The sequence below is a fragment of the Pseudomonas sp. 43(2021) genome, from assembly GCF_017490805.1.
In the GTDB taxonomy this organism is placed as follows: domain Bacteria; phylum Pseudomonadota; class Gammaproteobacteria; order Pseudomonadales; family Pseudomonadaceae; genus Aquipseudomonas.
This window is the reverse complement of the sequence record NZ_JAFGYJ010000032.1, coordinates 1-56,377: the sequence shown is the minus strand read 5'-3', so window position 1 is coordinate 56,377 and position 56,377 is coordinate 1. Positions and strand designations below refer to the sequence as shown.

The following is a 56,377-nucleotide window of genomic DNA, read 5'->3' as shown; positions in this document are numbered from 1 at the left end:
CGGCCATCGGCACGGCCGCAAAGCCCAGATCCAGGCTGATCACCGCACCACCCAGCGCCGCGCCCAAGGCGTTGCCCAGGTTGAACGCGCCGACGTTGATCGACGAGGCCAGCCCCGGTGCTTCGATGGCGGCGATCATCACCCGCATCTGCAGCGGCGGTACCACGGCGAAGGTGAACATGCCCCACACCAGCAAGGCGATGGCGGCGCCGATGTGGCTGCCCAGTACCAGCGGCATCAGCAGCATGATCACTGCCAGTGCCGCGAGGACAATCCGCGCCGCACCCTCCAGCGACCAGTCGGCCAGGCGGCCACCCAGGCTGTTGCCCAGGGTGAAGCCGATACCGATCAGCACCAGGCCCAGGGTGACGAAGCTGTCCGAGGCGCCGGTCAGTTCGGCCAGTACCGGTGCTACGTAGGTGTACAAGGTGAACATGGCGCCGGCACCGAGCACGGTGGTGGCCATTGCCAGCAGCACGCTGGGGCGGGCAATGACCGCTAGCTCCTTGCGCACATGCGGCACGCTGCCGCGTTCACCCTTGGGCAGGGCGTACCACAGCGCGGCCATGGCCAGCAGGCCCAGCACGGCGGTACCGGCAAAGGCCATGCGCCAGCCGACCTGCTGGCCGATCCAGGTGGCGGCCGGCACGCCGCCGATATTGGCGATGGTCAGGCCCATGAACATGGTGGCCACGGCACTGGCCTGTTTCTCCTTGGGCACCACACTGGCGGCCACCACCGCGCCAAGGCCGAAGAATGCGCCGTGGTTGAGGCTGGTGACCAATCGCGAGGCGAGCAGGGTGTAGTAGTCCGGTGACAGCGACGACAGCAGGTTGCCGAGGGTGAAGATGGCCATCAGTGCCATCAGTGCGGCGCGCTTGCCGAAACGGCTGAACAGCAGGGTCATGATCGGCGCGCCGACCATCACACCAATGGCGTAGGCGGTAATCAGCATGCCGGCGCTGGGGATGCTGACGTCGACACCTTGGGCGATCACCGGCAGCAGGCCCATCGGCGTGAACTCGGTGGTGCCGATGCCGAAGGCACCGATGGCCAGGGCAAACAGGACGCGCCCGGCGTTCATTGCGCGTGCTCCGGCGCGGCCAACTCGGTCAATGGGCATGGGGTGGCCTCCGTCAGTTTGACTGGTGTCTCATGGAACTGTGGCAGTACGTATTCGGCGATTTCGTGCAGGGTTTCGTCCAGCGGTCGCACGTTACGCCGCAGGTGCAGGCCGATATGGTCGACGCCCGCCGCGCGCAGGGCGCCGAGCTCGGCCGCCAGTGCCTTGCGGCCACCGCGAAAACCGAAGCGCCAGCGTTGCAGCGGTTCGTCGGGGTTGTCCGCCAGGTCCAGGTGGATGAAGCTGCTGTAGGGCTTGTCGCCCGCCACCGCGCGCCAGGCGGCGACCCGCCGGCGGTGGTCATCCGGCGTGCCGGGGTAGGCCAGGCAGCCGTCCAGGTTGCTGCCGATCCATGCCGGGCTTTGCTGGGCCAGGCCGGCTACCAGCAGCGGCAGCGGCGAGGCGGTGCCGGGTAATACGGCCAGACCTTCGGGCAGGTGGCCGTTGGCACCATCACGCAGCAGCGCGACCTGTTGGCGGAATGCGTTGCCGCGTCCCTCGAAATCCCGCCCGAACAGCGGGTATTCCACCGGCCGGTCACCACTGGCCACGCCCAGCAGCAGGCGATTGCCGCTGAGGCGCTGCACACTATTGGCCGACTTCAGGGTCAGCAGCGGTTCGCGAATCGGCAGCACCACGGCAGCCGTGCCGAGCAGGATGTCGCGGGTTACCCCGGCCAGGTAGCCGAGGTAGGCAAACACCTCGAACACCTGGGCGGCGTCGCCGAACGACGGGTCATACAGCGGCACATCGCGGATCCACAGGGCGCGGTAGCCCAGGCGGTCGGCCAGTTGTGCCAGTTCTGCATGGCGGGCCAGGTCCGGCTCGCCGAACTGGCGGCCGTCGCGGCGCCGTGCCTGTTCACCGGCGGGCGTCCAGTCGTGGTCCAGCGGCGCTTCCAGGCCGACACTGAAGCCGCCAGCGGTCAGGCGTTCGAGGGGTGTGGTCATGGCATCAATCCCAGATTGGCGCCAGGCCGTCAGGGCTGACTTCGCGGCCATTGCGCTCGAGCTTGGCGATGCGTGCCATGTCGTCGGCGTCCAGCTTCAGGTCACGGGCGAGCAGGTTGCTGGCCAGGTTTTCGCGTTTGGTCGACGACGGGATCACCGCGTAGCCCAGCTGCAGGGCCCAGGCCAGGGCAACCTGGGCGACGGTGGCCTTGTGCTTGGCGGCGATGTCGGCCAGTACCGGGTCTTTCAGGACCTTGCCGTAAGCCAGGGTCATGTACGAGGTGACGGTGACGCCTTGCTCCTTGAGGAACGCGGTCAGCTTGCTGTTCTGCAGGTACGGGCTGAGCTCGATCTGGTTGGTGGCGATTTCGCCTTTGCCGACCACTTCGATGGCCTGGCGGGTCAGTTCGATGTTGAAGTTGGATACACCGATCTGGCGAGTCAGGCCGAGCTTCTTGGCTTCGGCCAGGGCGGCCATGTATTCGGGCAGTTCAACGCCGTTGCCTGGGGCTGGCCAGTGGATCAGCAGCAGGTCGACGTAGTCGGTGCGCAGTTTCTGCAGGCTCTCGCGCAGGCTGGGGATCAGCTTGTCCGCGGCGTAGTTTTCAATCCAGATCTTGGTGGTGATGAACAGTTCGTCGCGCTTGACGCCGCTTTCGGCGATAGCCTGGCCAACGTCGGCTTCGTTCTTGTAGATCTGCGCGGTGTCGATGACCCGGTAGCCCAGTTCCAGGGCCGACTTGACGGAATCGATGACGGCCTGGCCGGTGAGGCGGAAGGTGCCGAGGCCGAAGGATGGAATGCTCATGGATCTGCTCCTGATGCGTAAGGGGTGAACCGAACCGAGCCTGGTCGCTCGGGTTCGATCGCTTTTCGTGTGGGGAGCAGTGTGCGGCTTTGAGGGGGATTGATTAAGGTGGGGCGGGGCCAAGGTCATTTGACCGGGAGGCAAGAATAGGCCGTTGTGTCGTGACTGTTGCTGCAGGAATGCAGGGTAAGCCTGACCCGGCCTCTTCGCGGGTGAACCCGCTCCCACAGGTACTGCACCGTTCCTGAGTGCGGCGCAGACCCTGTGGGAGCGGGTTCACCCGCGAAGAGGCCGGTACAGGAAAACGAAACAGCCCGCCATGAAGGCGGGCCGTTTGGCATTGCAAGGCGACAATCAGCGGCGGCGGAACAGCGGCAGCGGCTCGTCGGTGGCGGCCTGGTAGGTCACCGAGAAGTCCTTCAGGCTTTGCAGCGCGTCTTCCGGGTCCTTGTCGGCACGGATGGCGAACGCGTCAAAACCGCAACGGGCCATGAAGAACAGCTGGTCGCGCAGCACGTCGCCAATGGCGCGCAGCTCGCCCTTGAACTTGTAGCGGTCACGCAGCAGGCGCGCATTGGAGTAGTTGCGCCCGTCGGTGAACGCCGGGAAGTTCAGCGCGATGACCTGGAAGTGATGTACGTCCTCGCCGATTTCTTCCGCCTGCTCATCGCTGTCCAGCCACACGCCCAGGCCGCCGTCGCGGGCCTTGAGTACGTGGGCATGGTCGCGCCACATCTGCAGCGGGACGATGTAGTCGTCGCAGTTGGTCAGCTCGTCAAAGGACGTTTCCTTGGGCAGCAGGTGCCAGGTTTCGTCGACGATCTGGTTGTTCTTAATGATTCGCTGCATAGACGCGTTCCTTGAAGGGGTCGATGCCGATACGCTGGTAGGTGTCGATGAAACGCTCTTCCTCGGTACGTTGCTCGACGTACACGGCGATCAGCTTCTCGATCACATCGGCCATGTCTTCCTGGGCGAAGGACGGGCCGAGGATCTTGCCCAGGCTCGCGCCACGCGCGGCATTGCCGCCCAGCGACACCTGGTAGAACTCCTCGCCCTTCTTGTCCACGCCAAGGATGCCGATGTGGCCCACGTGGTGGTGGCCGCAGGCGTTCATGCAGCCGGAGATGTTCAGGTCGATTTCGCCGATGTCGAACAGGTAGTCCAGGTCGTCGAAGCGGCGCTGGATGGATTCGGCGATCGGGATCGACTTGGCGTTGGCCAGCGAGCAGTAGTCACCACCCGGGCAGCAGATGATGTCGGTCAGCAGGCCGATGTTCGGGGTGGCGAAGCCGCTTTCGCGCAGTTCCAGCCACAGGGCGTGCAGCTGGCGCTGCTCGACATCGGCAAGGATGATGTTCTGCTCGTGCGAAGTGCGCAGGAAGCCGAAGCTGTAGCGCTCGGCCAGGTCGGCCACGGCGTCCAGCTGCTTGTCGGTCAGGTCGCCCGGGGCAACGCCGGTGGGCTTCAGCGACAGGGTCACGGCCACGTAACCAGGGCGCTTGTGAGCGCGGGTGTTGCGCGAGCGCCAGCGGGCGAAGCCTGGGTACTCGGCGTCCTGGGCGGTGTAATCGACGTTGTCCAGGGCCAGGTAGGCCGGGTCGACGAAGTGGCGCGACACACGCTGCACTTCGGCTTCGGTCAGGGTGGTGCTGCCGCCACGCAGGTGGACCATTTCGGCCTCGACCTTCTCGGCGAACACTTCCGGGGTAAGGGCCTTGACCAGGATCTTGATCCGCGCCTTGTACTTGTTGTCACGGCGACCGTAACGGTTGTACACGCGCAGGATGGCGTCGAGGTAGCTGATCAGGTCTTGCCACGGCAGGAATTCGTTGATGAACGAGCCCACCACCGGGGTACGGCCCAGGCCGCCACCGACCAGCACGCGGAAGCCCAGTTCACCAGCGGCATTGCGCACCGGCTCCAGGCCGATGTCGTGCACTTCGATGGCGGCGCGGTCTTCCTGCGAGCCGTTGATGGCAATCTTGAACTTGCGCGGCAGGTAGGCGAATTCCGGGTGGAAGGTGGTCCACTGGCGGACGATTTCGCACCACGGGCGCGGGTCGACGATTTCGTCTGCGGCCACGCCGGCGAACTGGTCGGTGGTGGTGTTGCGCAGGCAGTTGCCGCTGGTCTGGATCGCGTGCATCTGCACGGTGGCCAGTTCGGCGAGGATGTCCGGGATGTCTTCCAGCGCCGGCCAGTTGAATTGCACGTTCTGGCGGGTGGAGATATGGGCGTAGCCCTTGTCGTAGTCGCGGGCGATCTTGGCCAGCGTACGGACCTGGGTGGCGTTCAGCTGGCCGTACGGCACGGCGACACGCAGCATCGGCGCGAAACGCTGGATGTAAAGGCCGTTCTGCAGGCGCAGAGGGCGGAATTCTTCTTCGCTCAGCTCACCGGCCAGATAGCGGCGGGTCTGATCACGGAACTGCTTGACGCGGTCCTCGATGATCCGCTGATCGTACTCGTCGTATACGTACATAAAAGTCCTGTCTCAGGCATGCAGCTATTCGCGCGCACGGCCGCGCACTCCGCTTCGGAGCCGAGGAACGATAGCAGGTTGTGTTTATGCGCTAAAGTGATGTTTTTGCATATGAAAAGAACCAAATGGACTATGTGAGACTGACTGCCATTTGTGCGCTTGGAGTGGCCTGGCGTTTATAATCCGCTGTTTGCTTCGCAGGGATTTCAGCCCATGCTCAAGGCGTTGTGCCATAGCTTGTGTCTTGCCTTGCCGCTGGCGGCAAGCGCGCAGCCGGCTTCGGTGGTTTTCCTCAACCCGGGGCTGTCCTCCGAGACGTTCTGGACCAGTTATACCCGCTTCATGCAGGCCGCCGCGGACGAGCTGGGCATGACCCTGCGCGTGGAATACAGCGAGCGCCGCGCCGACCTGGCGCTGACCCAGGCCAAGGCGATCCTGAGCGGGCCGCAGCGGCCGGATTACCTGGTGCTGGTCAACGAGCAGTATGTGGCGCCGGAGATCATCCGCCTGTCGCGTGGCAGCGGGGTCAAGCTGTTCCTGGTCAACAACGGCCTGACTGCCAGCCAGGCCCGTAGCATCGAGGCCCAGCCCGACAAGTATGCCGAGCTGCTGGGCACCTTGACGGCCAACGACGAGCAGGCGGGCTTCCAGATGTTGCACCAGATGGTCGCGCAGTTGCCCCGCGACAGTGGGCCGGTGGACCTGGTGGCCTTTGCCGGGGTCAAGACCACACCGGCCTCGCAGCTGCGCGAGGAAGGCATGCGCCGCGCCCTGGCCGATTTCCCCCAGGTGCGTTTGCGTCAGGTGGTGTATGGCGGCTGGAGCCGTCAGCGCGCCTACGAGCAGGCGCAGCAGCTGCTGGAGCGCTACCCGGCTACCCGCCTGGTGTGGTCGGCCAATGACGAGATGGCCTTTGGTGCCATGCAGGCGTTCGAGGAGGCGGGGCGCAAGCCGGGGCGCGATGTGCTGTTCAGCGCCATCAACAGCTCGCCCGCTGCCCTGCGGGCACGTATCGACGGGCGTCTGAGCGTGCTGATGGGCGGGCATTTCACCCTCGGCGGTTGGGCCATGGTGATGCTTCACGATGACGCCCAGGGGCTGGCGGTGAACCGCGACGGTCTGCGCGAGCATCGCACGCCGGTGTTGCAGCCGATCGACCAGGCCAAGGCGAAGCATTGGCTGAAACTGCTGGAACGGGCCGACTACGGCGTCGATTTCCAGCAGTACAGCGCCGAAGGGCGGCCGCCCGGCTATCAGTACCCCTTTCTGACGTCACCGATCAATTATTGAAAGACCCTGCTTGAGGGAAGGGCATTGCTCGTCTTAACTGCTGGTGGTGAAGTGCATTCCCATAACCACTACAAGAGGCAATGCAATGGGAAACTCAACCAAGGTCCGCAAAGCTGACAGCAGCGTCGATGCCTGGGCGATCCTCTGCCTGATCGTTCTGGTGGTGGTCACTGCCGTGTATTGGGTCAGCCACCAGTAGACTTGTATTCAAGACCGTGATGCAGCCAGAGCGCCTGCGGGAGGGAGTCCCGCGGGCGTTTTTGCTTTGCCTGTGCCGGCCTCTTCGCGGGCTAGCGAGCCAGGTGCAGGGCCAACTGCACCAGGCCGATCAATACGGCTATGAACACCAGGGTGAACAGCGTCCCCAGCGCAATGAAATGGCTGGCCTTGCCGTGGGTGAAGTCGCGGGCGCGGTTCTTGCCGCTTTGCACGCCGAAGGCGGCAGCGAGGATGCTGTGCAGCATCTGCCAGAAGGTCGGGGGTTTGCCCTGGCTGGAATCGTCCATGGTGGCTCCTGAGGAAATCAGAGGCAATCAGGGACAGTGTAGGCAATGAGATCGAGGTTGGCTTTGCCGGCCTCTTCGCGGGCTCGCCCGCTCCCACAGGTATGTCACCGGACCTGAGGCCTGTGTCGTACCTGTGGGAGCGGGCAAGCCCGCGAAGAAGCCAACGCGGTCTTAGCTATCGTACCCGAGGTTAGGCGCCAACCAGCGCTCGCTCACGCTCACATCCTGGCCTTTGCGCGCGCTGTAACGCTCGATCTGGTCCTTGTCGACCTTGCCCACGGCAAAGTACTGCGCCTGCGGGTGGGCAAAGTACCAGCCGCTGACCGCCGCCGCCGGGAACATCGCGAAGTGATCGGTGAGGAACACGCCGCTCGGCCCGGTCTCGCCGATGGCAGTGCCATCAAGCAGGCGGAACAGGGTTTCCTTCTCGGTGTGGTCCGGGCAGGCCGGGTAGCCGGGAGCCGGGCGAATGCCGCGGTACTGCTCCTTGATCAGCGCTTCGTTGTCCAGGTGTTCGTCGCGGGCATAACCCCAGTGCTCTTTACGCACCTGCTCGTGCAACCATTCGGCACAGGCCTCGGCCAGGCGGTCGGCCAGGGCCTTGACCATGATCGAGCTGTAGTCGTCGCCCTTGTCCTGATAGGCCTTGGCCACTTCCTCGGCACCGATGCCGGCGGTGGTGATGAAACCACCGACATAATCGGTGACACCACTGGCCTTCGGCGCGACGAAGTCGGCCAGCGACCAGTTGGGCTTGCCGTCCGGCTTGATGGTCTGCTGGCGCAGGTGGTGCAGGGTGGCCAGTGCCTGGCCGTTGTCGCCATAGACTTCGATGTCGTCATCGGCCACCTGGTTGGCCGGCCAGAAGCCGAACACCGCTCGGGCACTGATCAGTTTTTCGTCGATCAGCTTGTCGAGCATCTCGCGGGCATCCTTGTACAGCGCCGTTGCAGCCTCGCCGACCACTTCGTCGGTGAGGATGCGCGGGAACTTGCCAGCCAGGTCCCAGGAGATGAAGAACGGGGTCCAGTCGATGTACTCGGCCAAGGTGCGCAGGTCGATGTCTTCCAGCACCTTGACGCCGGTGAAGGAGGGTACCGCTGGCTGGTAGCCAGCCCAGTCGTACTGCGGCTTGGCGGCGATGGCCTGGGCGTAGCTCAGGCGCTCGGTGCGGGCACTGCGGTTGGCGGTGCGCTCGCGTACTTCTTCGTATTCCTGGCGGGTCTTTTCGACGAAGCCGGCTTTCAGCTCCTTGGACAGCAACTGGGTGGCAACGCCCACCGCACGCGAGGCGTCGGTGACGTAGACCACGGCGTCGTTGCTGTACTTGGGCTCGATCTTGACCGCGGTGTGCGCCTTGGAGGTGGTGGCGCCGCCGATCATCAGCGGCAACTGGAAGCCCTGGCGCTGCATTTCGCGGGCAACGTGGACCATTTCGTCCAGTGACGGCGTGATCAGGCCGGACAGGCCGATGATGTCGCACTTCTCGTCGCGGGCGGTTTGCAGGATCTTCTCGGCCGGCACCATCACGCCAAGGTCGACGATGTCGTAGCCGTTACAGCCCAGCACCACGCCGACGATGTTCTTGCCGATGTCGTGCACGTCGCCTTTTACCGTGGCCATCAGGATCTTGCCCTTGGCTTCCGGCTTGTCGCCTTTCTCGGCTTCGATGAACGGGATCAGGTGTGCTACCGCCTGTTTCATCACGCGGGCCGACTTCACCACCTGGGGCAGGAACATCTTGCCCGCGCCGAACAGGTCGCCGACCACGTTCATGCCATTCATCAGCGGGCCTTCGATCACCTCGATCGGGCGTGCGCACTGCTGGCGGCATTCTTCGGTGTCTTCGACGATGAACGCGGTGATGCCCTTGACCAGCGCGTGCTCCAGGCGTTTTTCCACCGGCAGCGAGCGCCACTCTTCGTTTTCCACTTCCTTGGTTGCGCCGCCGCCCTTGTAGTCGTCGGCGATGGCCAGCAGCGCGTCGGTGCCATGCGGGGTACGGTTGAGCACCACGTCCTCGACCTTTTCACGCAGTGCAGCCGGGATTTCGTCATAGATCTCCAGCTGGCCGGCGTTGACGATACCCATGGTCAGGCCGTTCTGGATGGCGTGATACAGGAATACCGAGTGGATCGCCTCACGCACCGGGTTGTTGCCCCGGAACGAGAACGACACGTTGGACACACCGCCCGAACTCAGGGCGTGGGGCAGGTGGTCGCGGATGTAGGCACAGGCCTCGATGAAATCGACGGCGTAGTTGTTGTGCTCTTCGATGCCGGTGGCGACGGCGAAGATGTTCGGGTCGAAGATGATGTCTTCCGGCGGGAAGCCCACTTCGTTGACCAGGATGTCATAGCTGCGCTGGCAGATTTCCTTCTTGCGCGCGGCGGTATCGGCCTGGCCGACCTCGTCGAAGGCCATCACCACCACGGCAGCGCCATAGCGCTTGCACAGGCGGGCATGGTGCTTGAACTGCTCGACGCCTTCCTTCATGGAAATGGAGTTGACGATGCCCTTGCCCTGGATGCATTTCAGGCCGGCTTCGATCACTTCCCACTTGGACGAGTCGATCATGATCGGCACGCGCGAGATGTCCGGTTCGCCGGCGATCAGGTTGAGGAAACGGACCATGGCGGCCTGGGAGTCGAGCATCCCTTCGTCCATGTTGATGTCGATTACCTGGGCGCCGGCCTCGACCTGCTGCAGGGCGACTTCCAGGGCTTCGGTGTAGTTCTCTTCACGGATCAGCCGGGCGAACTTGGCGGAGCCGGTGATGTTGGTGCGCTCGCCGACGTTGACGAACAGCGACTGGCGGTCGATGGTGAACGGCTCCAGGCCCGACAGGCGGCAGGCCTTGGCGATTTCCGGAATCTCGCGCGGCTTGTACTTGGCCACGGCCTCGGCGATGGCCTGGATGTGGCCCGGGGTGGTGCCGCAGCAGCCGCCGATGATGTTGAGGAAGCCGCTGGCGGCGAATTCCTCGACCACCACGGCCATTTCCGCCGGGGTTTCGTCGTATTCACCGAAGGCGTTCGGCAGGCCGGCGTTGGGGTGGGCCGAGACATGGGTGTCGGCCTTGGTCGCCAGCTCTTCCAGGTACGGGCGCAGGTCCTTGGCGCCAAGGGCGCAGTTCAGGCCCACGGAAATCGGCTTGGCGTGGCGCACCGAGTTCCAGAACGCTTCGGTGGTCTGGCCCGACAGGGTACGGCCCGAGGCGTCGGTGATGGTGCCGGAGATCATGATCGGCAGTTCGATGCCGTCTTCCTCGAACACCTGCTGCACGGCGAAGATCGCCGCCTTGGCGTTGAGGGTGTCGAAAATGGTCTCGATCAGCAGCAGGTCGGCGCCGCCTTCGATCAGGCCGCGGGTAGCCTCGATGTAGTTCGTTACCAGCTCATCGAAGGTGACGTTGCGGTAGCCGGGGTCGTTGACGTCCGGGGAAATCGAGCAGGTGCGGCTGGTAGGGCCGAGCACGCCGGCGACGAAGCGCGGCTTGTCCGGGGTTTCCAGGGTCTTGGCATCGGCCACCTGGCGGGCGATGCGCGCGCCCTCGACGTTCAGCTCGTAAACCAGCGATTCCATGCCATAGTCGGCCTGGGAAATCTGCGTGGCGTTGAAGGTGTTGGTTTCGAGAATATCGGCGCCGGCATCCAGGTAGGCCTTCTCGATGGCGGCGATCACGTCCGGGCGGCTGAGCAGCAACAGGTCGTTGTTACCCTTGACATCGCTTGGCCAATCGGCGAAACGCGTGCCACGATAGTCGTGTTCCTCGAGGCGGTAGCTTTGGATCATAGTACCCATGCCGCCGTCGAGGATCAGGATGCGCTCTTTGAGTGCGTTCTGGAGTGCTTGGAGACGAGCGCTGCGGTCGGACATAGGAACTACCTGGTCGGGCAAATTTCAGAAGGTGCAGAATCATAACAAAGCTGCGCAGATTTTAGGCACATCGCCCATTTGCATGAAAATGGCTCATGTTGGGCGGGCGTCGGCAAGGCACGGCACCCCAAGGACGACCAGTCAACAAATCGTGATGGCTTTCAATACCCAGGACTTTCCGCACATGGTGCATCGTATTCTTGCCGGCGTTTTCGCCCTGCTCATCAGCAGTGTGGCGTTCGGGCAAGCCCCCCAGTCGAGCCCGGCTGTTTCCTACACCCGGGACATTCAACCGATCTTCACCGAGAAATGCGTGGCCTGCCACGCCTGCAACGACGCCGCCTGCCAGTTGAAGCTGGAAAGCCCTGAAGGCGCGGTGCGCGGGGCCAGCAAGGTCCCGGTGTACCAGGGCGAGCGCAGCAAGGCAGTGCCTACCACGCGGCTGTTCTACGACGCCCACAGCGAGGGCGAATGGCGCAAGAAGGGTTTCTACTCGGTGCTCGACAACCAGGGCAGCCAGGCCGCGCTGATGGCGCGCATGCTCGAGCTGGGGCACAAGACCCCGCTCACGCCCAACGCCAAGCTGCCCGAGGAAATTGTCCTGGGCCTGAACCGCAACAACATGTGCCCGTTGCCGCATGAGTTCGATGCCTATGCCGGCGCCCATCCCAAGGAAGGCATGCCGCTGGCGGTGACCGGGCTGACCGACAAGGAATACGACACCATGCGCCGCTGGCTGGCCGCCGGTGCGCCGGTCGAGTACCAGTCGATCAAGCCGAGCGCGGCCGAAGCCAAGCAGATCGCCGACTGGGAAGAGCTGCTCAACCGCCCGGGTTCCACCGAGGCACTGGTTGGCCGTTGGCTGTACGAGCACCTGTTCCTGGCGCATATCTACTTCGTCGGTGGCGAGCAGGGCCACTTCTTCCAGTGGGTACGTTCGCGCACCCCGAGCGGCCAGCCGGTCGACCTGATCGCCACGCGCCGCCCCAACGACCCGCCGGGCACCGACTTCTATTACCGGCTGGTCCCGGTGCAGGGCGTGATCGTGCACAAGACGCACATCACCTACCCGATGGGGCCGCAGAAGCTCAAGCGGGTCAAGCAACTGTTCTATGCCGGTGACTGGCATGCCACTGCACTGCCAGGCTATGGCCCGCGCCACCGGGCCAACCCGTTCGAAACCTTCGAAGCGATCCCGGCAGTGGCGCGCTACCAGTTCATGCTGGATAACGCCGAGTACTTCGTGCGCACCTTCATCCGTGGCCCGGTATGCCGTGGGCAGATTGCCACTGACGTGATCCGCGACAACTTCTGGGCATTGTTCCAGGAGCCGGCCCACGACCGCTACATTACCGATGCCAAGTACCGTGGTGAGGCCACGCCGCTGCTGGCCATGCCTGGGCAGATCGATGACGTGGGCAGCGTGCTGAGTCTTTGGCACGCCTACCGCGACAAGCGCAACGAGTACGAAAAACTGCGTCGCGAAGCCTATGCCGACATGCCGGCGCCGGGCTGGGCGACGCTGTGGGCCGGTAACGACAACGCGTTGCTGAGCATCTTCCGCCACTTCGACAGCGCCTCGGTGACCAAGGGCCTGATCGGTGACGTGCCGCTGACCGTGTGGCTGTTCGACTACCCGTTGTTCGAGCGCACCTATTACCAGCTGGCGGTCAACTTCGATGTGTTCGGCAACGTCTCGCACCAGTTGCAGACGCGCCTTTACTTCGACCTGATCCGCAACGGCGCCGAGGTCAACTTCCTGCGCCTGATGCCGGCCGACCAGCGCAAGGCGATCCTCGGCGACTGGTACCAGAACAGCGGCAAGGTGAAGATGTGGATGGATTATGAAGACATCGACACCGACACCCCGAGCGGTATCCAGCTCGACCCGCGCAACCCCAAGCGCGACTTCGGCCTGAAGCTTCTGCAGCGTACCGGCAGCCTGAATGCTGCGCCTGACCCGATCAACCGCTGCCAGGGCGCGTTCTGTTCACGGCCGCAGGTGAGCGAAGAGTTCCGCAATGCCGAGCAGTCGCTCAGCCGCCTGGTGTCGCGCCCGGCTGCCGGGTTGAAGGTGATCAACCAGCTGCCCGAAGCGACCATGCTGCGCATCGAAGGGCAGGGCGGCCAGCGCCAGGTGTACAGCCTGCTGCGCAACCGCGCGCACAGCAACGTGGCGTTCCTGCTGGGCGAGGCGTACCGCTACCAGCCGGGGCTGGATACCCTGACCCTGTACCCCGGCGTGCTCAGCAGCTACCCCAACTTCATCTTCAACATCCCGACCAAGGATGTGCCGGAGTTCGTCGAGGACATGGAGTATGCGAAGGATGATGCGGCGAAGTTCGAGCGTATCGTCATGCGCTGGGGCGTGCGTCGCAGTCACCCTGAGTTCTGGCGCTACTTCCATGACCTGAACAGCTTCATCAAGGAAACCGAACCGGTCGAGGCGGGCGTGCTGGACATGAACCGCTACGAGAACCTCTGATCGGTCGGGCTGACCTTTCCGATTACCCTGCGGTCGGACTTGCTGGGTGGTCCTGATCGATTGCAAGGGGGCTGCTTTGCAGCCCTTCGCGGGTAAACCCGCTCCCACAGGTATGGCGCCACTCTCGAGGTCAGCGCTAACCCTGTGGGAGCGGGTTTACCCGCGAACGAGCGCGTAGCGCTCGCCCCTGCATCCGAGCCTGGGCCTCAATGCACCGGCAATCGCAGGGTACTCCATGCTGTATTCGCTTCAGGCACTGCGGGCGTTCGCCGCCTGGGTGGTGGTCTGCCACCATTTCATGCAGATCTTCTTCGACTTCCATGCCACCGGCCCCATCGGCCAACTGCTCACCGACCGCGGCGCCGCAGGCGTCGATATCTTCTTCGTCATCAGCGGGCTGGTCATCTACCTGTCGACCTGCGACAAAGCCATCGAGCCCCGCCAGTTCCTGCTCAACCGGGCACTGCGTATCGTCCCGGCCTACTGGTTCTACACGGCGCTGATGGCAACCCTGCTGCTGGCCTTCAGCCAGTGGCTGCCGCACCAGGCATTCACCTGGCACCACCTGCTGTTGTCGCTGCTGTTCATCCCGGCGGAAAACCCTGGTGGCTACGGCTTGTACCCGACCCTGAACGTGGGCTGGACGCTGAACTTCGAGATGTTCTTCTACCTGCTGTTCGGCCTGGCTTTACTGGTGCGCCAGCGTCATCAGCAGCTACTGGTCACCGCCGCACTGCTGCTGGCCAGCGAGGTACTGGGCCGGCTGGGCGTGCTCAGCCGCTTCTACAGCAACGACATCATCTACGAGTTCCTGCTCGGCATCGGCCTGGGCGTGCTGCACCGTCGCGGGCTGATTCGCCATGGCCGCTGGCTGCCGTTGGCGTTGCTGGCGGTGGCAGGCCTGGCCATCTACCACCTGGACGCTTCCCGGCGTTTGCTGCACTGGGGCGTGCCGAGTGCAATGATCGTGCTGGCCTTCGTCGCCCTGGAGCCGCTGCTGCGCGGTAACCGGCTGCTCAAGGCGCTGGGCGACTGTTCGTACTCGGTGTACCTGATCCATGTGCTGGTGTTGTATGCCGGCTGGTTCGCCAGCCAGCGCCTGCAGTTGAACCCATACCTGGTGTTCGCCCTGTGCGTGCCGTCCATTGGACTAATGTCGTGGTTCAGCTACCAGTGGCTGGAGCGCGGCCTGTACCGGCGCATGCAGGCCTGGCTGGCGGCGCCACGGGGGCAGCCCCCTGAATATGCGCTTTCCCGAGTCAAATACTAGGACTTTGTTCGAAGGCCGGGTTGGCGTACACTTGGCCGCAAGTCTGTGAGGAACCTACATGAGCGCTATAACCATTACCGACGCCGCCCATGACTACCTGGCCGATCTGCTCTCCAAGCAGAATACGCCTGGCATCGGCATTCGCATTTTCATCACCCAGCCGGGCACCCAGTACGCCGAAACCTGCATTGCCTACTGCAAGCCGGGCGAAGAGAAGCCTGACGATACCGCCGTGGGTCTGAAGAGCTTCACCGCTTACCTGGACGCGGTCAGCGTACCGTTCCTGGAAGACGCACTGGTCGACTACGCCACCGACCGCATGGGTGGCCAGCTGACCATCAAGGCGCCGAATGCCAAGGTGCCGATGGTCAATGAAGACAGCCCGATCAACGAGCGCATCAACTATTACCTGCAGACCGAGATCAACCCTGGCCTGGCCAGCCACGGCGGCCAGGTGAGCCTGGTGGATGTGGTCGATGATGGCATTGCCGTGCTGCAGTTCGGTGGTGGTTGCCAGGGTTGCGGCCAGGCTGACGTGACCTTGAAGGAAGGTATCGAGCGCACCCTGCTCGAGCGTATTCCCGAGCTGAAGGGCGTGCGTGACGTGACTGACCACAGCCAGAAAGAGAACGCCTACTACTGAGGCTGACGCGCTCCTACAGGGATCGCGTTGAACCCACTTCCTTAGCAACAAAGTGTTACTGTTTCAACCCCTGCGACAACAGGCCGCAGCCCGTATTCAAAGGGCTGCAGCCGATCCTCGCCTTCGTCGGGTAGAACCCCTCGGGGTGTCGTGCCAGAATGCCCCGGTTTTTCGACCGGCCCGTCCCGAGGGCCGGCACCTTCCCTGTAAAGGATGGTTTCATGAATGATCTGTATACCCGGCGCGCAGTTGTCGCCGGGATGGGCGTTCTCGGGCTTGGCCTGCTGGCAGGCTGCAGCCCGGCCCGGGGGCTCGAGTTCAAGCACGGCAAGAACATGAGCAACGAAATCCTTGGGCGCAAGTTCAGCCTCAAGGATACCCAAGGCAATGTGCGCACCCTGTCGAGTTTCTACGGCAGCATGCCGATGATCTTCTTCGGTTTCACCCAGTGCCCGGCGGTGTGCCCGACTACCCTGGCGCGCGCGGCGCAAATCCGCCAGCTGCTGCGCGGCCGCGATCGCGACCTGTTCCAGGTGGTGCTGATTACCCTGGACCCGGAGCGCGACACCCCCGAAGTGCTCGATGCCTACGTCAAGGCGTTCGACCCGTCGTTCACCGCGCTGACCGGCACCCCCGAGGAGATCGCTGCGGTGGCCAAGGAATTCAAGGTGTTCTACGAGAAAGTCCCGGCCGGTGATACCTATACCGTCTCTCACTCGTCCACCAGCTACGTCTACGATACGCGTGGCACCCTGCGCCTGAGCCTGGGCCATTCCCTGACTGCAAAGGAATGCGCCGAAGACCTGGTGACCCTGATGGAGATCTGCTGAATGTCGATACAACCGATCAAGCACGGCCTGGCTGCCCTGGTCCTGATGGGCCTGGCGCTGCCGGCCCTGGCCCAGACCACCGTGAGCGATGCCTGGGTCCGTGCGACTGTGCCGCACCAGCAGTCCACTGGTGCCTTCATGATCCTGACCGCCAGCAGCGACAGCAAACTGGTGGCCGTGGCTTCGCCCGTGGCCAAGACCGTGCAGGTGCACGAGATGACCATGAATGGCGACGTGATGGGCATGCGTGAGGTCAAGGCGGTCGAGTTGCCAGCCGGCAAGGCGGTGACCCTCGACCCGAATAGCCTGCATGTGATGCTGATGGGCCTGAACAACCAGGTGAAGGAAGGCGACAAAGTGCCGCTGACCCTGACCATCGAGGATGCCAAGGGGGCCAAGGAAACCCTGGACGTGCAGGCCGACGTGCGTGCGCTCAACGCCCAGGCGGGCGGTGGGCATGATCACATGCACATGAAGCACTGACAGGCTGAACCCTTCAGGGCGCTTTGCGCCCTGTGGGAGCGGGCCCATATTTCAATCAGCTGCGAAACCTGGGCAGCGGCCTGTCGAGGGTCAGCGAGGTCAAGGTCTTGCGGACCTGGGCCTCGTCGGCCTCCAGGGCCTTGAGACTTGCGCGGATCTTGCCGGCGGCGGGCACGTCGCCCTGCCGGTCGATCCAGTCGGCTATCTCCTTGCAGGCACTGCTCAGGCAGGCCTGGCGCTGGTTCATCAGCGACAGGAGGGTGGTGAGCTCTCTTTCGGACATGGCAGGATCCTCCATTCAGCCTTGTCAGTGTAGCAGTGGCTGGCCGGCCTGCCTGAGGCCGGCTGTCGCAGTTCAGCCCTGCAGGCAGGCGCTGCGATAGGCCCCTGGCGTCACCCCGTAGGCCTGCTTGAACTGCCGGCTCAAATGGCTCTGGTCGGCAAAGCCCAGGTCGAACGCCACCTCCGAGGCCGCCCAGCCACGCTTGAGCATTTCCCGCGCACGGGCCAGGCGCCGCTGCTTCAGCCAGGCATGCGGCGGCAGGCCAGTGGCCTGGCGGAATACCCGGGCAAAATGGAACGGCGACAGGTTGACCGCCGCCGCCAGGGTTTCGAGCGAGGGCGGGTCGGCCAGCTGGCTTTCCAGCAGTTCGCGGGCGCGGGCCACGGCCAGCGGTTCGTGGCCGGGGGCCGCAGGTTCGGCGCATTGCCCGTGGCGCTGCACCAGGGCCAGCACTGCCTGGCGCCAGGCGGTCTGTTGCTGCAGGGCGCTGGCGCCTGCTTCGGACAGCTGGTGCAACTGGCTGAAGGCGCTGGCCAGGGCCGGGTCGTTGATCACGCTGTCCTTGAAGCGGGGCATGCCGTGGCGGCCCAGTTCCAGTTCGTCGAGCACCCCGGTTACCCGCTCGTGCTCCGGGTAGAAGCCGCGGTAGCGCCAGCCCGCTTCGTGGGCGGTAGCGCCGGTGTGCAGCTCGTCGGGGTTGATCAGCACCATGCTGCCGACCGGCGCCAGGTGCTCGCTACCGCGATGCCAGAAGCGCTGGGCGCCCGACTCGATCACGGTGAACACATAGCCTTCATGCACATGCGGGGCGAACCGCTGCTGGAAGTAGCGCGCGTGCAGCATTTCGACGTCGCCAAGTGCCGGCGCCTGCCAGAGGTGTGTCTGCTCGCGCAGGGGCGTGCTCATGCCAGCCAGCTGCGCAGGAGGAAGAAGATCAACATGCTCACCAGCATGCTCAGCAACACGCTGCGGGTCAACAGCACCAGGGCGATGGCCACCAGTGAACCCAGCAAGTAGGGGTTGAGCAGGCTCAGGTTCAGCTGGTGGTCGGGCATGAAGATGATAGGGCCACAGATGGCGGTGAGCATGCCCGGCACGGCAAAACCGAGGAACTGCCGGGCGTTGGAGCTCAGGCGCATGGGCAGGCGCGGCTCCAGGAACGCATAGCGGTTGAGGAATACGATGGCACCCATGGCGAAAATCAGGATCCAGGTCATGCGCGGGCTCCGGCAAATTTCTGGCAGATGAAGCCGGCGCTCATGCCCAGCAGGCCTGCGGCCACCAGGGCGGTCTCCCAGTGCCAGTAGCTGAACAGCACCGAGCAGAATAGCGACACGGCTACGCACACCACTGTGGCCAGGTTGCGTACCAGCGGGGCGATCAGGGCGACGAAGGTGGCGACGATGGAGAAGTCCAGGCCGAACTGGTCCAGGTGTGGAATGTTCTGGCCTAACAGGATGCCGGCCAGAGTGAACAGGTTCCAGGCGACATAGAAGGTCAGGCCCACCCCCAGGGCGTACCAGCGGTTGAACTGCTGCTGGTCGTACTGGCTGGTCAGGGCGAAGAACTCGTCGGTCAGCAGGAAGCCCAGGCCCAGCCTCCAGCGCAGCGGCTGGCTGGACAGTACCGGGCGCATCGACAGACCGTACAACAGGTGCTGCGAGGTCAGCAGCAGCGTGGTCAACAGGATCGACGCCAGGTTGGCGCCGCCCTTGAGCATGCCGATGGCCACCAGTTGCGCGGCACCGGCGAAGACGATGGCCGACAGCCCTTGCCCTTCCCAGGCACTGAGGCTGGCCTCGATGGCCATGGAACCGGCCAGCAGGCCCCAGGGCGCGACGGCCAGGGACAACGGGAGAATGGCGATGGCGCCGTGGAGGAAGGCTTGGCGAGCGATGTGGGGCATGGTGGCTGCAGTGCGTGTACGTGGTAGGCCAGCATGCCAGACGGGGCGGGGGATGGCTTGAACGATCTTGCTGGTCTCCACCTTGTGGGAGCAACTGTCTTGCTCAAGATTTCAAGGCGCACGCGGTCACTGTGGGAGCGGGCTTGCCCGCGAACACCGGCGAAGCCGGTGCCATGCACCACGTTGGATTCTTCGCGGCTAAAGCCGCTCCCACAGGGTGCGCGGACTGCTTGCCATTTCAGTTCTCTACGCGACAGCGCAGCCCTAAGGGCTGGGCCATCTCCCACAAAGGATCGCGACGGGTGAGGGTCAGGGACGGCTGGTCAGGTGCTGCTGCGCCGTCACGCAGCCGTTGGTATCCACGGCCTTCTGCAGCAGGCTCTGGCGGTGCTGCGGGTCGAGGTCGCCGAGCAGGCGGTATACCTCGGCCTGATAGTCCCGTTGGCGCCCCCATAGCATTTCCAGGCCTTGTGGCCGGCTGCGGTTGCAGGCCAGGCGCGTGGCCGGTTGCGGGTAGTAGGGGGCGTACACGGTGGCCATGCTGGGGATGGCCTCCAGTGCAGTGCGGTACTCGCTGCTGACGTTGTAGGGCGGGCACCAGGTGGCGATGGCCGGCGCCGGTGCGGCAAAGCCCTGTTTGAGGCTGGCTTCGAGCAGCGGGCAGGCGGCATCCGGGATTTGCGCGGCGGGCAGGTAGGTCATGTAGTACAGCGCCAGGCGGTACTGTGCGACCGGGTGGCCCAGCGCCACGGACTTTTTCAGCAAGGCGACCGCTGTCGGCAGGGTGTGGGCCATGGCCTGGCCCTGGCGGCTAAGCTCCGGGTCGTCACCCACGGCCGTGCGCAGCGTGCTGGCGCTGTCATCCTGGCTGTCGGCCTGCTCCAGCAGGGGCAAGGCCTGACGGTAGAGCAGGTCGGCATGAGGGTCGATGCGCACTTCCAGCGCGTGTGCGGCCAGCGGCATCAGAGCGAGCAGCAGGGGGGGCAGGCGAAGCATGCAGCTCACAGGCAAGCCTCACAGGGTGCCAGGCACTGATGATGGATGGCTTCGATGTTCATGGCGGTCAAGCGTGCGCCTCGGGCAGATCGGAACGACGGCATATTCTAGCCACCCAATGGGCCTGGCCGGAAGACCACCCGGCAACTGTCAGACGAGCTTGATCGGCGTGACCTTGCGCTGGGCATGTTTTTCCTGGGCCAGGCCAAGCTTGGCAGTTATGACCTTTGCCAGGGCATTGTTGCCCAGGTCATTCAGGTGCAGGCGGTCGATGAACAAGTCGGCCCCGAACACCGGCGAGCTGCTGAGCATGCAGTTCATGTCGTAGCAGGGGACCGGGTCGGCCTGGCTCTTGATGCGGCGGAAGAAGGCCGAGTGCAACTGGCTGTCGAACGCGCCGTCCAGCAGCCGGTCGAAATTCGCCGGTTTTCGCTGCAGTGCATCCAGCATGGCCTGCTCGCCAGCGGGCAGGCTATCCCGACACCAGGGCAGCAACGGCTGCAGGATGAAGGTGAGGGTGGAATGGCTGTCTGCCAGCAGTCGTTCCCATTGGCGCAAGGTCCGGCCAATGTTGTCGGCGGCACGAGCCAGGCGCTTTTCCGGGGGCGACAGTGGCCAGGTGGCAGGTGGTGCGACCGGGGGCGCGGCCAAGGCTTGGCCGATACGCTGCCACAGCGATTGCCGGCGCGGAGCCGACATGGGCTGCATGCCTTCGCTGAAACTGTTGAGAAAGTCCTGGTAGGCCTTGGCGTGCTGTGGACCGTTCAGGCTGGCGAGGACTTCGCAGAGGGCTTCATGGGCCAGGCTGTTGAGGCCGCTGAGCACCACCACGTGGCCGAGCTGGCCAAGGCGGTGCTGATGGGTGAGGAACATCAGCAGCTCCTGGCTGGCATTGAGCCCACAGCCGGCCAGGCTCAGCCAGACTTCGCCGGTGAGCATCGACAGGTGCGAGGCCACTGTGTGTTCGTCGGAGCTGGCGCCGATGCCCAGGGCGGTGGAGCCGCCGACCAGCAGGTTGATGCGCGCGGCACCACCGCGCTCGGCCGCCGAGAAGCGCTTGCCGGCGCAGTGGCTGTAGCGCAGGCCCAGGGCGTCGGTGTTGATGGTGCCGGAACGGTAGCCGGTTTCGTGCACATGCACGGTGTGCGGTGCACGCCGGCTGCCCAGCAGCAGAAAGCGCTGGTAGTCCTGTTGCAACGGCGAAGGCGACGGGCTCGTGTCACTCGCGGTCATGATCTCTCCCTCATGTTGCAGCGGGCACTTTGCATCACAATCAGGCCGCCAGTTCCTTGAGGTTGTACAGCAGGCCGCCGGCGGCGATCAGCAGCAGGGCGACGCCCGAGGCCAGGCTGATCATGCGGTTGCTGCGTTGCGAGGCGATCTTGCCGATGGCGAAGATGTAAAGGCTGAGCACAGCAAAATCGATGGCCACCCACAGCAGCGACAACACCACCATGCTCTTGCCGAACGACTCGGTGATCTGGATGAACTGCGGGAAGAAGGCGATGAAGAAGATGATGTCTTTCGGGTTGGAAATGCCCACCATGAAGCCTTGCAACAGCCCGCTGCGCTCTGGCTTGGCGAGTTCGCCCGGCGCCTCGGTCGCAGGCGCCTGCAGGGCGTCCCTCAGGGTGCCCACGGCGGTGTAGCCGATGAACAGGCAGCCGAGCAGGCTCATGGCGCTGAGCCAGGCCTTGTCGATGGCGGCGCTGGTGAGGATGATCCAGGCCGCGGCGCCGATCAGCACCAGTGATGCCCAATTGGTGCCAATGGCGGTGAACATGGCTCTGCGCGAGCCGGAGGCGGCTGCGGTATTGATGATAAGCGCTACTACCGGGCCGGGTGTGGCGATCAGTAGCAGGACGGTAAGGGCATAGGTGGCAGTGAGTGCGGTATTCACGGTCAGTTCTCGATCAGTATTTCAGGTGTTGCCGGGTGTACGGCATGGGCGTGGAACGGGCAGCGGGACGGGTTGAGCGACCCGGCCTCCTGCAGTTGGTATTGCTTCCACTCGAAATTGTCGGCATCGCCGAAAAAGCCAAGGGTGTCGGGCATGACACCGTCGTTGTAATGGTGTACGCGCTCGCGGATGCGTTCACGGATACGTTTGCCACTTTCGGTATTGGCATTGGCCACTTCGTCGAAGTTCGCCCGCGGGTTGATGACGAAGGTAATGTGTGGCCCCAGGTTGCGGCTTTTCATCTGTTGGTGGCCGGGGAAATTCATGTTGATGAACAGCGGCATGCCGGCAAAGCAGAACGACCAGGTGCTGTCGTCGGGGTCGGTCGGGATGCCGTGTGGCCAAGGCTGCGGGTCGCGCGCATGCACGCCACGCAACACCTTCCAGGCCAGTGCCTGTTGCTCGGCGAGGGTGCAGTTGGCAGCGGTTTCCAGAAACACGACCAGCGGGCTGCCGATACGCTGCTTGGGTTGGATTGGAGCGACGGTGCGCACGTAGTCGGCCAGGCCCAGGGCGATGTCATCGGCCAACTGCCCGGCGCGGGCGAAGAGGATGTGGCAGGTTGCGCCGTTTACCGCCTTGCGGCCGAACAGGCAGGGGAATTCGGGGTTGGCGAGGGTGCTGCGAAAATGCTCTACGGCATTGTAGGTCCAGTGTCGCGTGTTCCCGACATGTTCGGCGGCCAGCTCTAGCGCATCCAGGCGATAGCAAGTTCCATAACCCGTAAGCATGATTTCCCCAGGCGTTAATTTAGATGAACGTTCCAGTCACATGCAGGCAGGATCTTGGTTATGTTTGTTATTTACCGGCATTTTCCAAGACGCCCTTGACGTTGTAAAACGCGTGGAACTATGACCTACTATTAGTCTTACTCATGCTCGGGGCTTCGCCATGTCGGAAAGGATTCAGGCTTTGCACGCGCTGCGTGCCTTCGAGGTGGCCTCTCGCTATGGCTCGTTTACCCGTGCCGCGGAAGAGCTGGCCCTGACCCAGGGCGCCGTCAGTCACCACATCAAGACCCTCGAAGCCATGTTCGGCTGCGATCTGTTCGAACGCCGCGGGCCGAAACTGGCCCTGACCGAGCACGGTCGCCTGCTGGCGCAGGAACTCAAGGTTGGCTTCAAGATCATCGAAAACGCCTGCGCCCTGCTACGCCAGGACCGCTACGGCCTGCGTCTGAAGGCGCCGTCCACGCTCACCGTGCGCTGGCTGCTGCGGGCGCTGGATGCGTTCAAGAAGGTCGAGGACAACTGCAGCGTGCAGCTGTCCAGCGTGTGGATGGACATCGACAGCGTGGACTTCTATTCCGAGCCCTACGACTGTGCAATCCTCCTTGCCAACGGGCGTTTTCCCGCCGATATCGAGAGTTTCAAACTGTTCGATGAATGGCTGATCCCGGTGTGCCACCCGGACTACATGACCCAGGCACAGCCGGCCCTGGCCGACCTGGCCCAGTGCGAGTTCCTGCACCCGTCCCCCGACCGCCGTGACTGGCGGCGCTGGCTGGCTCGCATGGACGCGCTGGACATCAGTATCGACCACGGGCAAGTGTTCGATACCCTCGACCAGGGCATCTCGGCCGCCCAGCAAGGCCTGGGTATTTCGGTGGTCGACCTGGTGCTGGCCAGTGCCGACCTGGCGGCCGGGCGCCTGGTCACGCCGTTCAGGCATGCGGTGGCTACGGGTGACGGCTATTACATGACCTGGCTCAAGGCCAGCCCCAAGGCACGGCAGATGCACAAGCTGCGCGAATTCCTGCTTGGCCAGGTGCCGCCGCTGGTCTGCAAGGACATCAATTACCTGTACGGTTGAACACGCGCTCGAGCATGAAGTCGATGAACACCCGCAATTTCGGCGGCATCTGCCGCCCGGACGGCCATAGCAGGTAGAAGCTACCGCGCCGTTCCATGAAGTCGTCGAGCACGCTGACCAGCGCGCCGTTGGCCAGTTCGCGGCGTACGGTGAAATCCGGCAGGCAAGTGATGCCGCGATGGTTGACGGCAAAGCAGACGCGCGTCTCGACATGGTTGCAGACCATCGAGATGGGGATGTCGTAGCCCTGCTCGGGGTGCTCCTGGCGCAGCGGCCAGGTTTCCAGCTTGCCACTGCTGGGGAAGCGGTAATGCAGGCAGGTATGTGCCGCCAGGTCGCGCGGGTGCAGCGGCGTGCCGCGTTCGCGCAGGTACTCGGGCGAAGCCACCAGGCAGTGCTGGAAGTGCCCCAGGAACTTGGCGTTGAGCCGCGAGTCCACCGGCTGCCCACCCCGCATCACCACATCGAAGCCTTCGCCGACGATATCCACCATGCGGTCGGAAAAATCCAGGTCCAGCTCCACCTGCGGGTAGCGCGCCATGAACTCGGCCAGCGCCGGCATCACCAGCCCGGTGACCTGCGGCATGCTCACCCGCAGGCGACCGCTCGGGGTCGCGCTGGCTTGGGAGAGCGCCTGCTCGGTGGCCTCGATCTCGGCCAGGATGCGCCGGCTGCGCTCAAGGAACAACGTGCCTTCGGCGGTGAGGGTGATGCTGCGCGTGCTGCGGTGGAACAGGCGCACCCCCAGGCGGCTTTCGAGGCGCGCCACACGTTTGCCCACGGCCGAGGCACTGATGCCCAGCGATTGGCCGGCAGCGACGAAACTGCGGGTTTCGGCGACACGGTTGAAGACCACGAAGCCGCTGAGGCTGTCCATGCCGTATTCCTGATTGCGGACATTGATGTCCTGGGTGAACGGCATTGTAACCGCCTTTTTCCGTAATGGCCTCGGCTTGCAGACTGTCCGCCTCGTTTCTCATTCAAGGCATCTGCAATGTCCCAGACATCCTCCGCACCGCTGCTGGTCGCCAACAGTGAACGCTTGCCCCTCAGTGGGCTGCTGGCGCTGGCCATGACCGGCTTTATCGCCATCCTCAGCGAAACCCTGCCGGCCGGCCTGCTCGACCAGATCGCCGATGGCATGCACATCAGCCAAGCCATGGCCGGGCAATGGGTCACGGCGTATGCCCTGGGCTCGTTGCTGACCGCCATCCCGTTGGTGACCCTGACCCAGGGCTGGTACCGCCGCCGCGCGCTGCTGCTGGCGATCGTCGGTTTCATGCTGTTCAACGGGCTGACTGCCTTGTCCACTTCCAACGCTGTGACCCTGGTGCTGCGTTTTTGCACTGGCGCCGCGGCCGGGTTGGCCTGGGGGTTGATTGCCGGACATGCGCGGCGCATGGTGCCGGTGGCGTTGCAGGGCCGGGCCATGGCCGTGGCGATGCTCGGCCAGCCCATCGCCTTGTCGCTCGGGCTGCCGATCGCCACCTGGCTGGGGGCGGGGTTGGGGTGGCGCGCCACTTTCGTGGTGGTCACGCTGGCGGCGCTGCTGCTGGTGGCCTGGGTACTGCGGTCGGTGCCGGACTACCCGGGGCTCGCCACCGGCAAGCGGCCTGCGGCCCTGCAGGTGTTGCGCACGCCGGGGGTGGTGATCGTGCTGTTGGTGATCCTCAGCTGGATCCTTGGCCACAATGTGCTCTACACCTACATCGTGCCGCTGCTGGCGGCGGCCGGCATGGCTGCCGACATCGGCCTGGTACTGATGGTGTTCGGCCTTGCGGCCCTGGCCGGGATTGGCCTGGTGGGGCTGCTGGTCGACCGTTATCTGCGTTCCCTGGTGCTGCTGAGCCTGGCCGGTTTTGCCCTGGCGACGCTGGTGTTGGGGCAGGCGTCGTCGTGGGCAATGTACCTGAGCATCGCCTTGTGGGGCGTGACCTACGGCGGTGCGCCAACCCTGCTGCAGACCGCCTGCGCCGATGCGGCGGGCGAGGGTGGTGATGTGGCGCAGTCGATGCTGGTCACGGTGTGGAACAGCGCCATCGCCCTGGGCGGGATCATTGGCGGGTTGTTGCTGAGCGGGGCAGGGGTGGAGTGGTTTGGTGGGGTGGTGTTGGGGTTGATCGCGCTGGCCTGGCTGCTGGCGTGGGCTGGGCGGCGCAGTGGGTTCGTGGCGGGAGCCCGCTAGACGGGCTACTGAAATTGCAGGCAATCCGCGTACCCTGTGGGAGCGGCTTTAGCCGCGAAGAATCCAACGCGGTGCCAGCCATCGAATTGGACTGTTCGCGGGCATGCCCGCTCCCACAGGTGCCGCGTCGCGCTTACCCATTGGAGTCATCTGCGTAACAGCACACCCGACGGGCTGGATGTTCTTCTGGAAAAATGCGCTGCAACGGAGCATCGGCGGTAGAATCGCCGCAATCAGCACAACAAACGATTCAGAGGTCGACGCGGTGGAGTTGCAGCAGGGCTTTGTCCTGACCCGGCATTGGCATGACACGCCCGAAGGCACCTGCGTGGAATTCTGGCTGGCCACCGATCAGGGGCCACGGCAGTTGCGCCTGGCGCCACAGGTATCGGTGGCTTTCATTCCCCAGGCGCAGGAAGCGCACGCACGGGTGCTGCTGGCCAACGAACCCGGTGTCGAGCTGCGGCCACTGCAGCTGAAGGACTTTGACCAGCGCCCGGTGCTGGGCCTGTACTGCCGCCAGCACCGGCAACTGATGCAGTTGGAGCAACGCCTTCGTACAGCCGGTATCGAGGTGTTCGAGGCCGATATCCGTCCGCCCGAGCGCTACCTGATGGAGCGCTTCATCACTGCCCCGGTGCAGTTCACCGGCCAGCCGGATGCCCAGGGCGTGCTCTGCGATGCCCAGCTCAAACCCCTGCCGGGTTATCGCCCGCCGCTGCGCCTGGTGTCGCTGGATATCGAGACCAGCGAGCGGGGTGAGCTGTACAGCATTGCCCTGGAAGGCTGTGGCCAGCGCCAGGTGTACATGCTCGGCCCGGTCAATGGCACGGCTGATGGACTTGACTTCGACTTGCACTACTGCGCCGACCGCACCGAGATGCTGGCCTGCCTCAATCAGTGGATGGCCACGCATGACCCGGATGCAATCATCGGCTGGAACCTGGTCCAGTTCGACCTGCGCCTGCTGCATGAGCACGCCAAGCTGCTGCAGGTACCACTGGCACTGGGGCGCAATCGCGCGCCCATGACCTTGCGCAGCCATACCAGTGGCGGCCACGTGTTTGCCGATGCCCCGGGGCGGCTGCTGATCGACGGCATCGAGGCGCTGCGCTTGGCGACCTGGAGCTTCCCGTCGTTCAGCCTCGAAAGTGTCGCGCAAACCCTGCTCGGTGAAGGCAAGGCCATCGACACACCTTACCAGCGCATGGACGAAATCAACCGCCGCTTTGCCGAGGACAAACCGGCCCTGGCGCGCTACAACCTCAAGGACTGCGAGCTGGTGACGCGCATTTTCGCCCACACCCGCCTGCTCGAATTCCTTCTTGAGCGTTCATCGGTCACCGGCCTTGCCGCGGACCGCAGCGGTGGTTCGGTGGCCGCGTTCTGCCACTTGTACATCCCGCAGATGCACCGCCTGGGCTTCGTCGCCCCCAACCTGGGCAGCCGCCCCGACGAAGCCAGCCCCGGTGGCTTCGTCATGGATTCGCGCCCGGGCCTGTACGACTCGGTATTGGTGCTGGACTACAAAAGCCTTTACCCGTCGATCATTCGTACCTTCCTGATTGACCCGGTGGGGCTGGTCGAAGGCCTGCGCCAGCCCGATGACGAGCATTCGGTGGAAGGCTTCCGGGGTGGGCGCTTTTCGCGCAGCGAGCATTGCCTGCCGGCCATCGTCGAGCGCGTATGGCAGGGCCGGGAAGCCGCCAAGCGCGAGGGTAACGCGCCGCTGTCGCAGGCGCTGAAGATCATCATGAATGCCTTCTACGGGGTGCTGGGCTCGAGCGGCTGCCGTTTCTTCGACCCGCGCCTGGCTTCGTCGATCACCATGCGCGGCCACCAGATCATGCGCCAGACTCGCGCGTTGATCGAAGCCAAGGGCTATGAGGTGATCTACGGAGATACCGACTCCACCTTCGTCTGGCTCAAGGGCGCCCATGGCGAGGAGGCTGCGGCACGCATCGGCCGCGAGCTGGTGACCCAGGTCAACCAGTGGTGGGCCGAACACCTGCGCCAACAGATGAACCTGGAAAGCGCGCTGGAGCTGCAGTTCGAGGTGCATTACCGGCGCTTCCTGATGCCCACCATCCGTGGCGCGGACGAAGGCAGCAAGAAGCGCTACGCCGGGCTGGTGCTGCGGGCCGATGGCAACGAGGAGATGGTCTACAAGGGCCTGGAGTCGGTGCGTACCGACTGGTCGCCGCTGGCCCGGCAGTTCCAGCAACAGTTGTATGCGCGGATCTTCCGTGGGCAGCCGTACCGCGACTACGTGCGTGACTATGTGCGGCAGACGCTGGCCGGTGAACTGGACGAGTTGCTGGTGTACCGCAAGCGCCTGCGCCGGCCGCTGGCCGACTATCAACGCAACGTGCCCCCACATGTGCGCGCTGCGCGCCTGGCAGATGACTACAACAGCCGCCTGGGCAGGCCAAAGCAGTACCAGCGCGGCGGCTGGATCAGCTACCTGATGACCACAGCGGGCCCCGAGCCGCTGGAGAACCCGCAGGCGCCCATCGATTACGATCATTACCTGAGCCGCCAGCTGCAGCCGGTGGCCGATGCCATCCTGCCGTTCGTGGGGGATGATTTTGCTGCGCTGACCGATCGCCAGCTCCTGTTGTTCTGACGCGGTGGTACCTGGCTAGCACTCGCTGGCCAGTGGCAGCCACTAGTTTCGCACCTCCGTTTACCCTGGAGGCGCGACATGCAGAACCGTCTGAATCCGACCCAAGCATTGCCCACCACCCTGGACCTGGAGCGAGGCTTCCAGGACGGCATCCTTGCCCGCCGCTTGCCGGCCTGGCTGAGCGGGCTGCACCTGGCAAGCCCGGACAGTGCGCCGCAGCCGCCTTCTTCGGTAACAGCAGAACAACTGACGACGCTGCTGCAGGCCCTGCAAGACAGTTTCGACTGCCGCCAGCGCCTGCAGCGCCAACTGGCGCCGTTGCAAGGCATTCACGCATTCTGCAAGCCGCTGCTGCAGCGGGCGTTGCAGGAGAAACTGCATTCCCTGCACGACCCCGATACGTTGTACTACCGCCATACCTACTTCACCCTTTCGCCTGATCCCGAACTGGCCACGGGCCGCCTGGCGCAGCAGGAAAAAGACTACTACGACATCGCGCTTGTCGATGCTGCGCTGGCCAATTTCACCGAGGATGAAGCGAGCCCGGGCACCCTGCCGCGCAGCGACTGCCTGGTGGACGCAGTGGGTGTGGCGGTGCCGGGGGTGAGCGCTCCGGCGTTGGCCAAAGTGTGCCGCCAGCTGGACCTGGGTGAGCGCTATCAGGAGCACCTGGACACCGTCCTGTACCCGCCCGCCAAGGGCACCGAGGGCCTGCAAGCCACGCTCAAGGCACAGTTGGTGTCGAACATGCAGGTGGATGCCTTCAAGGCAATGACCGAGGCAGCCCTGACCCATGCAGAACTGGCCCTGATCCTGGGGTTGTGCAGCAGCGGCGAGCCTGGCAGGTTCGAGGGTGACCCGGTCGCCGCCAGGCATCTGCATGCCTTTGGGTGCACGCTGGAGCAGATCATCGTGCTGCATGTCACCCGCACGACGCTGGGTTTTACCAGCACCAGGCGCGTGCTGGTGTATCTGCCCGGCGACCCGGTCAGCCCCTGGTGTGTTGCGCCAGACCTCGACACCTTTGTCCGCAGGATCTTGGGTAAACGCCTTGCCGACCCTCAGTATCAGGGTTTCTTCAGGCGTTTCGTGCGCCTGCGTGATCAGGCCGGATTTTTCGCCCGGGTTATCAGCGAGCTAGCGGATGTGACCGAAGCCGCTTCGCGGGATATGGAACAGCACCTGGTTGACTGTGCATTGCCCTTGTTCGACCGCCAGGCACAGGCACGCATCGATGTGATCAAGGATGATGCGGCATTCATCGCGGTACCGGTACGCATGATCGACAGCGGCGTGCAGCAGGCGCAGCGTGAACGTCTGGAGGCCGGCGCCTGGGCTGCGGCAGGGGTAGCGGGGCTGTTCGTGCCGGTCATTGGCGCGGTGATGGCGGCAGCCATGGCCTGGGACATGCTCAAGGACGCATTCCATGCGGTGGAAAGCTGGCGGGAGGGCGATACCCATGCCGCGGTCGAGCACCTGCTGAACATCGCCAGGACGGTCATCACGGTGGGTATCGCGTCTGTGCTGGCCGGCGCGGTGGTGCGTAGGACCGACCTGGTCGAGCAACTGGTCACGGCGCGCCTCGAGGATGGCAGCGAAAAGCTCTGGCGCTTCGACCTGGCCCCTTTTCGCACCGAGCCGCCAGCGCTGCAAGCGCTGCCCGATGCCGAGGGAGTGTATCGCCTGGGCGAGCGTTGCTGGGTGAACATGCAGGGTTACTTCTACGAAGTGGTACAGGGCGACGACGAGCAATGGCGCATGCTGCCCAGGCAAGGCCACGGCCCACGGTTGCGTCACAACGGCGCCGGTGCCTGGCGGGTATGGTGCGAGCAGCCGGTGGAGTGGCATGACACGCACGCCATGTTCCGGCGCCTGGGCGGTGAGTTCAGGCAACTGGAAGACGACCAGATCGATCACGTGCTGGCCATTCACGGGATGGAACCGGACGACTTGCGCGGCTTGCATGTGTGCGGCCAGGCAGCGGATGCCTGCCTGCTGGACACCGTCAGCCGGGTCAGGCTGGCGAACCGCATCAAGCTCCTGGTCAGCCAGCTGCGCGCAGGCGGGGCGGTGGCCGATACGGCACTGCTTGCCCGGGCACGGCGCTGGCAGAGTACAGAGGATGTGGCGAATGACGAGCTGGCCGATTACCTGTGGAACCGTCGCCGTTCGTTGCTGGGGCAGTTGTACTACGAACAGTACCCGGTGACCGGCGATACGCAGGCGTTACAGCGCGATTTTGCCAGCCTGCACCGGCTTGCGGCGGAGCAGCTGCTGGGCACGGCAAGCCCGGACGACCTGTTGATCTCGGCTGCGGTACTGGTCAAGCGCATCCGCTGCATCCGTGTACACGAAGCCCTGTTTTTCGATACGCCGCAGACCCTGGACCTTGCGCGCTTCGCCCTGGGCATGCTCGACCGCATGCCTGGCATGGGCATCGGCCCACGCTGGCAATTGTTCGACGGTGACGCCGGTACGCCGCTGTTCAGCACCCGTGGGGGCGGGCGGCAGTTGCAGCTGAGGTACCGGGACGGCCTGTTCCATCTCAGCGATGACCAGAGGCCGTTGGGCACAGCGGGTGAGTTGTTCCAGCAGATAGCCAGCGGCTATACCCGTGAGCAGCGCGCGGCACTGGCCATTGGCAAACCGTTCGCCTTGCAGCTACGCAGCGAGCTGGCGCGGCGGGTGGCGCAACAGCGGGAAGTGATCGCCGACGTGCTCGGCATCAGGCCCTCGAATGGCGCTGTGTTCATGCCGCAACGCCTGGCCAACGGCCGCATCGGCTACCCGTTGAGTGGCTGGCGCCAGTGCCTGGGCCTGGACCGGGCCGTAGTCAGGAACCTGGCCGCCGAGCTGCGTGACCTTTACCCGGGCTTCGACGATGACGAAGTCGAGCATTGGCTGGAACGGTTGCGGGCGTCGCAACGTGACCCTGCGACGGAGCTGGCCGAGCTGAAGCAACAGTTGGGCACGTTGCGCCAGACGCTGAAGAGCTGGCAGGTGGGTACGGTCAAAGCCTGGGCCTGGAAGGCGCGTCGCGAGTTCGCCCGGGGCCTCGTTGACTGCTGGCGCTACCTGGTGCCCAAACAACTGGGGGCTGTAGAGGCAGACCGCGGCTATTTGCTGAGTTGCTACCGCAGTGACCTGGATGCGCTGCCGGCTATCCCGGCGACGGTCAGCTTCGCGCATGTGTCGGACCTGGCATTACGGTCACTGCAGATACACACCGTGCCAGACACGTTTCTGCACGCCTTCTCCACGTTGAGCACGCTGAACATCACCAATTGCCGACTGCGTACGCTGGCGTTGCCCCAGGCCATGGCCGAACGCCTGCAGGTGCTGGATCTGTCGAACAACCAGATCGGACCTGAGGGCGGCATGCCGGCCCTGCTGCAGGCCTGCCGCTCGCTGGTGTACCTCAACCTGTCCCACAACCCGTTGCGCAGTGCGCTGTCAGTGGCGGACATGCCCCGGCTCAATGCCTTGATGCTGCGGGGGGCGCAGTTGACGCAGATGCCCGCCGGGGTCATGGAGGCACCGCACCTTCATACGCTGGACGTGAGCCACAATGCGATCCGCACCTTGCCCTACGGGTTCTATCGCTCGGACTTGTGGCACGCGGGGCGGGTCTGGCTTGCAGGCAACCCCTTGCTGCGTGACCAGGATACCTGGCACGAGGTTCTCGAAGACCAGGTGCCGACGATGCTGCGCTGGACCGACCTGGTGCAGCCCGCTGAACGAGATCGCATGGCTGATATCTGGAGCAAGCTCAATGGCCAGGAGGCATCGAGAGACTTCTTTCACCTGCTGCAGCGCTTGACTGGTTCGGCCGATTTCCAGCAGGAATTCCTGGCCCGCTACCTGGCACTCAGGGTGCTGCGCATGCTGGTGTCCATGAGCGAACAGCCGCTGTTGTGCACGGAACTGTACGCGCATGCGCTGACCGAGCACTGCCAGGACAACGCAACCTTGCGCTTCAGCGACCTGGAAGTACGTGTGCGCAAATGGAAAGCACTGCACGGCAGCAAGGCCGACGACCCGGAGCGGGCGCTGTTGCACCTGGGCGGGCAATGCTGGCGGCTGGATACCCTCGACCAGGTGGGTGGCTTGCACGCCGTGCGTGCTGGCCGGCCTGAGGAGTCGCTGGAGTTCGCACTGGCCTACCGGCTGGCGCTGGCCGACGAGCTGGACCTGCCTGTCGAGCACGACGAAATGCTCAACCCAGGCGTTGCCAACCTGTCGCGGCAGGATATCGATGCCGCCGCGCAGCTGGTGCGGGTTGCCCAGTCCAGGGACGCGCTGGTCGATTACCTGTCGACCACAGCGTTCTGGAAGGAGTACCTGACTCGCGTCTTCGCGACGCGCTTGAGTACGCCGCATTTCTTTCATGCCGAACTGGAAGCGCTGGTCGAGCGCAACGCCGCGCAAGTGGATATCGATCGGCTTCAGGACCGCGTACAGCAGTGGGAACTCAATGTGACCAGGCAACTGACACGGGAGGCGCTGGGCCGCCACCTGGCGGCTGTGATGATACCCGTGGCTGCGCCCAGGTAGCGGTGCCTGGGCGGTTGCCCTTGCCGGTGAAGCGGGTAGTAATCCGCTAGGCACCTGGGTGTCTCGCCCGCCGATAGCCTTGCGTTTTTTCAGCACGCGGAGGCGGCATCATGGGTACCCTGCAAGCCACACACGACCTGCTCGAACAAGCCGAGCAGGACGCCATCATCGCCAAGCGCTTGCCCGGCTGGATGCGCCCGGGCAACCCCGAGCACATGAGGGTCCTGTGCCAGGCATTGAGGGGCAGCCTGGACTGCCGATACCGCTTGCAGGCCTTGTTGCAGCAGATTGTACCAATCGACCGCTTCGCCACGCCCTTGCTGAAACAGGCACTGCAAGCCCGCTACGGCCTGAAACAGGACCTTGATCATTTGTGGATGCGCGCGGCATTTGAAAAACCACTGAGCACCTATGCGCCGATTCGCGTGCCTTTGACCGAGCGGGTCTATTACCAGATTCCCCTGCTCGAGGCTGCGTTGCACGGCTTTACCGCTGCCGAGGCCAAGGCCGGTGGCCAGGCGCCGGACTGTGGCCTCTACGAGGCCGACGGCATGCCACTGGAGGCTCCCAGCGCCATGGCCTTTGCCAGCCTGGTACGCGAGCTGGACCTGGGCCAGCGTTACCAGCAGCATCTGGACAGCCACCTGGCAACTCCGCAGAGCAAGGCGTTGTTGGCCGACAGCGTGCGCCACGGCATGTTGATCGCTGCCATGCAGGCTCGCCACGCGGGTGTGCTCGACGCAGCAGAGCTCGAGTTGCTGGTCAAACTGTGGCGTGACGGTTGGTTATCCCAGCTCGATGATACTCGGGTGCTGGGCAAGCGCCTCGAAGTGCTGGGTTGCCCGCTGCAGCAGATCGTGGTGCTCGACGTTCGCGATGAGACCTTTGCCCCGCTGCACACCAGTACCAGACGCGTGCTGGTGTATATCCCGGGTGACCCTCAAGGCGCGTGGAGCGCCCATGACGATTTGCAGCAATTTGCCCAGCGCGTGCTGGGGCAGCGCTTGCGCATGGCCACATACCGGCAGTTTTTCGCTCGCTTCGTGCGGGCGCGTGACAGCCAGGCGTTTTTTTCGCGCATCGGGGCGGGCTACGATGACCTGACGAAATGGGCCAACATCGACCTTGATGAGCGCATGCACCCTATGGGGGCTTATGTGTTCAAACACCTCGCGGCACTGCGTGTTGCCCAGGTCAAGGATGATGCGCAAGTGTTCGCGCCTTCTGTAGCGAAGCTGGACCGGGAGGTCCAGCAGGCGCACGCGCAGCGCCTGGCGGCGTTGGGGTTGACCGCCCTGAGTGCTGCCAGTCTTTACCTGCCTGCACTGGGAACCGTGCTGCTGGCCATGCTTGCCTGGAAATGGCTGGATGACGTGTTTCAGTCGGTGGCGGCGTGGCAGGAAGGGGAGGTTCGTGAAGCACTGGACCATGTCACCGAGGTGGCCATCGACCTGGCCGTGATCGCTGCCACAGGCACCGCGCTGGGCGGGGCGCGGCGCCTGTGGCAGCGCTCGCTGCGGGTCGACAGCATGCCCCAGGCGCGCCTGGAGGACGGTGCCGTGTGTTTATGGGACGGTGACCTGGCAGCCTTTCGTGGCGAGGCGCCGCCTGCCGATGCGCTGAGTGATGCGCAAGGCGTTTGGCGCCAGGGTGAGCGGGCCTGGGTGGCCATCGATGAGCACTTCTACCGGGTGGTGCAGCGCAGTACCGATGGCTGCTGGCAATTGCTGCCGCGCCATGGCCACGGGCCGCTGCTGGTGCACAATGGTGCCGGCGCCTGGCGGCTCTGGTACGAACAGCCGTTGCAGTGGGATGCGCCTCGCTACCTGTTCAGGCGCCTGGGCGGCCAACTGGCGCAGTTGCAGGACGAACAGGTTGACGAAGTGCTGGGCATCCATGGCCTGGGCAGCGACCAGCTAAGAGCCTGGCATGTACTGGGACGGGCGCCGGAGCCGGGGGTAGTCGACAGCGCCCAGCGGGTGCTGATCGACCAGCGCATTCGTACGCTGGTGGCCCGTTTGCGGTCAGGGCAGCAACCCGAAGACAGTGTGGTGCTGGCGCAGCTCGAAGGCCTCGAAGGGGCCGCTGGCCTTTCCGGGCAAGCCCTGGCGGACCTGGCCTGGGCCCAGCGGCGGCGGTTGTTCGAGCAGGTTTATCAGGCCGAAGCCCAGGTGTCGGCAGGCAACCCCGACATCACGGCACTGCGGCGTGTGTTCCCCGGCCTTCATTGGCGTGCCGCTCAGGCGCTGCTGGCCAGGGCCAGTGCAGCGGACCGTGAGCGCTTGCAACTGACCGGGCGTATCCCGTTACGCCTGGGCGAGGCCGCCAGGCAGCGACTGACTGACGTGCGCAAGGTTCGGGTGTTCGAAGCGCTGCACTGGGACACCCCGCAAAACCTCGACCTTGCCCGCGTTGTGCTGGCGATGCTCGAGCACTTGCCGGCGGCCAGCGGTGGGATACGCTGGCGGCTGTTCAATGGCGGGGAGCGCGCTGCGCCGGTGGCCACGATGCAGGCGGGTAGCCCGGTCTGCGACCTGGCTTTCGAGGACGGGCTGTTCCAGCGTATCGGCCCGCAAGGGCTGGCCGTTGGTGAGGCGGGCGAGCTGTTCGAGGTCATCAGCCATGCCTATGGCGATGACCTGCGCGCAGCCCTGCAGGTGTCCGAGCCTTTTGCCCATAACCTGCGGGTGCTGCTCACGCGCCAGGCCCTGGCCAGGCGTCAGGCTGTCGAGCAACTGCTCAGCCCTTCGCGTACGTCGGGGCTGCACCTACCCACCCGGCTGGCGGACGGCCGCATCGGTTATCCCTTGAGCGGGCGTCTTCCGGGCGGCTCGCCGAGTGCGTATCGACCCGGGCCGATCCTGCGCCGCGTGCGTTACCTGTACCCGACCTTCACCGATGAGCAGGTGTTTGCCTGGGTAGAGCGGGCGCGCAATTCGGTCCTGGGGCTGGAGCGCACGTTGCAGCAGTACGAACAGGCCTTCGACGCACTCACTACCCAGCTGCGGCGCTGGGTTCATGCAGCCCCCGACACCGCCGAGCGAGAGAACAGGCGCAGGTTGCGACGTGCATTGCGCTGCTGCTGGCAACAGATGCTCGAGGAGGGGGCGCACGAGGTGGGGCCTGGCACGGTCTACCGTTGGGACATGACTGAAATGCGCACCAGTAACCTGCCGGCGTTTTCCGAGCAGGTGGTGTTTGCCCATGTGCATGTGCTGACGCTGCAGAACATGCAGCTTGAGGATGTGCCCGAGAGTTTCTTGCGCGCATTCCCGAATATCCGTGGCCTGGAGATGCCCAACAACCGGCTCGCCCGAATCCCGCAAGCGCTGCTGGGCATGCCCAACCTGCAGCGTCTGAGCCTGCAGCGAAACCGCATCCGCCTGGATGCCGGGCAAGCCACCATTCTTGCCAGCTGCCCCAACCTGGTGTCCGTCGATTTGTCGCATAACCCTCTGGGTCGACCGTTTTCGTTGAGTGGGCTGCCGCGCCTGCGCGAGCTGCGGCTTGCCGACACGGGCATACGGGATGTCCCTTATGGTCTCCTCCAAAGCACCTCCTTGAGGGTGGTGGACTTTCGCGACAACCTGATAACCACCATGCCGGAGGGTTTCTATGATTCCCGGCTGTGGATGGAGCACGAAGTGCGCCTTAGAGGTAACCCCTTTAGCGAGCCCGAAGCCCAACGGTTGCATGCAGTGTTGCTTGCCGCAATGGCCGATGGGGGCGCGGCGGCGGTGCCCGCGCGGTTGCGCTGGATGGATGCTGCCGGGATCAGCTTGCGTACCGAGCTCGGTGCCCATTGGGAGGCGCTGGAAGCCATGCCTGATGCCACGCAGTTCTTCAACCTGCTTGAACGCTTGATGGAGACCGAAGACTTCCAGCATCTGACCGGGGCACGTTACCTGGCTGGCCGGGTGCTGGAACTGCTGCGTGCCATGAGAGAGTCGGACGAGCTTCGCGACCTGATGTTCAATGACGCCGAGCAGTTGACCTGCCAGGACAGCGTGGCCCTGCGTTTCAGTGACCTGGAGCTGCGTTTGCTGGCGTGGCGGGCCCGTACTCAGGCGGCGGGCGGGCAGGAGCAAGCACTGCTGCGGCTCGGTCGGCAAATGTGGCGGCTGGATGAGGTCGATCAGTTTGCCCAGCAGGATGTGCTTGCGCGTGAGTTCGAAGGGCGAGGCACAGACCCGATCGACATAGTGCTGGCTTATCGTCTGGGCCTGCGCGAGCAACTTGAGCTCCCGGTTCTGACCAGTGGCATGACGTTTCGTACGCTTGCCCAGGTAGGGGCAGCGCAATTGGCGCAGGCGCGGAACTGGGTGCTGGCCAATGAAACCGGGGAGCGGCTTGCCAGTTCATTGATCGTGCGCGATTTCTGGCAAGCTCACCTGCGCGCTGCCCATGCAGCGCGGTTCGAGTTGCTCGACGCCCCCTTCCACGAGCGCCTGGAGGCGTTGCAGGGCAATTTCACCCTGCCCGAGGCGGAGCGTTTGACCGAAATCAACCGGGTGGCCAGCGAGCGGCAGGCGGCGGAACGCGAACTGATGATGACGCTGACGCTCGATGCGCTGGACGGGCAGGCAGAACAGGCGGCGACTTGAAGTCGTCGGTGCCGGCACGGGCAGTGGTATGGCGATGAACTATGCTGATTATCGGGCATCGACGGCGTGCTTGAGCGCCGCATGTGCCTGGGGGAAATGCCAGGTTACCTTTGCATACGCACGTGCCGGCTCGGTTGGTTTAGGCTCGCTTGTAGGATCTTTCTCCCTGATCTGTAGTCTTTGGTTTATCGAGAGAATAAGGAGATACGCATGCTCGTCCGGTCACTGACCCTCGCCACCTTGCTCGCATTTGTCGGCCCCGTATTTGCCGCCGACAGTGACGCGCCGCTGGCCAAGGAACTGGGCAAGGCCAGGCCCTTGGTCGTCATTGCGCCCAGTAGCGCCGACCCGACGTTGCGTGGGTTGAACGAAGCCCTCAAGGACCCGGCCACCCAGGCCGCCTTCAAAGAGCGCAACCTGGTGGTCTACAGCGTCGCCAACATGATGGGCAAGCGTGAGGACAAGAACCTCGAGCAGCAGACCACCATGGCCCTGATCCGCGAGTTGAAGCTGGGTGCCAGCAAAGGCACCAAGGTGATCCTGGTGGGCAAGGACGGTGAGCGGCACATGCTCAAGGACGACGAGAGTGGCGAGGTTATCGACCCGCAGGTGATTCTCAAGGCGGTCGATGACCTGCCCGCCAGCGAAAAAGCCGTGACGGCGCCCGAGCCTGTGGCCGCGGCGGTACCGGAAACCAAAGCCAAGGCCAAGGACAGCAAGCCCGCCAAACCGGCCGCGCCGCCCAAACCGCTGGAAGACTGACCCGGCACAACGGCCCCGGCGCACCTCGGGGCCGTTGTGTATCCCACTGTATCTGCTCACGCCGCAGACCCATTCCCATACAAAACCGCACCCCGTGCGATACATCCACGACATACCGCAACGGCCTAATGGCTCCACATTCCAACCACAGTGGAGCAACACCATGACTCAAGTACGAAACACCCTCGGCCTGCTCGGCGCTGCCCTGATCGGCAGCATGGCTTTGAGCAGCAGCGCCTTTGCCGTCGAGCCGTTGGCCCAGGGTTACCAGCTGGCTTCGGCCAAGGTGGCCGGCGAGGGCAAGTGTGGTGAAGGCAAATGTGGTGGCAGCGCCAAGGCCACCCAGGGCGAAGGCAAATGCGGTGAGGGCAAGTGCGGCGCCAGCGCCAAGGCCGGTGCCGAGGGCAAGTGTGGCGAGGGCAAGTGTGGTGATGCCTCGTTCGCCAAGACCGACAGCAACCACGACGGCAAGGTCTCGCGCGACGAGTTCCTGGTGGTGGCCAAGGACCGTGCCGGCGACTTCGACAAGATCGACCGCAACCATGATGGCTTCATCTCCGAGCAGGAAGCCGCGGATCACCTCAAGGCGATCTACCAGGCTAATGGCAAGGCCATGCCCGAAGGCTTGTTCAGCCACCTGACCGGCAAGCCCTGACCTTCTGCCCCACGAACCGCGCAACGCCCCTCCTGCTGGTCAGGCGGGGCGTTGTGCCTGTTGCGGAGACCTGCTCATGCACCCCACATCTTTGTCTCCCGTCCCTTTACGGGTCGGGCTCGGCCTGCGCCGCGGGCTGTTGCCGGAACTGCTGGCCATGGAAACTGACGCCGTGGACTTTCTCGAATGCGCACCGGAAAACTGGATTGCCGTAGGTGGTGCCTACGGCAAGGGGCTGGCGCAGCTGGCCGAGCGTTTTGCCATTACCTGCCACGGGCTATCGTTGTCGCTGGGTGGCAGCGAGCCGCTGGACCGACATTTCCTTGGCCAGACCCGCCAGTTTCTCGATCGCCATCAGGTACGCCTGTACAGCGAGCACCTGAGCTACTGCAGCGATGACGGGCACCTGTACGACCTGATGCCAATTCCATTCACTGACGAAGCGGTGCGCCATGTGGCCGCGCGGATTCGCCAGGCCCAGGAATACCTGGAACGGCGCATTGCCGTGGAAAACATCAGCTACTACGCCGCGCCGTACCAGGCGATGAGCGAACTCGATTTCATCCGTGCGGTACTTGATGAGGCCGACTGCGACCTGCTGCTGGACGTCAACAACGTCTTCGTCAACGCCTGCAACCACGGCTACGACGCCCACGAATTCCTTGCAGGCTTGCCCCTGGCGCGGGTGACCGGCATGCACGTGGCCGGCCATTACGATGAAGCGCCGGACCTCAAGGTAGATACCCACGGGGCTGCGGTAAAGGAAGATGTATGGGCGCTGTACGCGGTCGCCTGTGCGCGCTTTGGTGTGCAACCGACCGTGCTCGAGCGTGATTTCAACTACCCGCCGTTGGCCGAACTGCTCGCCGAAACGGCGCGCATCAGCACTGTGCAGCGTGTTTCGGGAGGGCATGCAAATGAATGAGACCTTGCGTGAGCAGCAGTACACCTTGGCCCGGCACCTGCGTGACCCGCAGCGCCATGCGCCGCCGCCTGGCATAGAGGCCCGGCGGCTGAAGATTTACCGCGAGCTGTTCTATGGTGCTATCGAAGGTTTGCTGGCCGGCAGTTTTCCGGTGATGCGCCAGGCGTTGGGCGAACAGCGCTGGCATGCGCGAGTGCGAGATTTCTATGCCAACTATCGCAGCCAGACGCCGTTGTTCACCGAGATTGCCGAAGCGTTCGTCGAGTACCTGCAAGGCATCGAGCTGGATGCGCCCTGGCAGTTGGAGCTGGCGCACTATGAGTGGGTCGAGGCGCAGTTGTATCTGAGCGATGCCGAGGACCCGGCCCATGACCCGGCAGGCGACCTGCTGGAAGGGGAGCCACTGTTGTCGTGCGTGGCACGGGTGTTGGCCTATCGCTGGCCGGTGGAGCGGATCGGGGCGGATTACCAGCCAGCGGTCGCGCCAGAGACGCCGACCTTGTTGCTGGTTTATCGCGATGCGGAGTTGAAAGTGCGCTTCGCGCGCCTGGCACCGCTGGCGTACCGGTTACTGGCCTTGGAACAGGGCAGTGGGCGGGTGCGGTTGGAGGCGTTGGGAGGTGGTATGGAAGAGGGGTTGGCGTTGCTGGAGGGGCTGCGCGAGCAGGGGGTTATCATCGGTACAGGTTGAATCGTTGGTATGGGGGGCGCTTTGCGCCCCATCGCCGGCAAGCCGGCGATGGGCTGCAACGCAGCCCCGGCGAAATCACCTGCAGAACCGCCCCCTGAGCCAATGATCCAGGCTCAACCTCCCAGCCCCTTTCAGCAGCAGTGGCAGCAACGCCACCAGGTAGATCAGCGGCAACTTGAAGTTGCCAAAACCCTGGTCGGTAATCGCATACCCTTGGGCCAGCTCGGCCAGGCTCGACCAGTGCGCCGGCCAATGCACCGCGGCAATCGCCACCACGGTCAGCACCATCAGCCCCAACGAGGCCAGCCGGGTACCTAGCCCCAGCAACAGCAGTAACGGCAGGATCAGCTCCGCCCACATCGACAGCTGCCAGTTCAGCTCTGCAGGCAGCAGGTTGAAGGGGAACGGGAAGTTCGCTTGCAGGTCGGCGAACCAGTTGCTGCCATTGAATTTCTCCCAGCCGGATTCGAAAAATTCCCAGGCCAGAAACAGCCGCAACGGCAGGTCGGCGCTCCAGGTACCGAAACGGTCGAAGGTGGTCAGGGTGCGGGTCAAGGTAGTCATGCTGGTTTCTCTCTTCAGGAAAGGGCACGGGCGTTACGGCGTTGCTGACGGGCCAGCTTGGCGGTGAGCTTGACGGCGATGGCGCTGAACATCAGGGCGAACGCCAGCGGGTACCAGCCGCCCATGGGGATGCGTTTGTAGAACGACAGGCAGAACACCGCGGCCAGTACCCACATGCCGGTGCTGTGCAGGGCCTGCCAGGCACGGCCACCCAACAGGCGCATCGGGGCCTTGAACGAGGTGATGGTCAGCAGCAGCAGGAACAGGTAGCCGAGGGTACCGGGCAGGCTGGAGGTGAGCGTGCGGCCGGCCCAGAACAGCTCGGGGAATTGCTGGGCGTAGCGGTAGATCAGTACGCCATGCACGGTGTGGGAAAAGGCGAATGCCAGCCCCAGATAGCGCCGTTCCTGGAGGAGGCGGCGGCTGCTTGTGCCAGGCAGCAGGGTCACCAGCGACGAAGCCAGGAAGGCCAGCAGGAATAGCGCGAAGGAGCTGCGCGCAGTGGCACGGATCGCGCTGCGCAGGCCGTCGGGATCAGGTTGGCTGGCCAGGACCATGGCGGTCATCGCCAGGGTCAGGCCGGCGAGCGTGGCGAACAGCTTCCAGCCGGAGGGAAGGGTGAGGGGTTTCATCAGGGAGGCTCCCGGGGTGTGGTTGTGTGACCGGAAGTGTGTCGGGGAGGGGTATCTGCAGTGTGTCGGCGGTGGTGGGGTTGTGTATCGGATTGTAGAAGTCGCTCAAGCGCCGCAGTCCCTGTAGGAGCGGCCTTGTGTCGCGATGGGCTGCGAAGCAGCCCCAGGTTTTCAGCTTCGGCGCATGATTTGCCGGGGCCGCTTTGCGGCCCGATCGCGACACAAGGCCGCTCCTGCCTGAGATTGCCTTACTTCAGCTCGATCTGCGCGCACAGCCCGCCGCTTGCGCGATTGCTCAGGGTCAGTCGGCCACCCATGGCCTGGATCAGCTGGTGGGCAATCGCCAACCCCAGCCCGGTGCCGCCGGTGCTGCGGTTGCGTGAGCCTTCCACGCGATAGAACGGCTTGAGCACTTCATCCAGTTCGTCACCAGGTATGCCTGGCCCGTTGTCGAGCACGCGGATCACGGTCATGTCACCCTCGCGGCCCACCTCCAGCTCGGCAGCACCGGCAAACTTGAGAGCGTTGTCCACCAGGTTCACCAGCACCCGTCGCAGCGCATGGGGGCGAGTTTCCAGCAGGCTGCCGCTGCTGCCATGGCGCTCGACCCGGGCGCCACTGTCCTGGTAGTCGAACACCAGGCTGTCGAGGAAGGCATCGAGGTTCACCCGGCACGGTGCCTCGGTGCTGGTGTCCATGCTGCGGGCATAGGCCACGCCTTCGCGCACCAGGTGTTCCATCTCGCCCAGGTCGCTCCACAGCTTGTCCTTTTCAACCCCGTCGTCCATCACTTCGACGCGCAGTTTCATGCGCGTGATCGGCGTTTGCAGGTCGTGGGAAATGGCTGCCAGCAACTGCATGCGTTCCTTGAGGTAGGCAGCGATGCGCGCCTGCAGGGCGTTGAAGGCCACGGCGGCGTAGCGCACCTCGCGCGGGCCGCTTTCATCCAGCTGCACGCCAGGCTTGTCCGGGTCGAGGTTGTCCACCGCGCGGGCCAGGCGGGTCAGCGGGCCGATCGCCAGGCGTACCGCCAGCCAGGTGCACAGCAACAGCACGGCCAACTGGATCAGCAACACCACGGGCAGCCAACGTGCCACCGGAACCGGCGATGGGGTTACGTCGATGGTCAGCGGTGCGCCATCAGCGAGGGTCAGGTGTGCCTGGAAGTGCGCGTTCGGGCCGGGGATTTCCTGGAAGGAAAGGCGATAGTCGGCGCCAATGGCCTTGACGATCGAGTCGGCAGCCATGGGCGGGTCGCTGCTGGGCATGGCTTCGCCCGCCAGGCCATGGTCCAGCCGGTAGCGGTAGGTACGCCGCTCCAGGCGTGGCAACCAGGCGGCGCGCTCGGCCGCGGGCAGGCGGTCGAGGATGGCCACCGAGGTGGCCACGTCCTGCTCCAGGGTGCTGAGCATCATCGAGCGGCTGCTGATGTAGCGCTCGTAGGCCTGCAGGCCGAACGACAGGCCGTAGGCCAGCACCAGGCCGGTGAAGAAGATCAGTGCCAGGCGCGAGGCCAGGGTACGTGGCCACTTCATGATGGCGACTCGAGCAGTTGCACCGGCAGCGAGAACACGTAGCCCTCGCTGCGCACGGTCTTGATGCAGCTGGGTTCGCGGGCGTCGTCTCCCAGGCGCTGGCGCAGGCGGCTGACCAGCAGGTCGATGGATCGGTCGAAGATGTCGGCTTCGCGGCCTTGGGTCAGGTTGAGCAACTGCTCACGGCTCAGCACCCGCTGCGGGTGGTCGAGAAACACCCGAAGCAGGCGATATTCGGCACCACTCAGGGCAACCAGGGTGCCTTCGCTGTCGAGCAGATGGCGCGCGGTGGTGTCCAGCCGCCACTGGCCGAAGCCGAGCAGGCGGCTGCTTTCGCTGATGGTCAGGTTGGGCGGCAGCATGCGCGTGCGGCGCAGCACGGCGTTGATGCGGGCCAGCAGTTCGCGAGCCGAGAACGGTTTGGTCAGGTAATCGTCGGCGCCCATTTCCAGGCCAATGATGCGGTCGGTTTCGTCGTTGCGCGCGGTCAGCATCAGCACCGGGGTGTTGCGGTGCTTGCCGGCGCGCAGCTCGCGGCACAACAGCAGGCCGTCGTCGCCGGGCATCATGATGTCCAGGACGATCAGGTCGACGCTGTTGGCTTCGAGAAAGGCGCGCATCTGCCGGCCGTCGGCGACGATGCTGGTGCGCAGGCCGTTCTTTTTCAGGTAGTTGCCGACCAGTTCGCGGATTTCGCGGTCGTCGTCGACGATCAGGATGTGATCGACGTGTTCCATGCGCTGCGTTCCTGTGCAAGAGGGGATGGGCGCAGTGTACCGAGCGTGTTCGCCCTTGCCTGCGGGGTTTTGTATTGCAGTGTATCTGGCGTGCGGACAGACACAGGAGGAAGCACATCACCGCTTCGGGCGACACATACGGGATACCTGGCTGGCGTGAAATGGCTCTCGACCGGGGAGCACACCTCCCCACCCCCAAAGCGTTACACAGGAGAGATGCCATGAAACTCAATACCTTCGTCAGTGCCAGCCTGTTCGCCGTGCTCAGCTTCGGCGCCATTGCCGCCCAGGCCTCCACGATGCCGATGAACGATACCGGGGTCATGCAGTACCGTTACGGCGACCACCTGGATGTGAAGAAAGTGCTGTCGATACAGGATGACCAGAGTGATGCTTGCGGCCTGGTGAACACCCGCATGGACTACCTCGACTCCAAGGGCCAGCAGCAGAGCCTGCAGTACCGTACCTACGCCACCGGCGGTTGCCATGAGAATTGATCGACGCTTGTTGTTGAAGGTTGGCGGCATTGCCCTGGCGCTGGCCGGCCTGGGCCTGGCTGGGCACCTGATGGCCCGCGACAGCTACGGTGCCATGCCGTCGCTGTCGGGAGCCAGCCAGTGGCTCAATTCGGCGCCGCTGGATGGCCCCGGGCTCAAGGGCAAGGTGGTGCTGGTGGACTTCTGGACCTGGGACTGCATCAACTGCCGGCGCAGCCTGCCCCATGTGAACGAATGGGCGCGGCGCTATGCCGACCAGGGCCTGGTGGTGGTCGGCGTGCACACCCCGGAGTACGACTACGAGCACGATGTGGGCACCTTGCGTGACAAGGTGGCCAGGCTGGGGATCGGTTACCCGGTGGCGGTGGATAACGACTACAAGGTGTGGAATGCCTGGGGCAACCAGTTCTGGCCGGCGCACTACTTTGTCGACCGCAAGGGGCAGGTGCGCCATGTGCACTTTGGCGAGGGGGATTATGGGGGGCAGGAGCAGGTTATACAGGCTTTGCTGGATGAGAAAGAGTAAGTGGTCTGTGCCGGCCTCTTCGCGGGCTTGCCCGCTCCCACAGGGATTTGCGTAATCAGTGAAATTTGCGCAGTACCTGTGGGAGCGGGCAAGCCCGCGAAGAAGCCAACAACGATCTGTCAGGTGAAACTGGCGAAATGCGCCTGCATCCGCGCCGCATCCGCCTGGCGCCCGCTGAACAGCTCGAACGCCTTCACCGCCTGGAACACGGCCATATTGCTGCCGTCCAGGGTGCGGCAGCCCAGTGCCCGGGCGGCGCGCAGCAGTTCGGTTTCCAGCGGGAAGTAGATGATCTCCGCCACCCACAACCGCGCATGCAGCAGCTCCACCGGCAGCGGCGTGCCCGGCAGCTTGGCCATGCCCACCGGCGTGGTGTTGACCAGCCCGTCCGCCTCGGCCAGAGCCGTGGCCAGGTCAGTGCCGACCACGGCGCGCCCGGCACCGAAATGGGCATTCAGGTTGTCTACCAAGGCTTGCGCACGGGCCGCATCCACTTCGAACAGCACCAGCCGCTCGACCCCTTCACCCAGCAGGGCATGGGCTACGGCGGAACCGGCGCCACCGGCACCCATCTGCACCACCTGGCGCCGTGCCACGTCGGGCAGGCCACGGCGCATACCTTCGGCAAAGCCCAGGCAGTCGGTGTTGTGACCGACCCGCTTGCCGTCCTTGAGCACCACGGTGTTCACCGCGCCGATGCCGCGGGCTTCGTCCGACAGTTCGTCGAGCAACGGCAGGATCGCCTGCTTGAACGGGTAGGTGATGTTGAGCCCGGTAAAACCGGTGTGTTGGGCGGCGTCGAGCAAGCCGGGCAGGGCGCTGTCGTCCAGGTGCAGCTGGTCGGCATCGATCAGCCGGTACAGGTAGCGCAGCGCCTGGGCATCACCTTCGTGTTCGTGCAGGGCTGGGGTGCGCGACAGCTGGATGCCGCGGCCGATCAGGCCGGCGAGGATGGCTTGCTGGCTCATGCGCCGTGCTCCTGCACCCTTTCGGCGAAGTGGCTGATGGCCATGCGGTAGCCATGGCTGCCCAGGCCGCAGATGACCCCGACGGCGATGGACGATATGAACGACAGGTGACGGAACGGTTCACGCTTGTGCACGTTGGACAGGTGCACTTCGATAACCGGCACTTCGCTGGCCACCAGGGCATCGCGGATGGCCACTGAGGTATGGGTCCAGGCACCGGGGTTGATCACGATGCCGGCGCAGCGACCACGAGCGGCATGGATCCAGTCGATCAGTTCGCCTTCGTGGTTGGTTTGGCGGAATTCAATTTCCAGGCCATGGGCATGGGCAGTATCGGCACAACCCCGGGCCAGGTCGGCGAGGGTTTCGTAGCCGTACTGGGCAGGCTCGCGGGTGCCCAGCATGTTCAGGTTGGGGCCGTTGAGCACGAGAATAATGGGCTTCATTACGGGCATCGCTTTGTTGTTGTTGGATTCACCTAGTTTTGTACCGCCTGGTTAGTTTAGTCAATTGGACTAAACCGCTGTGCCAGGAAAGTGGGCGATTATCGAACCCTGCGTGTACACATCCCCGGTAGGAGAGAACGCAGGCTGGATTACAGAATTGTAATTTTTCCGCCACCCCCCCGATAAGCACGGCTTTTTACAGTTCCTCGCCAAAGCTCGCCGACGAGGACCTGTTTCGTGCCCATTCACCGCAAGACCGCCTTGCTCTGCCTGTTGCTGGCCGGCGCCGCCAGCGCCCAGGCCAGCCAGAGCCTGAGCCTGCCCCAGGCGCTTGACGCCGCCTTTGCCCAGAACCCGGAACTGGCCGCGGCTGGCCGGGACATCGGCATTGCCGACGGCGAGCGGCGCCAGGCCGGGCTAATCCCCAACCCGGAACTGTCCTGGGAGGTCGAGGACACCCGGCGTGACACCAGCACCACCACTGTCACCCTCAGCCAAGCGCTGGAGCTGGGCGGCAAGCGCGGCGCACGCATCGCCGTGGCCGGAGCCGGCCAGGCCATTGCCCAGCTGGACCTGGAGCGCCAGCGCAACGGCCTGCGCGCCGATGTGGTGCAGGCCTTCCATGCGGCCTTGCGCGCGCAGACTGCGCTTGAACTGGCGCAGCAATCGCAGGCGTTGACCGAGCGTGGGCTGCGGGTAGTGCAGGGGCGGGTGACCGCCGGCCAGTCATCGCCCGTGGAGGCCACCCGGGCCCAGGTGCAGCTGGCCCAGGCCCAGGCCGAAGTGCGCCGTGCACAAACCCAGCGCAGCGTGGCCTATCAGGCCCTGGCACGGTTGACCGGCAGCCCGTTGGCAAGCTTCGACCAGTTGCAGGCCGCCGACCTGTCCCCCGGTGACGCGCCCAGCGCCGACGCCCTGCTCAGCCAGGTCGAGCAGACGGCCGAATGGCGCCTGGCCGCCGCCCAGGTCGAGCGCGGCGACGCGTCCCTCGGGTCGGAAAAGGCTCTGCGCATTCCCAACCTCACCGTCAGCCTGGGTAGCCAGTACAGCCGCGAAGACCGCGAGCGAGTCAATGTGGTGGGCCTGTCGATGCCCTTGCCGTTGTTCGACCGCAACCAGGGCAACGTGCTGGCCGCGGCGCGCCGTGCCGACCAGGCGCGTGACCTGCGCAACGCCGTGGAGCTGCGCTTGCGCAGTGAAACCCGCAGCGCGGTCAGCCAGTGGGCCACGGCCATGCAGGAAGTGCAGGCCTACGACCGCACCATCCTGCCTTCTGCGCAGCAGGCCGTGGACACCGCCACCCGCGGTTTTGAAATGGGCAAGTTCGCCTTTCTCGATGTACTCGACGCCCAGCGCACGCTGATCGAGGCACGCGGGCTGTACCTCGAGGCACTAGCCTCGGCGACCGACGCGCGGGCGCAGGTCGAGCGGATCTATGGCGACCTCGATGGCCTGAGCAACAAATTGAACAGCAGGAGCAACAATGACTAATCCACGCAAGATAGCCCTTCTGGCTGCCGCCATTGCCGCGCTTGGCCTGGGTGGCCTGGCCTGGACCGACAACCTTGGCAAGGCGTCGAGCACGCAAGCCCGGCACGACGACCACGGCGACAGCCACGGCCACGGCGAGGAACAGGCCGGCGAAGGCCACGAAGAAGAAGAGGGCAAGCTGCACCTGTCCATCGCCCAGATCGAAGCGGCCGGTGTGCAACTGGCCAACGCCGGCCCTCGTGAGCTGGGTACCGCCATCAGCTTCCCGGGTGAAATCCGCTTTGACGAAGACCGTACCGCCCATGTGGTGCCACGCGTGCCCGGCGTGGTCGAGGCGGTGCAAGCCGAGCTGGGCCAGGCGGTCAGGCGCGGCCAGGTGCTGGCGGTAATCGCCAGCCAGCAGATTTCCGACCTGCGCAGCGAGCAACAAGCTGCCCAGCGCCGCCTGGAACTGGCGCGCCTGACTTTCCAGCGCGAACAGCAGCTGTGGCAGGAACGCATCAGCGCCGAGCAGGATTACCAGCAGGCCCGCCAGGCCTTGCAGGAAGCCGAGATTGCCCTGGCCAACGCCCGGCAGAAGGTCGCCGCCGTGGGGCCGGCCGGCACCGGCAACCGCTATGAACTACGCGCGCCGTTCGATGCAGTGGTGGTGGAAAAGCACTTGACCGTGGGCGAGGTGGTCGATGAGACCAGCAACGCCTTCACCCTGTCTGACCTGAACCGGGTCTGGGCCACCTTCGCCGTCGCCCCGCGCGATCTGGACAAGGTGGTCACCGGCCGCAATGTCACGGTCAGCGCGCCGGACCTGGGGGCCCAGGTCGAGGGCAAGGTCAACTACGTTGGCAGCCTGCTCGGGGAGCAGAACCGCGCTGCCACTGTCCGCGCCACCCTGGCCAACCCCAACGGCGCCTGGCGCCCGGGGCTGTTCGTCAATGTTGCGGTCAGCGTCGAGCGCTTCAAAGCCGCCGTGGTGGTGCCGGAAAGCGCCCTGCAAACCTGGGAGGAGCAGACCGTGGTGTTTGCCCGCACCGAGGAAGGCTTCGAGGCCCGCCCGGTGAAGACCGGCCGCCGCGACGCCGGCCAGGTGGAAATCACCACCGGCCTTGCCGCCGGAACCCAGGTGGCCGCCGCCGGCAGCTTTGTCCTCAAGTCCGAGCTGGGCAAGGGCTCGGCCGAGCACAGCCATTGATCACGGGGACGCCTGCATGTTCGAACGCCTGATCCAATTTGCCATCGAGCAGCGCCTGGTGGTGATGCTGGCCGTGGTCCTGATGGCTGCGGTGGGTATCCACAGCTACCAGAAACTGCCGATCGACGCTGTACCGGACATCACCAACGTCCAGGTGCAGATCAATACCGCCGCGCCCGGCTATTCGCCGCTGGAGACCGAGCAGCGCATCACCTTCGCCATCGAGACCGCCATGGCCGGCCTGCCTGGGCTCAAGCAGACCCGCTCGCTGTCGCGCTCGGGCCTGTCGCAGGTCACGGTCATTTTCGACGACGGCACCGACCTGTTCTTCGCCCGTCAACTGGTCAACGAGCGCCTGCAAGTGGCACGCGAGCAGTTGCCCGATGGCATCGAAGCGGGCATGGGGCCGATTTCCACCGGGTTGGGTGAAATCTTCCTGTGGACGGTGGAGGCCGAGCAGGGCGCGCTGAAGGAGGACGGCACGCCCTACACCCCGACTGACTTGCGGGTGATCCAGGACTGGATCATCAAGCCGCAACTGCGCAATGTACCCGGGGTGGCCGAGGTCAACAGCATCGGTGGCCATGCCAAGCAGTACCTGATTGCGCCGGAGCCCAAGCGCCTGGCGGCCTACAAGCTCACCCTCAACGACCTGATCGCGGCGCTGGAACGCAACAACGCCAACGTCGGCGCCGGCTACATCGAGCGCAATGGCGAGCAGTTGCTGATCCGCGCGCCAGGCCAGGTGGCATCGGCCGAGGACATCGCCAACATCGTCATCTCCAGTGTCGACGGCACGCCAATCCGCGTCAGCCATGTTGCCCAGGTCGGCCTGGGCGAAGAGCTGCGCTCGGGCGCGGCTACCGAAAATGGCCGGGAAGTGGTGCTGGGCACGGTGTTCATGCTGATTGGCGAGAACAGCCGCACGGTGTCCCAGGCGGTCGCCGCCAAGCTGGTGGAGATCAACCGCAACCTGCCCAAGGGCGTGGTCGCGGTGACGGTGTACGACCGCACCAATCTGGTGGAAAAGGCCATCGCCACGGTGAAGAAGAACCTGGTCGAAGGGGCCATCCTGGTCATCGCCGTGTTGTTCCTGTTCCTGGGCAACATCCGTGCTGCGCTGATCACCGCCATGGTCATTCCGTTGTCGATGCTGTTCACCTTCACCGGCATGTTCAGCAACAAGGTCAGCGCCAACCTGATGAGCCTGGGCGCACTGGACTTCGGTATCATCGTCGACGGCGCGGTGGTGATCGTGGAGAACGCCATCCGCCGCCTGGCCCACGCCCAGCAACGCCATGGCCGCATGCTGAGCCGCGCCGAGCGCTTCCATGAAGTGTTTGCGGCCGCCCGTGAGGCGCGCCGGCCGCTGATCTACGGCCAGTTGATCATCATGGTGGTGTACCTGCCGATCTTTGCCCTGACCGGGGTGGAGGGCAAGATGTTCCACCCTATGGCCTTTACCGTGGTCATCGCCCTGCTCGGTGCCATGATCCTCTCGGTTACCTTCGTGCCAGCGGCCATTGCCCTGTTCGTCACTGGCAAGGTCAAGGAAGAGGAAGGCCTGGTAATGCGCACGGCGCGCCAGCGCTATGCCCCGGTGCTGGCCTGGGTGCTGGGCCGGCGCAAGCTGGCGTTCGCCGCCGCCGCCACCCTGGTGTTGTTGTCCGGGGTAATGGCCAGCCGCATGGGCAGCGAGTTCATCCCCAGCCTCAGCGAAGGCGACTTCGCCCTGCAGGCCCTGCGCGTGCCGGGCACCAGCCTGTCGCAATCGGTCGACATGCAGCAGCGTCTGGAACAGGCGATCATTGCCCAGGTGCCGGAAGTGGAGCGGGTGTTCGCCCGCACCGGCACCGCCGAGATCGCCTCTGACCCGATGCCGCCGAACATTTCCGACGCCTATGTGATGCTGCGTCCGCGTGAGCAATGGGGCGACCCGGGCAAGCCGCGTGATGAGCTGATCGCTGAGGTACAACGTGCCGCTGCCAGCGTGCCAGGCAGCAACTACGAGCTGTCGCAGCCGATCCAGTTGCGCTTCAACGAGCTGATATCGGGGGTGCGCAGCGATGTGGCGGTCAAGCTGTTCGGTGACGACATGGACGTGCTCAACCGCACCGCCGCGCAGATCGCCAGCAGCCTGCAAGGCGTGCCGGGCGCGTCCGAGGTAAAGGTCGAGCAGACCACTGGCCTGCCGGTGCTGACCATCGATATCGACCGCGACAAGGCGGCACGCCATGGCCTGAACGTGGGCGACGTGCAGGACGCCATTGCCATTGCCGTGGGGGGCCGCACGGCCGGCACGCTGTACGAAGGTGACCGCCGTTTCGACATGGTGGTGCGCCTGTCGGAAACCCTGCGTACCGATGTCGACGGGCTGGCCAGCCTGCTGATTCCGGTGCCGGCCAGCGCTGCAGCGGGTGCCGGGCAGATCGGCTTCATCCCGCTGTCGCAGGTGGCCACGTTGAACCTGCAGCTGGGGCCGAACCAGGTCAGCCGCGAGGATGGCAAGCGGGTGGTAGTGGTCAGTGCCAACGTGCGCGGGCGTGACCTGGGCTCGTTCGTCGAGGAGGCCGAACAGACGTTGATCGAGCAGGTGCAGATACCACCGGGTTACTGGACACGCTGGGGTGGCCAGTTCGAGCAGCTGCAGTCGGCGGCCGAGCGTCTGCAGGTGGTGGTACCGGTGGCCTTGCTGCTGGTCATGGCACTGTTGCTGATGATGTTCAACAACCTCAGGGATGGCCTGCTGGTGTTCACCGGCATTCCGTTCGCCCTCACTGGCGGGGTGCTGGCGCTGTGGTTGCGGGACATCCCGTTGTCCATATCCGCTGGCGTGGGGTTCATTGCCTTGTCGGGGGTGGCGGTGCTCAACGGGCTGGTGATGATCGCCTTTATCCGTGGCCTGCGGGAGGAGGGGCGTACGCTGCGGGCGGCCGTCGAGGAGGGCGCGCTGACGCGCTTGCGGCCGGTGCTGATGACGGCACTGGTGGCGTCGCTGGGGTTCATTCCGATGGCTTTGGCTACCGGGACCGGGGCCGAGGTGCAGAGGCCGCTGGCGACCGTGGTGATTGGCGGGATTCTGTCCTCCACTGCACTGACCTTGCTGGTGTTGCCGGCGTTGTATCAGTGGGCGTATCGGCGCGAAGAGGTGCAGGAGGGTTGAGCCCCCGGGGCCGCGTTGCGGCCCTTCGCGGGCTTGCGCGATCCCTGTGGGAGCGGGCAAGCCCGCGAAGGGCTGCAAAGCAGCCCCCAAAATATCAAACGGTACTACGGGCTCCGGGCCGCGCGCTTTCCGTTCCCGCCTCATCATGCAACGAAATCCGCGAAGTCTCCGGCAACGCCAACCCACCCACCAAGGCCACCAGCGCAATCACCACCAGGTAGAACGCCGGTGCCAGGCTGCTGCCGGTCTGCCCGATCAGCCAGGTCGCCACCAACGGCGCGGTGCCGCCAAACAGGGTATAGGCCACGTTGTAGGTAATCGCCGAAGCGGTATAGCGGGTGCGGGTAGGGAAGCTTTCCGACAGCAATGCCGCCGTGACCACACCACTGCACAATGCCCCCACTGCCAGCAGGATCACCCCCAGCAGCGCGCCGGACATCGAGCCGGAGCTGGCCAGCCAGTACGCCGGGAACACGCACAGCATCACCCACAGGCAGGTAAAGCCGATGGTCTTGCGCCGCCCTACGCGGTCCGAGAACGCGCCGGCCAGCGGGCAGCCGACGGCGGCGAACAACAGGGCCACGGTGGTCACCAGCAGCGATTGCGCGCGGGTCAGGTTGCCGACCAGTTGCAGGTAGGTGGCGAAGTAGGTGGTGAACATGTAGAACGACAGCGCGGTCAGCGAGATGAAGGCCCCCAGGTTGCGGATCGCCCGGCCGTGGTTGCGCAGGGTTTCCTTGAGCGGCGAATGTTCATGCTCCTTGCCCTGGGCGATGGCTTCGCGGAACGCCGGAGTTTCTTCCATGCGCCAGCGCAGGTACAGGCCGACCAGCCCCAACGGTGCCGCGATCAGGAACGGGATGCGCCAGCCCCAGGCATTCATCGCTTCGGCCGACAGGCTGGCTTCCAGGCCATAGGCGATCACTGCCGCACAGGCAAACGCGGAAAAGGTCGAGACCGGTACGAAGCTGCCATAGAAGGCGCGCTTGTCGTTGGGCGCGTGCTCCATCAGGTAGGCGCAGGCCCCGGCATATTCGCCACCGGCAGAAAAGCCCTGCAGGCAGCGCGCCAGGGTCAGCAGTGCGGGGGCTGTCAGGCCGATGCTGGCGTAGGTCGGCAGCAGGCCGATCAGGGTCGTGGAGCCGGCCATCAGCAGGATGGTCAGCGACAGGATGCGCTTGCGCCCCAGGCGGTCACCCAGCGCGCCGAACACGATGCCGCCCAGCGGGCGCAGGGCGAAGGCTACGGCGAACACCGCAAAGGTCTTGAGCAAGGCCACGCTGGCGTCTTCGCCGGTGAAGAACTGGCTGGCGATCAGGGTAGCGAGAAAGCCGTAGACGGCGAAGTCGAACCATTCGACGAAATTGCCGATGGCCGAGGCGGCGATCACCCGGCGCAGTGTGGCGGGGGATACCTCGTGAGGTGTGGGCATGCGAGTGCTCTCCGGTTCCATTGGCAGGCATGATGAAAGTGGCGCGGTCGGGCCGCGCCATCATTGTTGTGCTTGCCAGTAGATAACCGGGCGCTGGAGGACGCTTTGTCGAGGGCGACCTCGGGATACCTGAATCAACCGCGAGTTGTTCGCTTTGCGCGGTCCGCTCCCACAGGAGCCAACGCAGGCCGGGGTGTTCATGCAAGACAAGCCATGCGCTCAGAAACGCATGTCCAGCGCCAGTTCGAAAGTGCGCGGCGGCCCCATGTAGTACTGGCTGTTGTAGGCCTGCTTGGCATACACCTCGTCGGTCAGGTTGCGTACCCGCCCGGTGAGTGAGGTGTGTTCATCCAGCCGGTAGCGGGCGAACGCGCCGAACAGGGTGTAGGCCGGGGCCTTGAGGCTGTTGGCATTGTCGGCATACACCGAGCCCACATAGCGCCCGTCTGCCCCCACCGACCACGCCGGGGTCAGGCTGTAGGTCAGCCACAGGTTGGCGATGTTGCCCGGTACGTTCACCGGTGCGTTGCCCTTGCGCGACACCGACACGCCATTGACCGCCTCGTTGAACTCGTCGTACTGCGCATCGACGTAGGCATAGTTGGCCTCGGCCAGCAGCTTTGGTGTCACCTGCAGCCGCCCGGACAGCTCGACACCGCGCGAGGTCTGCTGCCCGGCCTGGACCGTGAGGTTGGCGTCGTTGGCGTCGCGCACGGCGAAGTCCTTGCGCACGATCTGGTACAGCGCCAGCGTGGCCGCACCGCGCCCGTCGAGAAAGTCGAACTTGCTGCCCACTTCCCACTGCTCGCCCTTGGACAGGTCGAACAGCCCGACGTTGGAGTAGGTCGCTGCCGCCAGCGAGCCGGCCGGCAAGTCGGCGGAGGTACTGTACTGCGCATAGAGGCTGGCCGAGGGCGTCAGCGCATAGGTCAGGCCGATACGCCCGGAAAGCGGCTCCCAGCGCCGCTCGAAGAACGCCGGCGAGGTTGGCGTCACCGCGCCGTAGTTGGTCACTTGCATGTCCAGGTAGTCGTAGCGCAAGGCGGTCAGCAGGGCCAGGCGTTCGGTGAGTTGCAGGCGGTTTTCGGCAAACACTGCGCGGTTGGTCACCTCGTGACGGCGTTGCTTGGTCAGGCCGGCATTCACCCCGGGGATGTCGTCGAAGCTGCCGGGGTCGAAGTGCTCGGCATCGACCACGTCGCTCCAGCTGCTCGAGGTGGGGTAGAGGGTCTGGCGCATGCGCGAATACTCCAGCCCCAGTGACCACTGGCTGGCCAGGCCGAGCAGCTGGTTGTCGTGGCGCAGCTCGATGCGGTCGCCCAGCAGGTTCTGGTCATGGCGCTGCAGGTAAGGGCTGCTGCGGCGTACCTTGCCATCGTCGGTGTAGCTGTAGCGTTCGAGGTTGCGGTAGTCGCGCTGGGCGTTGTAGTGGTACAGCGTGTTCTGCACGCTGGTGCTGTCGCTGAGCTGGTAGTCGAGGATCGAGCGCAGCCAGCGTACCCGCTGCTCATAGCGCCCGTCGCCGACGTTGTAGTTTTCGAAGCGGCGGCTGTTGTCGATTTTCATCGTGCTGCGCCCGGGCAGGATCGGTGAGCCCCAATACGGGCTGTCTTCGCGATCTTCCTGGTACTCCACGGCCAGGGTATGGGTGAGGTTGGGGGCGAGGTCGCTGAGCAGCGAGAAGGCCAGGCTGTCGGTGTGCCGTTCGTTGCGGTCGATGTAGCCGTTGCCATGCCCACGGCTGAAGTCCAGGCGCATGAAGTGGCGGGCATCGGCGGGGTTGCTGGCCAGTGCCTGGTTGATGCCGAACGCCACTTCGCTGTCGTCGAAGCTGCCATAGCGGATACGGCCGTCGATGGTCTGTTGATCGCGGCTGGCCAACTTGGTGATGTAGTTGATCGAGCCGCCTACCGCGCCCGCACCATGCAGGAACGACGACGGCCCGCCGATCAGCTCGACGCGGTCGAGCACCCAGGCATCCACTGGCCGGGTGGCGCTGCTGTAGCCCAGGTTGATGCCGTTGTACAACTGGGTAACCTGGTTCTGGGTGAAGCCGCGGTAGGCGACGAAGCCGCCAAAGCCGGGGTTGGCCGAAGCGTTGACGCCGGTCATGGCGTTGATCACGTCCTGGCTGTCCTTGGCGTCGCGCTCTTCGATCAGGCGGCGGTCCGAGACACTGACCGAGGCAGGCGTTTCTCGTGCGGTGAGGCCCAGGCGCGAGCCGGTACGGATCGGCTCGTCCAGTTGCACGCCGCTGGCGGCGTCGCGTTCACCGTCGATGGTGGTGGCGCTCAGTTCAACCGGGGCAGCGTCCGCCCAGGCAAGGCTGCAGGTGCCCATGAGGAGCACCAGGGAGGTATTGCGAAGCATGTTGGTGTGTCTTCCACGCAAAGGTCATGGCTGACCGCGAGCGCGCGCAATCAGGCGCGCCCGGCTGAGGTCAGGCGAAATGAAGTACGGCTGCGGGGAAAGAGGCGGGGGAGGCG

General features: G+C 64.7%; 44 protein-coding genes. 20 read left to right on the top strand and 24 right to left on the bottom strand.

Annotated elements, in window-relative coordinates; genetic code table 11:
* The 5 genes from J5M71_RS23005 to J5M71_RS22985 all read right to left on the bottom strand — a co-directional run.
* The coding region (locus J5M71_RS23005) for an MFS transporter (protein WP_207837443.1) at positions 1–1,084 on the bottom strand (1,084 nt) is incomplete at its 3' end.
* Positions 1,081–2,073, bottom strand: coding sequence for a TIGR03571 family LLM class oxidoreductase (locus tag J5M71_RS23000; RefSeq protein ID WP_207837434.1), 993 nt, complete (start codon positions 2,071–2,073; stop codon positions 1,081–1,083). The genes J5M71_RS23005 and J5M71_RS23000, both read right to left, overlap by 4 nt.
* Before the next feature lie 4 nt (positions 2,074–2,077).
* A complete protein-coding gene (gene dkgB / locus J5M71_RS22995) occupies positions 2,078–2,881 on the bottom strand; it encodes a 2,5-didehydrogluconate reductase DkgB (RefSeq protein ID WP_063914060.1) in 804 nt (267 codons plus the stop codon).
* Between the two features lie 354 nt (positions 2,882–3,235).
* Positions 3,236–3,730, bottom strand: a complete 495-nt coding sequence (locus J5M71_RS22990; protein ID WP_063914061.1) for a DUF934 domain-containing protein — start codon at positions 3,728–3,730, stop codon at positions 3,236–3,238.
* The gene (locus J5M71_RS22985; RefSeq protein WP_207837432.1) at positions 3,714–5,366 is read right to left on the bottom strand and encodes a nitrite/sulfite reductase; all 1,653 of its coding nucleotides are present in this window, start codon (positions 5,364–5,366) and stop codon (positions 3,714–3,716) included. The genes J5M71_RS22990 and J5M71_RS22985 overlap by 17 nt, the downstream gene beginning before the upstream one ends.
* 213 nt (positions 5,367–5,579) lie before the next feature.
* Here J5M71_RS22985 and J5M71_RS22980 point away from each other — a divergent pair, with 213 nt between their 5' ends.
* Positions 5,580–6,656: an ABC transporter substrate-binding protein gene (locus J5M71_RS22980; protein WP_207837429.1), complete on the top strand. Its 1,077-nt coding sequence runs from the start codon at positions 5,580–5,582 to the stop codon at positions 6,654–6,656.
* 290 nt (positions 6,657–6,946) lie between these two features.
* On the opposite strand, the gene J5M71_RS22975 is transcribed toward J5M71_RS22980, so the two are convergent.
* A complete protein-coding gene (locus J5M71_RS22975) occupies positions 6,947–7,162 on the bottom strand; it encodes a DUF2970 domain-containing protein (RefSeq protein ID WP_003256398.1) in 216 nt (71 codons plus the stop codon).
* 171 nt (positions 7,163–7,333) lie between these two features.
* Positions 7,334–11,041 carry a methionine synthase gene (gene metH / locus J5M71_RS22970; protein ID WP_207837427.1) on the bottom strand — a complete coding sequence of 1,236 codons (3,708 nt, stop codon included), beginning with the start codon at positions 11,039–11,041 and terminating at the stop codon, positions 7,334–7,336.
* A gap of 184 nt (positions 11,042–11,225) precedes the next feature.
* Between metH and J5M71_RS22965 the strand changes: the two genes are divergently transcribed.
* The 5 genes from J5M71_RS22965 to J5M71_RS22945 all read left to right on the top strand — a co-directional run bounded on the left by J5M71_RS22965 (position 11,226) and on the right by J5M71_RS22945 (position 16,752).
* Complete coding sequence (locus J5M71_RS22965) at positions 11,226–13,526, top strand: fatty acid cis/trans isomerase (RefSeq protein WP_207837425.1); 2,301 nt, start codon at positions 11,226–11,228, stop codon at positions 13,524–13,526.
* A gap of 235 nt (positions 13,527–13,761) precedes the next feature.
* Positions 13,762–14,796 carry an acyltransferase gene (locus tag J5M71_RS22960; RefSeq protein WP_207837423.1) on the top strand — a complete coding sequence of 345 codons (1,035 nt, stop codon included), beginning with the start codon at positions 13,762–13,764 and terminating at the stop codon, positions 14,794–14,796.
* A 58-nt stretch (positions 14,797–14,854) separates the two neighbouring features.
* Entirely contained in the window at positions 14,855–15,439 is a 585-nt protein-coding gene (nfuA, locus tag J5M71_RS22955; protein ID WP_003250416.1) for a Fe-S biogenesis protein NfuA, read from the top strand.
* A gap of 221 nt (positions 15,440–15,660) precedes the next feature.
* Complete coding sequence (locus tag J5M71_RS22950; protein WP_063914066.1) at positions 15,661–16,269, top strand: SCO family protein; 609 nt, start codon at positions 15,661–15,663, stop codon at positions 16,267–16,269.
* Positions 16,270–16,752, top strand: a complete 483-nt coding sequence (locus J5M71_RS22945; protein WP_207837421.1) for a copper chaperone PCu(A)C — start codon at positions 16,270–16,272, stop codon at positions 16,750–16,752.
* Positions 16,753–16,807: 55 nt separating this feature from the next.
* Here J5M71_RS22945 and J5M71_RS22940 read toward each other — a convergent pair whose 3' ends face one another.
* The 8 genes from J5M71_RS22940 to J5M71_RS22905 form a co-directional block, all read right to left on the bottom strand.
* Positions 16,808–17,035 (bottom strand): hypothetical protein, encoded by a 228-nt coding sequence (locus J5M71_RS22940; protein ID WP_003250422.1) that lies wholly within the window; start codon positions 17,033–17,035, stop codon positions 16,808–16,810.
* A gap of 72 nt (positions 17,036–17,107) precedes the next feature.
* The gene (locus tag J5M71_RS22935; RefSeq protein WP_207837419.1) at positions 17,108–17,941 is read right to left on the bottom strand and encodes an AraC family transcriptional regulator; all 834 of its coding nucleotides are present in this window, start codon (positions 17,939–17,941) and stop codon (positions 17,108–17,110) included.
* Positions 17,938–18,252, bottom strand: a complete 315-nt coding sequence (locus J5M71_RS22930) for an AzlD domain-containing protein (RefSeq protein ID WP_207837417.1) — start codon at positions 18,250–18,252, stop codon at positions 17,938–17,940. Before J5M71_RS22930 ends, J5M71_RS22935 begins: the two co-directional genes overlap by 4 nt.
* Entirely contained in the window at positions 18,249–18,941 is a 693-nt protein-coding gene (locus tag J5M71_RS22925; protein ID WP_207837415.1) for an AzlC family ABC transporter permease, read from the bottom strand. The genes J5M71_RS22930 and J5M71_RS22925 overlap by 4 nt, the downstream gene beginning before the upstream one ends.
* Positions 18,942–19,250: 309 nt before the next feature.
* Positions 19,251–19,946 (bottom strand): sel1 repeat family protein, encoded by a 696-nt coding sequence (locus J5M71_RS22920; protein WP_207837413.1) that lies wholly within the window; start codon positions 19,944–19,946, stop codon positions 19,251–19,253.
* Between the two features lie 141 nt (positions 19,947–20,087).
* Entirely contained in the window at positions 20,088–21,170 is a 1,083-nt protein-coding gene (locus J5M71_RS22915; RefSeq protein WP_207837412.1) for a hypothetical protein, read from the bottom strand.
* Between the two features lie 40 nt (positions 21,171–21,210).
* Positions 21,211–21,837 (bottom strand): LysE family translocator, encoded by a 627-nt coding sequence (locus J5M71_RS22910; protein ID WP_207837408.1) that lies wholly within the window; start codon positions 21,835–21,837, stop codon positions 21,211–21,213.
* A 2-nt stretch (positions 21,838–21,839) separates the two neighbouring features.
* Positions 21,840–22,628, bottom strand: a complete 789-nt coding sequence (locus J5M71_RS22905) for a YqcI/YcgG family protein (protein WP_207837405.1) — start codon at positions 22,626–22,628, stop codon at positions 21,840–21,842.
* Between the two features lie 160 nt (positions 22,629–22,788).
* Between J5M71_RS22905 and J5M71_RS22900 the strand changes: the two genes are divergently transcribed.
* The gene (locus J5M71_RS22900; RefSeq protein WP_207837402.1) at positions 22,789–23,709 is read left to right on the top strand and encodes a LysR substrate-binding domain-containing protein; all 921 of its coding nucleotides are present in this window, start codon (positions 22,789–22,791) and stop codon (positions 23,707–23,709) included.
* Here J5M71_RS22900 and J5M71_RS22895 read toward each other — a convergent pair.
* A complete protein-coding gene (locus J5M71_RS22895) occupies positions 23,690–24,586 on the bottom strand; it encodes a LysR family transcriptional regulator (RefSeq protein ID WP_207837440.1) in 897 nt (298 codons plus the stop codon). The genes J5M71_RS22900 and J5M71_RS22895 overlap by 20 nt on opposite strands.
* A gap of 117 nt (positions 24,587–24,703) precedes the next feature.
* On the opposite strand from J5M71_RS22895, the gene J5M71_RS22890 reads away from it, so the two are divergent.
* The 8 genes from J5M71_RS22890 (at position 24,704) to J5M71_RS22855 (ending at position 40,711) form a co-directional block, all read left to right on the top strand.
* Entirely contained in the window at positions 24,704–25,894 is a 1,191-nt protein-coding gene (locus J5M71_RS22890; RefSeq protein ID WP_207837400.1) for an MFS transporter, read from the top strand.
* Between the two features lie 265 nt (positions 25,895–26,159).
* Positions 26,160–28,520: a DNA polymerase II gene (locus J5M71_RS22885; protein WP_207837438.1), complete on the top strand. Its 2,361-nt coding sequence runs from the start codon at positions 26,160–26,162 to the stop codon at positions 28,518–28,520.
* 78 nt (positions 28,521–28,598) lie between these two features.
* Positions 28,599–33,074: an NEL-type E3 ubiquitin ligase domain-containing protein gene (locus tag J5M71_RS22880; protein ID WP_207837398.1), complete on the top strand. Its 4,476-nt coding sequence runs from the start codon at positions 28,599–28,601 to the stop codon at positions 33,072–33,074.
* Positions 33,075–33,184: 110 nt separating this feature from the next.
* Positions 33,185–37,678, top strand: coding sequence for an NEL-type E3 ubiquitin ligase domain-containing protein (locus tag J5M71_RS22875; RefSeq protein WP_207837396.1), 4,494 nt, complete (start codon positions 33,185–33,187; stop codon positions 37,676–37,678).
* A 210-nt stretch (positions 37,679–37,888) separates the two neighbouring features.
* Positions 37,889–38,440 carry a DUF4174 domain-containing protein gene (locus tag J5M71_RS22870; protein ID WP_207837393.1) on the top strand — a complete coding sequence of 184 codons (552 nt, stop codon included), beginning with the start codon at positions 37,889–37,891 and terminating at the stop codon, positions 38,438–38,440.
* A gap of 163 nt (positions 38,441–38,603) precedes the next feature.
* The gene (locus J5M71_RS22865; RefSeq protein WP_207837390.1) at positions 38,604–39,095 is read left to right on the top strand and encodes an EF-hand domain-containing protein; all 492 of its coding nucleotides are present in this window, start codon (positions 38,604–38,606) and stop codon (positions 39,093–39,095) included.
* Positions 39,096–39,171: 76 nt separating this feature from the next.
* Entirely contained in the window at positions 39,172–40,020 is an 849-nt protein-coding gene (locus J5M71_RS22860) for a DUF692 domain-containing protein (RefSeq protein WP_207837388.1), read from the top strand.
* Positions 40,013–40,711, top strand: a complete 699-nt coding sequence (locus J5M71_RS22855; protein WP_207837385.1) for a putative DNA-binding domain-containing protein — start codon at positions 40,013–40,015, stop codon at positions 40,709–40,711. Before J5M71_RS22860 ends, J5M71_RS22855 begins: the two co-directional genes overlap by 8 nt.
* Positions 40,712–40,786: 75 nt before the next feature.
* On the opposite strand, the gene J5M71_RS22850 is transcribed toward J5M71_RS22855, so the two are convergent.
* The 4 genes from J5M71_RS22850 to J5M71_RS22835 form a co-directional block, all read right to left on the bottom strand.
* The gene (locus J5M71_RS22850; protein WP_207837383.1) at positions 40,787–41,275 is read right to left on the bottom strand and encodes a DoxX family protein; all 489 of its coding nucleotides are present in this window, start codon (positions 41,273–41,275) and stop codon (positions 40,787–40,789) included.
* Positions 41,276–41,289: 14 nt separating this feature from the next.
* A complete protein-coding gene (locus J5M71_RS22845) occupies positions 41,290–41,907 on the bottom strand; it encodes a ferric reductase-like transmembrane domain-containing protein (RefSeq protein ID WP_207837381.1) in 618 nt (205 codons plus the stop codon).
* Positions 41,908–42,155: 248 nt separating this feature from the next.
* Entirely contained in the window at positions 42,156–43,442 is a 1,287-nt protein-coding gene (locus J5M71_RS22840) for a HAMP domain-containing sensor histidine kinase (protein ID WP_207837379.1), read from the bottom strand.
* Positions 43,439–44,179 (bottom strand): response regulator, encoded by a 741-nt coding sequence (locus J5M71_RS22835; protein ID WP_003250463.1) that lies wholly within the window; start codon positions 44,177–44,179, stop codon positions 43,439–43,441. Before J5M71_RS22835 ends, J5M71_RS22840 begins: the two co-directional genes overlap by 4 nt.
* 221 nt (positions 44,180–44,400) lie before the next feature.
* On the opposite strand from J5M71_RS22835, the gene J5M71_RS22830 reads away from it, so the two are divergent.
* Both J5M71_RS22830 and J5M71_RS22825 read left to right on the top strand, forming a co-directional pair.
* Positions 44,401–44,676 carry a DUF2790 domain-containing protein gene (locus J5M71_RS22830; RefSeq protein WP_207837377.1) on the top strand — a complete coding sequence of 92 codons (276 nt, stop codon included), beginning with the start codon at positions 44,401–44,403 and terminating at the stop codon, positions 44,674–44,676.
* Complete coding sequence (locus tag J5M71_RS22825; RefSeq protein ID WP_233687780.1) at positions 44,666–45,202, top strand: thioredoxin family protein; 537 nt, start codon at positions 44,666–44,668, stop codon at positions 45,200–45,202. The genes J5M71_RS22830 and J5M71_RS22825 overlap by 11 nt, the downstream gene beginning before the upstream one ends.
* Positions 45,203–45,321: 119 nt before the next feature.
* Here J5M71_RS22825 and J5M71_RS22820 read toward each other — a convergent pair whose 3' ends face one another.
* On the bottom strand, positions 45,322–46,170 hold the full coding sequence (locus tag J5M71_RS22820; RefSeq protein ID WP_207837376.1) for a shikimate dehydrogenase: 849 nt from the start codon (positions 46,168–46,170) through the stop codon (positions 45,322–45,324).
* Positions 46,167–46,616 carry a type II 3-dehydroquinate dehydratase gene (gene aroQ / locus J5M71_RS22815; RefSeq protein WP_207837374.1) on the bottom strand — a complete coding sequence of 150 codons (450 nt, stop codon included), beginning with the start codon at positions 46,614–46,616 and terminating at the stop codon, positions 46,167–46,169. Before aroQ ends, J5M71_RS22820 begins: the two co-directional genes overlap by 4 nt.
* Positions 46,617–46,853: 237 nt before the next feature.
* Here aroQ and J5M71_RS22810 point away from each other — a divergent pair, with 237 nt between their 5' ends.
* From J5M71_RS22810 to J5M71_RS22800, 3 genes are read left to right on the top strand one after another with little or no spacing between them, the layout of a single operon-like run.
* Complete coding sequence (locus J5M71_RS22810; RefSeq protein WP_207837371.1) at positions 46,854–48,107, top strand: TolC family protein; 1,254 nt, start codon at positions 46,854–46,856, stop codon at positions 48,105–48,107.
* Positions 48,100–49,296 carry an efflux RND transporter periplasmic adaptor subunit gene (locus tag J5M71_RS22805; protein ID WP_207837368.1) on the top strand — a complete coding sequence of 399 codons (1,197 nt, stop codon included), beginning with the start codon at positions 48,100–48,102 and terminating at the stop codon, positions 49,294–49,296. The genes J5M71_RS22810 and J5M71_RS22805 overlap by 8 nt, the downstream gene beginning before the upstream one ends.
* 16 nt (positions 49,297–49,312) lie before the next feature.
* Positions 49,313–52,459: a CusA/CzcA family heavy metal efflux RND transporter gene (locus J5M71_RS22800; protein WP_207837365.1), complete on the top strand. Its 3,147-nt coding sequence runs from the start codon at positions 49,313–49,315 to the stop codon at positions 52,457–52,459.
* Between the two features lie 94 nt (positions 52,460–52,553).
* Here the strand turns inward: J5M71_RS22800 and J5M71_RS22795 are convergent, their stop codons facing one another.
* Complete coding sequence (locus J5M71_RS22795) at positions 52,554–53,891, bottom strand: MFS transporter (protein ID WP_207837362.1); 1,338 nt, start codon at positions 53,889–53,891, stop codon at positions 52,554–52,556.
* 219 nt (positions 53,892–54,110) lie between these two features.
* Complete coding sequence (locus J5M71_RS22790) at positions 54,111–56,261, bottom strand: TonB-dependent receptor (protein ID WP_207837359.1); 2,151 nt, start codon at positions 56,259–56,261, stop codon at positions 54,111–54,113.
* Between the last annotated feature and the right edge of the window lie 116 nt (positions 56,262–56,377).

Excerpts from the sequence above, each read along its gene's own strand:
- J5M71_RS23000 (WP_207837434.1), bottom strand. The coding sequence starts at position 2,073 with ATGACCACACCCCTCGAACGCCTGACCGCTGGCGGCTTCAGTGTCGGC.
- dkgB (WP_063914060.1), bottom strand. The coding sequence starts at position 2,881 with ATGAGCATTCCATCCTTCGGCCTCGGCACCTTCCGCCTCACCGGCCAG.
- J5M71_RS22990 (WP_063914061.1), bottom strand. The coding sequence starts at position 3,730 with ATGCAGCGAATCATTAAGAACAACCAGATCGTCGACGAAACCTGGCAC.
- J5M71_RS22985 (WP_207837432.1), bottom strand. The coding sequence starts at position 5,366 with ATGTACGTATACGACGAGTACGATCAGCGGATCATCGAGGACCGCGTC.
- J5M71_RS22980 (WP_207837429.1), top strand. The coding sequence starts at position 5,580 with ATGCTCAAGGCGTTGTGCCATAGCTTGTGTCTTGCCTTGCCGCTGGCG.
- J5M71_RS22975 (WP_003256398.1), bottom strand. The coding sequence starts at position 7,162 with ATGGACGATTCCAGCCAGGGCAAACCCCCGACCTTCTGGCAGATGCTG.
- metH (WP_207837427.1), bottom strand. The coding sequence starts at position 11,041 with ATGTCCGACCGCAGCGCTCGTCTCCAAGCACTCCAGAACGCACTCAAA.
- J5M71_RS22965 (WP_207837425.1), top strand. The coding sequence starts at position 11,226 with ATGGTGCATCGTATTCTTGCCGGCGTTTTCGCCCTGCTCATCAGCAGT.
- J5M71_RS22960 (WP_207837423.1), top strand. The coding sequence starts at position 13,762 with ATGCTGTATTCGCTTCAGGCACTGCGGGCGTTCGCCGCCTGGGTGGTG.
- nfuA (WP_003250416.1), top strand. The coding sequence starts at position 14,855 with ATGAGCGCTATAACCATTACCGACGCCGCCCATGACTACCTGGCCGAT.
- J5M71_RS22950 (WP_063914066.1), top strand. The coding sequence starts at position 15,661 with ATGAATGATCTGTATACCCGGCGCGCAGTTGTCGCCGGGATGGGCGTT.
- J5M71_RS22945 (WP_207837421.1), top strand. The coding sequence starts at position 16,270 with ATGTCGATACAACCGATCAAGCACGGCCTGGCTGCCCTGGTCCTGATG.
- J5M71_RS22940 (WP_003250422.1), bottom strand. The coding sequence starts at position 17,035 with ATGTCCGAAAGAGAGCTCACCACCCTCCTGTCGCTGATGAACCAGCGC.
- J5M71_RS22935 (WP_207837419.1), bottom strand. The coding sequence starts at position 17,941 with ATGAGCACGCCCCTGCGCGAGCAGACACACCTCTGGCAGGCGCCGGCA.
- J5M71_RS22930 (WP_207837417.1), bottom strand. The coding sequence starts at position 18,252 with ATGACCTGGATCCTGATTTTCGCCATGGGTGCCATCGTATTCCTCAAC.
- J5M71_RS22925 (WP_207837415.1), bottom strand. The coding sequence starts at position 18,941 with ATGCCCCACATCGCTCGCCAAGCCTTCCTCCACGGCGCCATCGCCATT.
- J5M71_RS22915 (WP_207837412.1), bottom strand. The coding sequence starts at position 21,170 with ATGACCGCGAGTGACACGAGCCCGTCGCCTTCGCCGTTGCAACAGGAC.
- J5M71_RS22905 (WP_207837405.1), bottom strand. The coding sequence starts at position 22,628 with ATGCTTACGGGTTATGGAACTTGCTATCGCCTGGATGCGCTAGAGCTG.
- J5M71_RS22900 (WP_207837402.1), top strand. The coding sequence starts at position 22,789 with ATGTCGGAAAGGATTCAGGCTTTGCACGCGCTGCGTGCCTTCGAGGTG.
- J5M71_RS22895 (WP_207837440.1), bottom strand. The coding sequence starts at position 24,586 with ATGGACAGCCTCAGCGGCTTCGTGGTCTTCAACCGTGTCGCCGAAACC.
- J5M71_RS22890 (WP_207837400.1), top strand. The coding sequence starts at position 24,704 with ATGTCCCAGACATCCTCCGCACCGCTGCTGGTCGCCAACAGTGAACGC.
- J5M71_RS22880 (WP_207837398.1), top strand. The coding sequence starts at position 28,599 with ATGCAGAACCGTCTGAATCCGACCCAAGCATTGCCCACCACCCTGGAC.
- J5M71_RS22875 (WP_207837396.1), top strand. The coding sequence starts at position 33,185 with ATGGGTACCCTGCAAGCCACACACGACCTGCTCGAACAAGCCGAGCAG.
- J5M71_RS22870 (WP_207837393.1), top strand. The coding sequence starts at position 37,889 with ATGCTCGTCCGGTCACTGACCCTCGCCACCTTGCTCGCATTTGTCGGC.
- J5M71_RS22865 (WP_207837390.1), top strand. The coding sequence starts at position 38,604 with ATGACTCAAGTACGAAACACCCTCGGCCTGCTCGGCGCTGCCCTGATC.
- J5M71_RS22860 (WP_207837388.1), top strand. The coding sequence starts at position 39,172 with ATGCACCCCACATCTTTGTCTCCCGTCCCTTTACGGGTCGGGCTCGGC.
- J5M71_RS22855 (WP_207837385.1), top strand. The coding sequence starts at position 40,013 with ATGAATGAGACCTTGCGTGAGCAGCAGTACACCTTGGCCCGGCACCTG.
- J5M71_RS22850 (WP_207837383.1), bottom strand. The coding sequence starts at position 41,275 with ATGACTACCTTGACCCGCACCCTGACCACCTTCGACCGTTTCGGTACC.
- J5M71_RS22845 (WP_207837381.1), bottom strand. The coding sequence starts at position 41,907 with ATGAAACCCCTCACCCTTCCCTCCGGCTGGAAGCTGTTCGCCACGCTC.
- J5M71_RS22840 (WP_207837379.1), bottom strand. The coding sequence starts at position 43,442 with ATGAAGTGGCCACGTACCCTGGCCTCGCGCCTGGCACTGATCTTCTTC.
- J5M71_RS22835 (WP_003250463.1), bottom strand. The coding sequence starts at position 44,179 with ATGGAACACGTCGATCACATCCTGATCGTCGACGACGACCGCGAAATC.
- J5M71_RS22830 (WP_207837377.1), top strand. The coding sequence starts at position 44,401 with ATGAAACTCAATACCTTCGTCAGTGCCAGCCTGTTCGCCGTGCTCAGC.
- J5M71_RS22825 (WP_233687780.1), top strand. The coding sequence starts at position 44,666 with ATGAGAATTGATCGACGCTTGTTGTTGAAGGTTGGCGGCATTGCCCTG.
- J5M71_RS22820 (WP_207837376.1), bottom strand. The coding sequence starts at position 46,170 with ATGAGCCAGCAAGCCATCCTCGCCGGCCTGATCGGCCGCGGCATCCAG.
- aroQ (WP_207837374.1), bottom strand. The coding sequence starts at position 46,616 with ATGAAGCCCATTATTCTCGTGCTCAACGGCCCCAACCTGAACATGCTG.
- J5M71_RS22805 (WP_207837368.1), top strand. The coding sequence starts at position 48,100 with ATGACTAATCCACGCAAGATAGCCCTTCTGGCTGCCGCCATTGCCGCG.
- J5M71_RS22800 (WP_207837365.1), top strand. The coding sequence starts at position 49,313 with ATGTTCGAACGCCTGATCCAATTTGCCATCGAGCAGCGCCTGGTGGTG.
- J5M71_RS22795 (WP_207837362.1), bottom strand. The coding sequence starts at position 53,891 with ATGCCCACACCTCACGAGGTATCCCCCGCCACACTGCGCCGGGTGATC.
- J5M71_RS22790 (WP_207837359.1), bottom strand. The coding sequence starts at position 56,261 with ATGCTTCGCAATACCTCCCTGGTGCTCCTCATGGGCACCTGCAGCCTT.